The organism is Paraburkholderia sp. BCC1885, assembly GCF_900996235.1.
GTDB lineage: Bacteria > Pseudomonadota > Gammaproteobacteria > Burkholderiales > Burkholderiaceae > Paraburkholderia.
In genome coordinates, this window is sequence record NZ_CAAJGM010000213.1 from 1 (window position 1) to 52,338 (window position 52,338).

General features: G+C 62.7%; 47 protein-coding genes and 2 pseudogenes. 39 read left to right on the top strand and 10 right to left on the bottom strand.

All coding sequences use genetic code 11. The features are described 5' to 3' along the window. From FQ755_RS23355 to FQ755_RS23370, 4 genes and pseudogenes are all read left to right on the top strand, one after another. Positions 1-546, top strand: a pseudogene (locus tag FQ755_RS23355) (RHS repeat-associated core domain-containing protein); the annotation flags it as partial. 168 nt (positions 547-714) lie between these two features. Continuing rightward, positions 715-857 (top strand): annotated as a pseudogene (locus tag FQ755_RS38775) (HNH/endonuclease VII fold putative polymorphic toxin); the annotation flags it as partial. A 9-nt stretch (positions 858-866) separates the two neighbouring features. Continuing rightward, positions 867-1,253: an Imm50 family immunity protein gene (locus tag FQ755_RS38780; protein WP_169498190.1), complete on the top strand. Its 387-nt coding sequence runs from the start codon at positions 867-869 to the stop codon at positions 1,251-1,253. A 384-nt stretch (positions 1,254-1,637) separates the two neighbouring features. Beyond that, on the top strand, positions 1,638-1,919 hold the full coding sequence (locus tag FQ755_RS23370) for an immunity 53 family protein (RefSeq protein WP_144157392.1): 282 nt from the start codon (positions 1,638-1,640) through the stop codon (positions 1,917-1,919). A gap of 43 nt (positions 1,920-1,962) precedes the next feature. Here FQ755_RS23370 and FQ755_RS23375 read toward each other — a convergent pair whose 3' ends face one another. Beyond that, positions 1,963-2,271: a hypothetical protein gene (locus tag FQ755_RS23375; RefSeq protein WP_144157393.1), complete on the bottom strand. Its 309-nt coding sequence runs from the start codon at positions 2,269-2,271 to the stop codon at positions 1,963-1,965. A 5-nt stretch (positions 2,272-2,276) separates the two neighbouring features. On the opposite strand from FQ755_RS23375, the gene FQ755_RS23380 reads away from it, so the two are divergent. After that, the gene (locus FQ755_RS23380) at positions 2,277-2,741 is read left to right on the top strand and encodes an RHS repeat domain-containing protein (RefSeq protein ID WP_144157394.1); all 465 of its coding nucleotides are present in this window, start codon (positions 2,277-2,279) and stop codon (positions 2,739-2,741) included. Between the two features lie 990 nt (positions 2,742-3,731). Next, complete coding sequence (locus FQ755_RS23395) at positions 3,732-4,154, top strand: PRC-barrel domain-containing protein (protein WP_144157435.1); 423 nt, start codon at positions 3,732-3,734, stop codon at positions 4,152-4,154. 56 nt (positions 4,155-4,210) lie between these two features. Here the strand turns inward: FQ755_RS23395 and FQ755_RS23400 are convergent, their stop codons facing one another. Continuing rightward, on the bottom strand, positions 4,211-4,993 hold the full coding sequence (locus tag FQ755_RS23400; protein WP_144157397.1) for a flagellar brake protein: 783 nt from the start codon (positions 4,991-4,993) through the stop codon (positions 4,211-4,213). 502 nt (positions 4,994-5,495) lie between these two features. Here FQ755_RS23400 and FQ755_RS23405 point away from each other — a divergent pair. Both FQ755_RS23405 and FQ755_RS23410 read left to right on the top strand, forming a co-directional pair. Then, positions 5,496-5,705 carry a hypothetical protein gene (locus FQ755_RS23405; protein ID WP_144157398.1) on the top strand — a complete coding sequence of 70 codons (210 nt, stop codon included), beginning with the start codon at positions 5,496-5,498 and terminating at the stop codon, positions 5,703-5,705. Positions 5,706-5,969: 264 nt separating this feature from the next. Further along, positions 5,970-6,395 (top strand): organic hydroperoxide resistance protein, encoded by a 426-nt coding sequence (locus FQ755_RS23410; RefSeq protein WP_144157399.1) that lies wholly within the window; start codon positions 5,970-5,972, stop codon positions 6,393-6,395. Between the two features lie 64 nt (positions 6,396-6,459). Here the strand turns inward: FQ755_RS23410 and FQ755_RS23415 are convergent, their stop codons facing one another. Further along, positions 6,460-7,404, bottom strand: coding sequence for a LysR family transcriptional regulator (locus tag FQ755_RS23415; RefSeq protein ID WP_144157400.1), 945 nt, complete (start codon positions 7,402-7,404; stop codon positions 6,460-6,462). Between the two features lie 108 nt (positions 7,405-7,512). Between FQ755_RS23415 and FQ755_RS23420 the strand changes: the two genes are divergently transcribed. The 10 genes from FQ755_RS23420 (at position 7,513) to FQ755_RS23465 (ending at position 23,273) form a co-directional block, all read left to right on the top strand. Further along, positions 7,513-9,024: a CoA-acylating methylmalonate-semialdehyde dehydrogenase gene (locus tag FQ755_RS23420; RefSeq protein WP_144157401.1), complete on the top strand. Its 1,512-nt coding sequence runs from the start codon at positions 7,513-7,515 to the stop codon at positions 9,022-9,024. Positions 9,025-9,289: 265 nt separating this feature from the next. Beyond that, positions 9,290-11,011, top strand: coding sequence for a ubiquinone-dependent pyruvate dehydrogenase (gene poxB / locus FQ755_RS23425; RefSeq protein WP_144157402.1), 1,722 nt, complete (start codon positions 9,290-9,292; stop codon positions 11,009-11,011). 77 nt (positions 11,012-11,088) lie between these two features. After that, positions 11,089-11,385, top strand: coding sequence for a YtcA family lipoprotein (locus FQ755_RS23430; RefSeq protein ID WP_260858814.1), 297 nt, complete (start codon positions 11,089-11,091; stop codon positions 11,383-11,385). A gap of 14 nt (positions 11,386-11,399) precedes the next feature. Next, positions 11,400-12,506, top strand: coding sequence for a multidrug transporter subunit MdtN (mdtN, locus tag FQ755_RS23435; protein ID WP_144157403.1), 1,107 nt, complete (start codon positions 11,400-11,402; stop codon positions 12,504-12,506). After that, positions 12,503-14,722 carry an FUSC family protein gene (locus FQ755_RS23440; RefSeq protein ID WP_260858815.1) on the top strand — a complete coding sequence of 740 codons (2,220 nt, stop codon included), beginning with the start codon at positions 12,503-12,505 and terminating at the stop codon, positions 14,720-14,722. The genes mdtN and FQ755_RS23440 overlap by 4 nt, the downstream gene beginning before the upstream one ends. A 4-nt stretch (positions 14,723-14,726) precedes the next feature. Further along, on the top strand, positions 14,727-16,307 hold the full coding sequence (locus FQ755_RS23445; protein WP_313957470.1) for an MdtP family multidrug efflux transporter outer membrane subunit: 1,581 nt from the start codon (positions 14,727-14,729) through the stop codon (positions 16,305-16,307). A 330-nt stretch (positions 16,308-16,637) separates the two neighbouring features. Beyond that, positions 16,638-17,051: a MucR family transcriptional regulator gene (locus tag FQ755_RS23450; RefSeq protein ID WP_144157404.1), complete on the top strand. Its 414-nt coding sequence runs from the start codon at positions 16,638-16,640 to the stop codon at positions 17,049-17,051. A 187-nt stretch (positions 17,052-17,238) separates the two neighbouring features. Beyond that, on the top strand, positions 17,239-18,363 hold the full coding sequence (locus FQ755_RS23455; RefSeq protein ID WP_186308637.1) for a helix-turn-helix domain-containing protein: 1,125 nt from the start codon (positions 17,239-17,241) through the stop codon (positions 18,361-18,363). Positions 18,364-18,495: 132 nt separating this feature from the next. Beyond that, the gene (locus FQ755_RS23460; protein WP_144157406.1) at positions 18,496-20,166 is read left to right on the top strand and encodes a LuxR C-terminal-related transcriptional regulator; all 1,671 of its coding nucleotides are present in this window, start codon (positions 18,496-18,498) and stop codon (positions 20,164-20,166) included. After that, positions 20,163-23,273 carry an ATP-binding protein gene (locus FQ755_RS23465; RefSeq protein WP_186308638.1) on the top strand — a complete coding sequence of 1,037 codons (3,111 nt, stop codon included), beginning with the start codon at positions 20,163-20,165 and terminating at the stop codon, positions 23,271-23,273. The genes FQ755_RS23460 and FQ755_RS23465 overlap by 4 nt, the downstream gene beginning before the upstream one ends. Here the strand turns inward: FQ755_RS23465 and FQ755_RS23470 are convergent. Beyond that, the gene (locus FQ755_RS23470; RefSeq protein WP_144157408.1) at positions 23,270-26,320 is read right to left on the bottom strand and encodes an AAA family ATPase; all 3,051 of its coding nucleotides are present in this window, start codon (positions 26,318-26,320) and stop codon (positions 23,270-23,272) included. The two genes, FQ755_RS23465 and FQ755_RS23470, sit on opposite strands and share 4 nt — an antisense overlap. 214 nt (positions 26,321-26,534) lie before the next feature. Between FQ755_RS23470 and FQ755_RS23475 the strand changes: the two genes are divergently transcribed. After that, positions 26,535-26,831, top strand: a complete 297-nt coding sequence (locus FQ755_RS23475; RefSeq protein WP_144157409.1) for a hypothetical protein — start codon at positions 26,535-26,537, stop codon at positions 26,829-26,831. 245 nt (positions 26,832-27,076) lie between these two features. Here the strand turns inward: FQ755_RS23475 and FQ755_RS23485 are convergent, their stop codons facing one another. From FQ755_RS23485 to FQ755_RS23495, 3 genes are read right to left on the bottom strand one after another with little or no spacing between them, the layout of a single operon-like run. Then, positions 27,077-27,691: a hypothetical protein gene (locus tag FQ755_RS23485; protein ID WP_144157410.1), complete on the bottom strand. Its 615-nt coding sequence runs from the start codon at positions 27,689-27,691 to the stop codon at positions 27,077-27,079. A 53-nt stretch (positions 27,692-27,744) separates the two neighbouring features. Beyond that, entirely contained in the window at positions 27,745-28,536 is a 792-nt protein-coding gene (locus tag FQ755_RS23490; protein ID WP_144157411.1) for a molybdopterin-dependent oxidoreductase, read from the bottom strand. 2 nt (positions 28,537-28,538) lie between these two features. Next, positions 28,539-29,132: a cytochrome b/b6 domain-containing protein gene (locus FQ755_RS23495; RefSeq protein ID WP_144157412.1), complete on the bottom strand. Its 594-nt coding sequence runs from the start codon at positions 29,130-29,132 to the stop codon at positions 28,539-28,541. 302 nt (positions 29,133-29,434) lie between these two features. On the opposite strand from FQ755_RS23495, the gene FQ755_RS38560 reads away from it, so the two are divergent. After that, positions 29,435-29,668, top strand: a complete 234-nt coding sequence (locus FQ755_RS38560; RefSeq protein WP_144157413.1) for a hypothetical protein — start codon at positions 29,435-29,437, stop codon at positions 29,666-29,668. On the opposite strand, the gene FQ755_RS23505 is transcribed toward FQ755_RS38560, so the two are convergent. Continuing rightward, positions 29,657-30,067, bottom strand: coding sequence for a MarR family winged helix-turn-helix transcriptional regulator (locus FQ755_RS23505; protein ID WP_186308639.1), 411 nt, complete (start codon positions 30,065-30,067; stop codon positions 29,657-29,659). The genes FQ755_RS38560 and FQ755_RS23505 overlap by 12 nt on opposite strands. Before the next feature lie 97 nt (positions 30,068-30,164). Here FQ755_RS23505 and FQ755_RS23510 point away from each other — a divergent pair, with 97 nt between their 5' ends. The 7 genes from FQ755_RS23510 (at position 30,165) to FQ755_RS23540 (ending at position 38,885) form a co-directional block, all read left to right on the top strand. Then, positions 30,165-30,965 carry an SDR family oxidoreductase gene (locus FQ755_RS23510; protein WP_144157415.1) on the top strand — a complete coding sequence of 267 codons (801 nt, stop codon included), beginning with the start codon at positions 30,165-30,167 and terminating at the stop codon, positions 30,963-30,965. Positions 30,966-31,218: 253 nt separating this feature from the next. Further along, positions 31,219-31,476 carry a hypothetical protein gene (locus FQ755_RS23515; protein ID WP_144157416.1) on the top strand — a complete coding sequence of 86 codons (258 nt, stop codon included), beginning with the start codon at positions 31,219-31,221 and terminating at the stop codon, positions 31,474-31,476. 832 nt (positions 31,477-32,308) lie between these two features. After that, entirely contained in the window at positions 32,309-34,099 is a 1,791-nt protein-coding gene (locus FQ755_RS23520) for a PHA/PHB synthase family protein (RefSeq protein WP_144157417.1), read from the top strand. A 10-nt stretch (positions 34,100-34,109) separates the two neighbouring features. Continuing rightward, complete coding sequence (locus FQ755_RS23525) at positions 34,110-35,513, top strand: bifunctional enoyl-CoA hydratase/phosphate acetyltransferase (protein WP_144157418.1); 1,404 nt, start codon at positions 34,110-34,112, stop codon at positions 35,511-35,513. Further along, positions 35,510-36,703: an acetate/propionate family kinase gene (locus FQ755_RS23530; RefSeq protein ID WP_144157419.1), complete on the top strand. Its 1,194-nt coding sequence runs from the start codon at positions 35,510-35,512 to the stop codon at positions 36,701-36,703. Before FQ755_RS23525 ends, FQ755_RS23530 begins: the two co-directional genes overlap by 4 nt. 8 nt (positions 36,704-36,711) lie before the next feature. After that, complete coding sequence (fabI, locus tag FQ755_RS23535; RefSeq protein WP_222105777.1) at positions 36,712-37,473, top strand: enoyl-ACP reductase FabI; 762 nt, start codon at positions 36,712-36,714, stop codon at positions 37,471-37,473. Positions 37,474-37,577: 104 nt separating this feature from the next. Continuing rightward, positions 37,578-38,885 carry an NRAMP family divalent metal transporter gene (locus FQ755_RS23540; RefSeq protein ID WP_144157421.1) on the top strand — a complete coding sequence of 436 codons (1,308 nt, stop codon included), beginning with the start codon at positions 37,578-37,580 and terminating at the stop codon, positions 38,883-38,885. On the opposite strand, the gene FQ755_RS23545 is transcribed toward FQ755_RS23540, so the two are convergent. Together FQ755_RS23545 and FQ755_RS23550 are read right to left on the bottom strand one after the other, a co-directional pair. Continuing rightward, positions 38,882-39,160, bottom strand: a complete 279-nt coding sequence (locus FQ755_RS23545; protein ID WP_260858817.1) for a Crp/Fnr family transcriptional regulator — start codon at positions 39,158-39,160, stop codon at positions 38,882-38,884. The genes FQ755_RS23540 and FQ755_RS23545 overlap by 4 nt on opposite strands. Further along, on the bottom strand, positions 39,121-39,357 hold the full coding sequence (locus FQ755_RS23550) for a UDP-glucose 4-epimerase (protein ID WP_144157422.1): 237 nt from the start codon (positions 39,355-39,357) through the stop codon (positions 39,121-39,123). Before FQ755_RS23550 ends, FQ755_RS23545 begins: the two co-directional genes overlap by 40 nt. 321 nt (positions 39,358-39,678) lie before the next feature. Between FQ755_RS23550 and FQ755_RS23555 the strand changes: the two genes are divergently transcribed. The 12 genes from FQ755_RS23555 to FQ755_RS23610 all read left to right on the top strand — a co-directional run. Then, entirely contained in the window at positions 39,679-41,316 is a 1,638-nt protein-coding gene (locus FQ755_RS23555) for an oleate hydratase (RefSeq protein WP_144157423.1), read from the top strand. Between the two features lie 82 nt (positions 41,317-41,398). Next, positions 41,399-42,235, top strand: coding sequence for a universal stress protein (locus FQ755_RS23560; RefSeq protein WP_144157424.1), 837 nt, complete (start codon positions 41,399-41,401; stop codon positions 42,233-42,235). Positions 42,236-42,383: 148 nt separating this feature from the next. Further along, complete coding sequence (locus FQ755_RS23565) at positions 42,384-43,211, top strand: universal stress protein (RefSeq protein ID WP_144157425.1); 828 nt, start codon at positions 42,384-42,386, stop codon at positions 43,209-43,211. A 218-nt stretch (positions 43,212-43,429) separates the two neighbouring features. Continuing rightward, on the top strand, positions 43,430-44,803 hold the full coding sequence (locus FQ755_RS23570; RefSeq protein ID WP_144157426.1) for a PAS domain-containing sensor histidine kinase: 1,374 nt from the start codon (positions 43,430-43,432) through the stop codon (positions 44,801-44,803). Next, positions 44,800-45,447 carry a response regulator transcription factor gene (locus FQ755_RS23575; RefSeq protein ID WP_144157427.1) on the top strand — a complete coding sequence of 216 codons (648 nt, stop codon included), beginning with the start codon at positions 44,800-44,802 and terminating at the stop codon, positions 45,445-45,447. The genes FQ755_RS23570 and FQ755_RS23575 overlap by 4 nt, the downstream gene beginning before the upstream one ends. A 181-nt stretch (positions 45,448-45,628) precedes the next feature. After that, positions 45,629-46,060, top strand: a complete 432-nt coding sequence (locus FQ755_RS23580) for a response regulator transcription factor (protein ID WP_144157428.1) — start codon at positions 45,629-45,631, stop codon at positions 46,058-46,060. Continuing rightward, complete coding sequence (locus tag FQ755_RS23585; RefSeq protein ID WP_144157429.1) at positions 46,053-46,835, top strand: helix-turn-helix domain-containing protein; 783 nt, start codon at positions 46,053-46,055, stop codon at positions 46,833-46,835. Before FQ755_RS23580 ends, FQ755_RS23585 begins: the two co-directional genes overlap by 8 nt. Positions 46,836-47,065: 230 nt before the next feature. Next, complete coding sequence (locus FQ755_RS23590; RefSeq protein ID WP_144157430.1) at positions 47,066-47,440, top strand: DUF3564 domain-containing protein; 375 nt, start codon at positions 47,066-47,068, stop codon at positions 47,438-47,440. Between the two features lie 125 nt (positions 47,441-47,565). Beyond that, positions 47,566-48,255 (top strand): CBS domain-containing protein, encoded by a 690-nt coding sequence (locus FQ755_RS23595; protein WP_144157431.1) that lies wholly within the window; start codon positions 47,566-47,568, stop codon positions 48,253-48,255. Between the two features lie 370 nt (positions 48,256-48,625). Continuing rightward, positions 48,626-49,876: a formyl-CoA transferase gene (gene frc, locus FQ755_RS23600; protein WP_144157432.1), complete on the top strand. Its 1,251-nt coding sequence runs from the start codon at positions 48,626-48,628 to the stop codon at positions 49,874-49,876. 49 nt (positions 49,877-49,925) lie between these two features. Then, positions 49,926-51,665: an oxalyl-CoA decarboxylase gene (gene oxc, locus FQ755_RS23605; RefSeq protein ID WP_144157433.1), complete on the top strand. Its 1,740-nt coding sequence runs from the start codon at positions 49,926-49,928 to the stop codon at positions 51,663-51,665. A 7-nt stretch (positions 51,666-51,672) separates the two neighbouring features. Further along, positions 51,673-52,338, top strand: a 666-nt coding sequence (locus tag FQ755_RS23610; protein WP_186308641.1) for a CoA transferase, incomplete at its 3' end; no start/stop codon positions are given.

Genomic DNA, 52,338 nt, shown 5'->3' on the forward strand with positions numbered 1-52,338 from the left:
GTGGAGCGCAAACGTCTGAATAACGAGTTCGGCTATGGACTGACGCTGTACGGCTGGGACGGCGATACGCTGGCGTATGAAACGTCGTGGGAGAAGCGCACGACGACGCACTACGTGTACGAGCCTGGCAGCTTCACGCCGCTGATGCAGGCGACCGGGGCGGCGGTGCTTGATGACAGGACACCAGCGCCGCCAGCGTTCGGGGCGGTGGCGTATTATCATTGTGACCAGATCGGCACGCCGCAGGAACTGAGCGACGCGGACGGCGCGATTGCCTGGAGTGCGTATTACCGGGCGTGGGGTGAAGCGAAGGAAGTGATCGGCGACGCGGCGCGCAAGGCGGGAATCAGCAATCCGCTGCGCTTCGCGGGGCAGTACTTTGATCATGAGACCGGGCTGCACTATAACCGGCATCGGTATTATGATCCGCACAGTGGGCGCTTCATCTCGAAGGACCCCATCGGGCTTGCGGGCGGCATCAATGTGTACCAGTACGCTCCGAACCCGATTAGCTGGGTTGATCCCCTAGGGTTGATGGGGCGTAATGGCGCCTTCAGACAGGCCAAACGTGACGCAGGGATTCCGATGAGCCAACGTCCAGATTCCGTCACGAGGACGCCCATGACTTCACGAGGAGGATGCCCGGTCATTTGCAACGGTAAGCGCGTGGAAACACGCGAGTATCTCTTTACCCGAGAAGATGGAAGTCAGGTCGTTATTCAAGATCATGGTGCGGGACATCAATTCGGCGAAGGGGGCATGGCGATCAAGGGCCGCATTTCAACGTAAGGCCGGCTGGCGAAACCAGAAATGGTTCGGTGCTTGGGACGGCAGCGCATTATCCTTTCGATCAATGAGTGAGAAACGTGAATCCAATCCTTAACTATTTGGACAACGGAAAATTCCTGTCGTCTTTGTACGGAGACGCTCTTAGTTTCTGCGGCGTGGACCTACAGGAAATCAAGCTTGGATGGGATGGTCCAATCGCACGATTTGTTCTCTGTCTGAAGGACTTTCCTGCGTCCCCTCCTGAAAAGTGGAGGGGGCTAAACACGGTTCAGGTTGAGTTATCTCTGTTTCCCCTATATGAGGTAAATATGACGTCATTTGGTCGCGGCAATAGGTGCAACCTAGATATAGAGCGCACCGAAAATGGAGTTCTGACGGTAACGCTGTCTGGAGAGTCCACCGCGTTGTTTAAGACCATGTCAGTAAGCGTTGACAGGGTGTCAGCCCTTCTCCGAGACAGCTAATGTCTATCAGTACGCGCCCAATCCGATTAGCTGGGTCGATCCACTGGGGTTGACTCCTTGTAAGAGGTGCCTGCCAAAATGTACTGACAACTCAATTCAAGGCCCCAAAAACGAGACTCAAATGGCGCAGGAGTTGTCCAATCAAATTGGACAGAATTCGGTCTCATTCTCTATACCGACGACTCAGGGGCATATCGATTTGCAAGGCGCTTCGCATTTCGACAAAGCAACGGGAACTGATATTCCTACTCCGCACGTGCAGACTCGGGCAATCAACATTGGTCCAAATGGGCAGATAACGACGTCGAAGAAAACGGAAGTTACACAGCCGGCAACCAAACAGGATGTTCGAGTGGTTCGGGAGCTTGCAAGGCGAAAGGGGTTATGCCGATGAAGGATTTAATTGACGCGTTGCAAGATTGGTATGCGCTGCAATGTAACGGTGACTGGGAGCATTCTTTCGGTATTGAGATTGTCAATATCGACAATCCTGGGTGGAAGGTAAAGATAACCGGGGCAACTGGTAGACAACCAGTGAACAACAGTTCTGAGCGCAGCGAAGTTGATTGGATTGCGGTTAAAGCAACTGAGACAGAGTTCAATGGCTACGGCGGCTCCTGTAATTTGAAGGAACTGATAACTCTAGCCGTTGACTGGCTTCAATAGACCAGGGGCCGCTTGTGCGGCCCTTCGTTCTTCTACCCGGTGGTCATGCGCGGCCGCGCCTGGATGTTTGCACCTGAGCGAGCCATGCCTTGCGCAGTTCGTCATTCTCGGCCTTACGCTCGATGGCAAACGCCTCGCGCTCGCGCTTTCTGGCGGGATAGTCGTATTCAGGGGTGACGGTAAGGCTTTGCCGGATGTAGTCAACCGAGACATTGACGCGCTGTCCGGTACTGAAGAGATGGCCTTCGCCTAACCACCTGTCGATGTGTTCCCAGGGCAGGAAGGGTTGTTGTGGGCGTGGAGGTGTATCCAGTGAATAGCCATCGGGCGTATCGCGCAGCCTGACGGTCATGCTGGATGAACGTTTCGCTCTGGGTGGACGTGCTTTATGTGCAAGTCAGGGGGTACCCGGATGGCGGCGAAGAGCAGTTCAGGTGGGATGCACGCGGCAACCTGGCCACGCACACCGATGCGCTGAACCGGCAGACGCATTACCGTTACAGTGCTGCGGGGCTGCCTGCCGCGCGTACCAATGCGCAAGATGAAGAGCTCGCCTACAGCTGGAATCCGCAGGGGCAGATCGTGGGCCTGCGCAACGGGAACGGCAGCGAATACCGGTTTGAGTATGACGCGGGCGGGCGGCTCGTCACTGAAACGGGTTTCGACGGCAGGACCGTCCAGTATTTCCGGGCGGCGGGCAGCGGGGCGGTCACGAACCAGCTCGACGGCGATGTGATGCAGGCATTCGACTACGACGCGATGGGACGGCTCAAACGGCGTCGCGGCTGGAAGGCGCAGTTCACCGACCGGAGCCGGGTGTAAGTTGACACGCTCATATGACTCAACGGGGAAGGTGAAGGTTGTTTCGCCAGACGATGGCAATCGTCATTTCCCAACTACAGGTGAATAGCAATGCACGCCGGAAAAGAGAAAGATTACTTTGAATCAAGCGATGGAGCACTTCGGATATGGATCGAGCAAGAGTCATCCATTCACATCAAAGCAGTGACAAAAGAAGGCGATCCAGTCGAGTTGTCTGAGTCGGAGGCGCTGGAAATAGCAGACGTGTTGAAGAACTTCGCAAGTCGAATCTAGTTATAAACGGGGCCGCAAATGCGGCCCTTGATTCTTCTATCTGGAGCTTACGCCCGGGTGCGCCTGGTCGTCTGTACTTCAGCGAGCTATGCCTCGCGCAGGCCGTCATTGTCGGCCTTGCGCCCGATGGCAAACGTATCTCGCTCGCACGCTTTGGCGGCGTAATCGCGTTTTGGAGTAACGGCGAGGCATGGCCGGATGTAGTCAACCGAGACATGGACGCGCTGGCCGGTGCTAATCAGGGGGTACCCGAATGGCGGCGAAGAGCAGTTCACGTGGGATGCGCGCGGCAACCTGGCCGCGCATACGGCACGCAATGTCCGCACCGCATACTTCGGGCATGACCGGCACGACAACCTCACGTGCGTCCAGGCCCAGAGGGCAACCGCTGGGAGCGGTGCTACGACACCAAGGGGCGAGTCGTCGAAGCAGCCGATCCGACCTTCAGATTGGTCTTAGCCATGGTCAACTCCCCGATTGAGTTGGTGATGGTCAGCGGGCCGTATGGGTTGTCGCGCTGCATGATGTGGAGGATGGCCGATATTAGCCTGTTCGCGCCCCTGCGCCCAAGTCGAGGCCCGAGGTCGAGAAAACAATCGCGCCACGAATAAAGCAATCAGTTACAGACACACCGCCAGGTTTTGGGCATGGGACGTGCTACTGGGTGTCTACTGCACGATCGCAGGACGACATTCACCAACGGTAAGGATCACCATGATGAAAGCCAAGACACTCGTTTGCGCCGGCGCGCTCCTGTTCACCTGTGCTTTACCCGCTGCCCAGGCGCAGCTTGCCGGCATTCAGCCGCTCGGCGGCACGGTCGACGAAACCAATAGCCTTCTGCATGGCTGGAGCGTGCGCAAGGCACTCGTCGACGAACCGGTCTACAACGACAACAAGGACAAGATCGGCAGCATCTACGATCTGATCATCGCGCCGGACCGTAAGGCCACCTATGCGGTGCTGTCGGTAGGCGGCTTCCTCGGCATGGGCATTCACTACGTCGCCATTCCGATCGACCACTTCGAGATCCGCGACGGCAATCTGTTCCTCGCGGGCGCCACCAAGGACGCGCTCAAGCAGGTGCCGGAGTTCGAGTACAACAAGCTCGAAAAGGCGACCAAGCCGCGCAAGGGCTAAACGCGCAGCAGCGCAATGCGCGCGCCGTTGTGCCGACGTGCCGTTGTGCCGCGGAGTCAGTCGCGCGGCACCAGCGCCTGGCGCTTCGTCTCCAGTTGCGTGATCACGCGCTGGAGCATGCGCTCGGCGAGGCCGGGCAGTTCGACGAAGCGGCATCCCATCACGAAGCGCCGTTCGCCGCTCGCGCTCAGCGTATGGCGCGGCGCGACGATTTCGAGGTCGAGCGTCAGCGCGCCATAACTACCCAGCAACACGGTGACCCCGTGCAGCACACAACCCGCTTCCAGCAATCCGAAGCGGGTATTGGCGGTTCGCAACGCCACGCCGCCTAACGACAGGTCCTGCAGTTCGACCGTGAACGAATCGCCGTCTGCGTAACGGCCGCTGGCGGTGTATGGATCGAGCACCGGGGTCCGCACGCGGAAGTATTCGCGGCGCTGCACGCAATACAGCACCGCGGGAAACGGTGCTTCAAACGCCAGACGTCCTTCGAAGACGATCCGGGCGGCGCGTTCCGTGACGAATTCGGTGCGAATCCCGCCCGGCAGGCTGCGGAACACGAGTCGCCCGGCGTCGCTCAAGGCATGGTTGTCGGCGCAGACGCTGCCTGCATCGAAGATAAAACGCGCGTTGCGCGAATCGACTTCCAGCAGTTGCGTGACGATCTGCCGGCCGCCGAATTCCACCGTCACGAAGTCCTGACCGGACACCAGCTTGCGCAGACAGACCGCGATCTGCAGCGGATGCTGCTGCGCGAAGGCCGGCGAAATATCGGTGGCGGCATCGGCGCGGTTGGAATCGGGAACAGAAGCGAGTTCGGGTGAGAGGTCGACAATCATCGTAGGGTCCGCTGAGCGTGGTGGCCTAGGCCTGGCCGGTTAGTCCAGCGAGCGGCGGCGTGATGCATTGCCGGCGCCCGGATCATGCACGCTCTACTGCAGGGACCGTGCCAATTGCGAACGGGCGGTTGCGCTCAGCCCGGCGAAAGTCGTCGAGCCTGATGGGACGGGGCTTGGCGGCATGCGAGGCGAACCCGCGCCGCTGGCTTGATTGCCGGTCGCTACGTTACGCGGCCGTCGTGTTACGGACACGTCGCGCGCACGAACCGGTATCCAACTGAATACGTCACCTCATCCGATTGTGCTGAAAACGCGAACTATGAATTCGGCTCAGATGCGTTGATGTGCGGCGTGCAATCCATAGAATGACTTCCGTGGACTCACTCTTCACACGTCAGCGGCCGCATTGGGGCGTTTTTTAAAGCTCATGGCGGCGTCCCTGCGTGAAGAAGTGGCCGGGCAGGATTGACGCGCATTTGGCGCAAATCGAACAGGAAAGATCATGAAATACGACTCATCGAATGCAGCAAATGGCGGTTCCAACGGAAGCCGGCCGGATGTGCGCGCAGAGATCCAGCCTGCCGTGCAGAGCACGCCCGAAGTACGCAAGACGCCGGCGCCGGTGCGCAACTGGGCGTGGGCGCATAACACGGAATCGTATGACTGGATGGACTCGCACAGCCCGTCTTCCACACGCGACTCGTTTCATTGACCATTTACGTCCAACGTAGATACGCGCAATGTGGACGCACTGTCAGCCCGCGCCTCGGCTGACGGTGCAGCGCGAACCTGTATCAGTCTGCGCTAATCCCTCTGCCTCGAAGGGGTTTTAGCGCGCGTCGCAATTGTTTCCTGCTCCCTATGGTATTGAATAGCTAGAGCGGCAAAGGCCGCTCGGGCAGGCGAAGCGGTCCGTTTGCCTGCCTTTTTGCGTATGCCTGTCGCGATACCTCATCCACCATCAAAGGAGCAGGACATGTCACTCGAAAAGGTTCTCTACACCGCCCACGCAACCGCTACCGGAGGCCGCGACGGCCGCGCGGTGGTGCCGGACTCGGGACTGGATCTGAAACTGACCACTCCGAAGGAACTCGGCGGTGGCGGCGGGCAGGGCGCGAACCCGGAACAACTGTTCGCGGCCGGCTATAGTGCGTGCTTCATCGGCGCCATGAAATTCGTCGGCGCGCGTGACAAGATCGCCGTGCCGGCGGATGCGTCGGTGGCGGGCAGTGTCGGCATTGGCCAGATTCCCAACGGCTTCGGCATTCAGGTCGAACTCAAGATCACGCTTCCCGGCATGGCTCGCGAAGAAGCGCAGGCGCTGATCGAAAAGGCCCACGTAGTGTGCCCGTATTCGAACGCGACCCGAAACAACATTGATGTCACGCTGACGCTCGCCTGAGCGCGCGGCACGGCGGACGCGGCGCGGCTTCCATAAAAAGCCGTGCCGCATCCCGGTGCAACGCTCATTCCAGCGGGAACCCGTCCGCAAAGCGGTCCCGCAGATAATTGACGAACAGGCTCACGGCCCGCGGCACATGCGACGCATAAGGCCGCACCACATAGAGCTGCTCCGCAAACGCGCCCGTCACGCGCCAATCCGGCAACACCACCGCCAGTTTTCCCGCCTGCACGGCCGCCTGCGCCGTGAAATCCGGCAGGAGCGCGATACCCATGTCGTCCAGCGCCGCATCGCGCAGGGTTTCACTGTTATTGGCCGAGAATTGTCCGTTGACCGGCAGGATGACGGGCGTCGCCGCCGTCTTGCGCGCCGTTTTGCGCTCGAACGACCACATGCCGCCGCCGGTCGGGCGCGGATAGAACAGGCAGTCGTGCGCGGACAGATCCTCGGGCGTCGCGGGCGTGCCGCGTCTGCGCAGATAGGCGCGCGTCGCCACGATCACCGAATGCGTCGGGCAAAGTTTCCATGCGACGTGGGTGTCGGGCGCTTCCGCGCTGTGGCGAATCGCCAGATCGAAACCCTCGGTGGCGAGCGAGGCGATCCGGTCCGATACTTCAAGCTGCACCCTGACTTCGGGATTGGCCCGCATAAACGCGGGGAGTTGCGGCACCAGTTGCTGCCGCGCAAATGCCACTGGCGCGGTGACCCTGATCAGGCCGCGCGCGACGCCCGCCAGTTCGCGGACGCTGGAAAAACTGCTGGCGATCTGTGCGTAATGGCCGCGGGTGTCTTCCACCAGCCGCTGGCCCGCTTCGGTCAGGCGAACGCTGCGCGTGGTGCGCTGCACCAGCGAAATGCCCGCGGCGCGCTCCAGTTCGGAAATGCGCTGGCTCATGGCGGCCTTGCTGACGCCCAGCCGCGAGGCCGCCGCCGTATAGCTGCCTTGTTCGGCGAGCACGGTGAGCCAGTGCAGATGCGTCCACAGACCCTCAATTTTTTCGACATCCATACACTGATTGTTCGCTGTAGAAAACAGTAAGTTCAATGATAGCGTCTTTGCAGACGGGTCGGCGGCTCCTAGACTTCGTCTACCGCCCCTTAACGATCAGGAGACCCCATGCAAGCCTTCAACGATACCGCTGACGTCGTCCATTACATCAACGGCGAGCGCGTCGCCGGTAACGGCAGCCGCAGCCAGCCGGTCTTCAATCCGGCAACTGGCGCGCGGCCCCGCACCCTGCGGCTCGGCGAAGCGGCGGACGTGGATGCCGCCGTGGCCAGCGCCAAGGCGGCGTTTCCGAAGTGGAGCGACACGCCGCCGATTCGCCGTGCGCGCGTCATGCTGCGTTTCCTCGAATTGATGAACAAGCATCGCGACGAACTCGCGGCCATCATCACGGCCGAACACGGCAAGGTGTTCTCGGATGCGCAAGGCGAAGTGTCGCGCGGCATCGACGTAATCGAATTTGCCTGCGGCATCCCGCAACTGCTCAAGGGCGACTACACCGAGCAGGTTTCGACAGGCATCGACAACTGGACTACGCGCCAGGCGCTGGGCGTCGTCGCTGGCATCACGCCGTTCAATTTCCCGTGCATGGTGCCGTGCTGGATGTTCCCGGTGGCGATTGCCGCCGGCAACGCGTTCATCCTCAAGCCGAGCGAGCGCGATCCGTCTGCCTCGCTGTTCATGGCAGAGTTGCTGAAGCAGGCCGGCCTGCCCGACGGCGTTTTCAACGTGGTGCAGGGCGACAAGGTGGTGGTGGATGCCTTGCTGGCGCATCCGGATGTGAAGGCGGTGAGCTTCGTCGGTTCGACGCCGATTGCCAATTACATCTACGAAACCGGCGCGAAAAACGGCAAGCGCGTGCAGGCGCTGGGCGGCGCGAAAAATCACATGGTGGTGATGCCGGATGCCGACCTCGACCAGGCGATCGACGCTCTGGTCGGCGCGGGCTACGGCTCGGCCGGCGAGCGCTGCATGGCGATTTCGGTGGCGGTGCTGGTGGGCGACGTGGCCGACAAGATCATTCCCCGTCTGGCCGAGCGCGCCCGCAATCTGGTGGTGAAGAACGGCATGGAGGCCGACGCGGAAATGGGCCCCATCGTTACGCGCCAGGCACTGGAGCGTATCGAAGGCTACATTGCGCTGGGCGTCGAGGAAGGCGCCAAGCTGGTGGTCGACGGTCGCGGTCTGAAGGTGCCGGGTCACGAAGACGGCTTCTTCACCGGCGGCACGCTGTTCGACAACGTCACGCCGGACATGCGCATCTATAAGGAAGAGATTTTCGGTCCGGTGCTGGCCTGCGTGCGCGTCAAGGACTTCACGGAAGCGGTCGATCTGATCAACGCGCACGAATTCGGCAACGGCGTGGCGTGCTATACGCGTGACGGTCACGTGGCGCGCGAGTTCGGCCGCCGTATCGAAGTGGGCATGGTGGGTATCAACGTGCCGATTCCGGTGCCGATGGCGTGGCACGGCTTCGGCGGCTGGAAGCGCAGCCTGTTCGGCGACATGCATGCATACGGCGAAGAGGGCGTGCGCTTCTACACGAAGCAGAAGTCGATCATGCAGCGCTGGCCCGAAAGCACCGAGAAAGGCGCCGAGTTTGCCATGCCGACCGCAAAGTAAGCCGTCGCCCAAACTGCGGTAACACCACGACTGAGCCTCGTGCCTTGTATCAGGCACGAGGCTCAGCGCTTTTTTGGCGCGCGAAAACGGCACGTGCACGTGATCGCGCCGGTGGGCCCCACCGGCCACCGTGCGAATTCGCTAACGCGCCGTGCGAATTGAACAGCGCGGCCATGCACGGCGCGGCACTATCACCCCACGCACGCGGCGCGCCGGCTTCGACGCCGGCACGCCGCGCCATCGCATCATTTCGTGGAGGTGTGTCATGACAACCGCAGCCGACTACCTGGTCGCCACGCTCGAACACGCCGGCGTCAAGCGCATTTTTGGCGTCGTCGGCGATTCGCTGAACGGCGTCTCCGATTCGCTGCGCCGCTCCGGCAAGATCGACTGGATTCACGTTCGCCACGAGGAAGGCGCCGCGTTTGCGGCCGGTGCCGAAGCGCATCTGACGGGTGAGCTTGCGGTGTGCGCGGGCAGTTGCGGACCGGGCAATCTGCATCTGATCAACGGCTTGTTCGATTGCCAACGCAGCGGCGTGCCGGTGCTGGCGATCGCGGCACATATTCCCAGCAGCGAGATCGGCATCGACTATTTTCAGGCCACGCATCCGGAAAGCCTCTTCAAGGAATGCAGCCACTACGTCGAACTGGTGTCGAACGCCGCGCAATTGCCGCAAATCCTCACCCGGGCGATGCGTGTGGCGGTGGCGCGCCGCGGCGTGGCGGTGGTGGTGATTCCCGGCGACGTGGCCTTGTCGCCGTCGTTAGCCAAAGTGCCGGACTGGGTCGTGCCGAAGACCCCGCCGGTGCTGCGTCCGGGCGACAACGATCTCGCCTGCCTCGCGGGCCTGCTGCATTCGGCGTCGCGCGTCACGCTGATGTGCGGCGCGGGCTGTGCGGGCGCGCACGACGAGGTCGTCGAACTGGCTCGGTTGCTCAAGGCGCCCATCGTGCATTCGCTGCGCGGCAAGGAATATATCGAGCACGACAATCCCTACGACGTGGGCATGACCGGCATGGTCGGTTTTGCGTCGGGCTACGCCGCGATGAAAGCCTGCGACATGCTATTGCTGCTCGGCACGGATTTCCCCTACCGGCAGTTCTATCCGGACGAGGCGAAGATCGCGCAGATCGACGTGCGTCCCGAAGCACTCGGCAACCGTTGCCCGCTCGATCTCGGCCTGCTCGGCACCGTGAAGGACACGCTCGCCGCCTTGCTGCCGATGCTGAAAGAAAAGACCGATTCGACGCACCTCGACTGCGCCCTCGAACACTACGCCAGCGCACGCAAGGATCTCGATTCGCTCGCCGAAAGCAATCCTTCGAGCACGACGATTCATCCGCAGTATGTGACACGTCTGGTTAGCCAGCTCGCCGCGGACGACGCGATTTTCACCTGCGACGTCGGCACGCCGATCGCCTGGACCGCGCGTTATCTGAAGCTGAACGGCAAGCGCCGGCTGATCGGCTCGTTCAACCACGGCTCGATGGCCAACGCCATGCTGCATGCGATCGGCGCGCAGGCGGCGTGTCCGGGGCGCCAGGTGGTGTCGATGTCCGGCGACGGCGGCTTCGCCATGATGATGGGCGAATTCCTCACGCTGGTGCAGGCCGGCTTGCCGGTCAAGGTCGTGGTGCTGAACAACGGCACGCTCGGCTTCGTCGAAATCGAAATGCGCGCGTCGGGTTTCCTCGATACCGGTTGCGATCTGATCAACCCCAACTTCGCCCACATGGCGGAGGCGATAGGCGTGAAGGGCATTCGCGTCGAGAAGCCGCGGGATCTCGAAGGAGCACTGAGCGCAGCGTTTGCGCACGACGGTCCGGCGCTGGTCGACGTGGTCAGCGCGCGCCAGGAACTGATCATGCCGCCTAAAACTACGGTCGACGAAGCCTGGCATTTCGGCCTCTTCATGATGAAATCGGTGATGGACGGCCGTGGCCGCGAGTTGATCGATCTGGCGAAAGTGAATCTGACGCGCTGATGCGGGCTCGATCTTCGCCTTCGCGCATGCGTTCTATTATCAAGCCGAAAGCGCGCGGAACAGGATTTATCATTAGTATGACGAAATATTCAATCATGTGGACGGCGTTCCCGCGCCGCCGCGAAGCCGCCCTGAGCTTCGCCCCGTGCATGCTGTTGACGGCGTGCAGCGGCTCGCCGTCCGTCGGTGTGCTCGGCGCGTACTTTCCCGACTGGCTGTTTTGCGTTACCGGCGGCGCGGCATTGATGGCAGTCGTGCATGTGCTGTCGTACCGCCACGGCTACGGCGGCTGGCTCACGCCGCCGGCGCTCGTCTATCCCACCCTGACCGTGCTCTTTTCGATCGTGCTCTGGGCCGTCGGCTTTAATTGGTGACACACGGTGAGAACATGAGTACTCCTACGAGCGCGGCAAATTCCGGATCCGCGAAGCGCCCGCGAACCTGGCCGGCGTTGCTGCTGATCGTGCTGACCGTGATCGCGGCCATTGCGGTGATCTGGCGCGTCGACACGGCCCCGCGCACCGACGACGCCTATGCGTATGCGGACACTATCGGCGTGTCGCCGGAAGTGAGCGGCAAGATCGTCAAGCTGGCCGTGCGCGACAATCAGGCAGTGAAGCAGGGCGATCTGCTGTTCGAAATCGACCCGCGTCCCTATCAATACGCCTTGATGCGGGCCAAGGCCGCGCTTGTGCAACTCGACGCGCAGATTCCGCTCACCCAGCGCAGCGTCAATGCGCAGACCTTCGGGGCGACCGCGGCCCGGTCCGCCGTGACGCGTGCCCAGGCGGCGGCGAAGCAGGCCAGCGACACGCTCGCCAGAATGGAGCCGCTAATCGGCAAAGGCTACGTTTCGGCCGACGATCTGGACCGCGCGCGCACCGCGCAGCGCTCGGCACTGGCGGAACTGGCCGCCGCCGAAGCCCAGGCGCGCGAGGCGCAAGCGGCGGTCAGCGGCGTCGATGCCCTGGTGGCGCAGCGGACGGTGTTACAGGCCGAGATCGCCAGCGCGCAACTCAATCTGGAATACGCCACCGTGCGCGCGCCGTTCGACGGACGCGTGGTCGAACTGCGCACGTCGGTCGGCCAGTATGTGTCCGCGCAAAAGCCCGTCTTTACGCTGATCGATACGCGGCACTGGTATGTGATTGCCAATTTCCGCGAAAACGAACTCGGCAGAATCGGTCCCGGCACGCGTGCCACGGTGTATCTGATGAGCGACACGGGCATCCGCTTCAATGGCACGGTGGATTCGGTCGGCTATGGCGTCGATCCGCAAGACGGCGGCGCCACGGCGAACGGTTTGCCGAATATTCAGCGCAGCATCAACTGGGTGCACGTCGCGCAGCGATTCCCGGTGAAGATACGGGTCGATCATCCTGACGCACGGCTGTTTCGCATCGGCACCTCGGCGGTGGCGGTGCTGCGCCCGCTCGAGCAGGGGCAGCAGGAGCGGCAGCAAGATGCGGCGGCCGCGAGCGGAGCGCGATCATGAGCGCGGTCAGCGGCTTGCGGCGTGAGATCCGCTGGCCTATGCCGGTCGCGCGTCTCGTCGCATTTCTGCGGCGCGAACTGGCGGCATTTCCCGGCCGCGGCAATGTGACGATGCGTTGCGCGCTGGGCAGCGCCATCGTGATCGTTGCGTCGATGACCTTGCGCGTGCCGGAACTGGCTTTGTCGCTGATCGTCGTGTTTTACGTCACGCAATCGAACGTAGTGTTGACGCGCATGGTGGCGTTAAGCCTAGTCATTGGCTCGACCTGTGCGATTGCCGCTGCAATCGGGCTTTACGCATTGACCTTCGATTACCCGCTGCTGCGTATCGTGGTGGCGAGCGCGGTGTTTTTCTGCAGCGTCTACCTGATGCGCGCCGTGACGAAGTTTGGGCTGATGTTCTTCCTCATCGCAATCATCGTGATCTATGCGCAGAGCTTTGTCGATCTGACCGATAACGCCGAAGAACTCGTCCGTAGCTGCTTGTGGGTATGGTCGGCGGTAAATTATCCGGTGGTGGTGGCGCTGATCATCAACACCATCCTGTTACCCGCCGAACCGGAATTGCAGTTGCGCGCGGCGATGCATCGGCAACTGGCGGCGGTTCAGGCGCGCCTCGCAGTATTGATCGGGCCGGGCTCTGGCGGGACGGATGCCGCCGTTGCGTCCGTTGCGTCAATTGCGCTCGATGCAGGCGATCTGCAGCAGGGTGTCATGTCGTTGCAAAAACTGCTGCGCTTCTCCACCATGCGCAAGCGTTACAGCGAATCCGCTGCTGCCGCGGTGCTGGCATGTGTGACAGCCGTGTCGCGCCTGTACGAGGCCGCCGCGGAATTACCCGTTTCAGCGCAGAACTATGGCGCGGCTGGGCTGGCAGCGATCCGGCGCGTGCGCGGCGAGGTCGAAGCGCTGGATCGCACGATCGCGCAAGGTGGCTCTTTGGTGCGTCCGGCCGCATCCGCCGTCTCCACGCAGCAAGATGCCGCGACGATACCCATTCCCGCCGTTGCTGCAATGAGCCGTGCCATCGCGGCACTCGCGGACGCAACCCGCACCGAGGCGCCGCGCGAAGACACGGCGCACACCGCGCCCGCCACCCCAACAGCACCGCCCGCGCTGCTGCCGCCGGACGCCTGTTCCAACCCGCGCTACGCCCGCTTCGCCTTGCGCACGCTGCTGTCGGTCCTGATCTGCTATGTGTTCTACAACGCGGTGAAGTGGCCGGGCATCCATACGATCATGCTGACCTGTCTCATCGTTGCGCTGCCGAGTCTCGGCGCGTCGAGCCGTCATGGCCTGCTGCGCGTCATCGGCGCAACGCTCGGCAGCGCGCTCGCCCTGTTCATGGTCGCCTTCGTGATTCCGCACCTGGAAAGCGTGACGGGACTTTTGCTGATGAGTCTGCCCGTAATCGCGCTGGGCGCTTGGATTTCCGCCGGCTCCGAGCGAACCAGCTACGCCGGCTTGCAACTCATGTTTACGTTTTCGCTCGCGCTGCTGGAGCAATTTTCGCCACCGTCCGATCTCACCGAAATCCGCGACCGGCTGGTGGGAATTCTGCTGGGCGTGGCGGTGGCTACCTTTATTCAGCTCTCGGTATGGCCGGAAGGCGAGGCCGATGCGTTGCGCGCGCAATTGTCCAAAGTGCTGCGTGCGATTGCCGCAGTGGCACGCACCCATGCACAGGCGCTTGACGGTGCAGCTGCGGCTGCCGCGGGCGCGCGGTCTGCGCCGCAACCGTCGTTAGCAGCGTGGGCCATGCTGGCGGATTGCGAAGCGACGCTCGCCCGCGTCGCGCTTGAACCCGACTGGCGCGAAGGCGAGACGGCTCGCGTGACGCTACTGGCGCAGACCGTGCTCGCGCAAGGCCGCTCGATCATGCTGGCAAGCGACGCCTTCCACGACGAGGCGATGTTCCATGGCGCACGGACCGCGTCATCGCACACTGCCTTGATCAAGGCTTGCGCGGCGCTGCAGCAGAACCTGAGCGAGTCGCTGGAGCAATACGCGCAGCAATTGTCGGGCGAGCCGCCGGCTGCTACGACACCGATAGCGCTAGACATCAGGAAACTGGCCGCTGCGGGCGAGGCGGGCGCCGAAAATACCGCCGCGCTATTCGATGCGGCCGCCCGTCTTGACGCATCGCTGGCGGGGCTGCCGCTATGGTCGACCGTTGAGCGGAACGCGGCGCTGCCCGCGAACGCGGTTCGGGGATAGCGTGATGCGCGACAATTCAAACGCCTCGAAGCCAGGCAAATCCACGCACGGCAATCGCTGCCGTCGGTCGCCGCGTTTCGTCTTCAGCCAGCATTGGTTGAAGCTGAAGCTAAAACTGGCCATGCTGCCGCTTGGTTCATGCCTCGCCGCCTGCGCACTTATTCATCACGACAGCCCGCCCGCGGCGCTGATTGAACCGGAACAGATTCGCCTTGCCGACGACATCCACCTCGCCAGCGAAGGCTGGCCGTCCGCGCGCTGGTGGGAGCATTATCACGATCCGCAACTCGACACGCTGATCGGACGCGCGCTCAAGCAGGCGCCGACGCTCGCCATTGCGCGCGAGCACGTATCGCAGGCCCACGCCCAGGTCGAATTGATCCGCGCCGGTTCCGACCTGCAGATCTCTGCACGCGCCGACGCCGATCGTGAACGCGTGTCCGACCACGGTTTCCTGAGCGCCTATGCTTCGCACGATCCGGCTATCGGTGCGTATGGGCCCTGGTATTGGACCGGCCTGGTCGGCGTGGACGCGCACTACGATATCGATATCTGGGGCAAGCAACGCGACCTCGTGCGTGCGGCGCTCGGCGAGCAGAATGCGCGGCGCGCGGACGCCGCGCAAGCCGAGCTGGAAGTATCGACGGGCGTGGCGCAGCTTTACTACCAGATCCAGATCGTCGACGCGAGCCTCGCTCTGCTGCGGCAATTGCGCGGCGTCGCCGCAACCGGACTCGACACCCGCACCGCGCGCCATGAACGAGGGCTGGAAGCGCTGACCGCAGCGGCCGAGGCACGCTCGCAACTGCTCGCCATCGACCAGCAGATTGCCTCGGCGCAAGAACAGATCGTGCAGACCCGCGAGGCCTTGCGTGCGGTGCTGGGCGCCGGCCCGGACGATCTGCCGGAGATCAGGCCAGTTGCCTTGCCGGCACCGTCGGTCGGCCTGCCGTCCGCGCTGTCGTTCGAATTGCTTGGCCGCCGGCCCGATCTGCAGGCGATGCGCTGGCTCATCGAAGCGTCGTTCGACCGCATCGATTCCGCCAAGGCCGCGTTTTACCCGAGCTTCGACATTACCGCGTTCTTCGGCTTCAACGCGTTGCGCATGCGCGACCTGTTTACGCATTCGAGCCAGCAGATCAATCTGATTCCGGGGCTCTACCTGCCTATCTTCGACGGCGGCCGCCTGAATGCCGGTTTGCATGGCGCACGCACCGCGAGCAATACGCTGATCGAACAGTACAACCAGGCCGTGCTCGACGCCGTGCGCGACGTGGCGCAAACCGGCAGCGAAATCGACGACCTCGATCATCGCGCGCAATTGCAGCGCGAGCGGATCGACGCCATCCGTTTCGCCAGCGATAGCGCCGAGGCGCAGTATCAGCGGGGTCTCGCCGACCGCACCACGGCCATCCAGGCGAAGGCGCCGGTACTGCAGGGGCAGCTCGCGCTGCTGCAGCTAAACGGCGACGAACTGGAAGCGGAAATCGTCCTGACGCGGGCGCTGGGCGGCGGCTATCGCAGCGACGACCTGCCGGCGCCGCCGCCTCGTGCGGAGCGTCAATCAGGCGGCATGCCGAACTGACCCACGTCCCTCGTGTCCCGGCTCGCGGAGCGTGGGAACTGTGGACAGTGCCTTGCTGGAACCGGCCCAAGACATGGCCGCTAATCCGCACGTCCGCGCCGCCTGGCTCGCCCTTGGCGCGCGAACGCTGCATGGGTTGCATACGGGCTGCATTTCTAGCGGTCGCGCGGGTGCGCCCCCATTCGGGGGATTGACCCGCGCAACACGCACCACTAATTTGAGCGTCGTACCCGCCTGACAGGGAGGCAAGGCCATGATCGCGCGAATCCGCCCGCCATGTTGCGGCATGCTGTGCATTGAAGCAGGATCTGTGCGTCCGCGAGGCCGCTTGTGACGGAACGCCCTCATCTGATCGAATTGACCGCCGAGATCGTGGCGAGCTTCGTCTCGTGCAATCCGCTGCCGGCAGCCGATTTACCCGCCTTCATTTCGAGCACCCACGCTGCGCTGTCCGCACTATGCGACTCGAGTGAGGATGCGCATGCAACTGTCGAGGCGGCGGTCCCCATCGCCGAATCGATCCACGACGACTATCTGGTCTGTCTCGAAGACGGCCGCAAGCTGAAGTCGCTCAAACGTCATCTCCAGCACCGCTACGGCATGACGCCTGAACAATACCGGACCAAATGGGGCTTGCCCGCCGACTATCCGATGGTCGCGCCCGCTTACTCGGCGCTGCGTTCGGTCATTGCGAAGAATCATCCCGCCGGCGCGATCAAACCGCGTCGTCCTGACAAAGCGTAACGCAAGCCGGGCGCGTGTGAACGCCGCGATGTCACCCATCCGAGGGATACCGCAGGGGCGCCCCTGTCGCGCATGATGCTCAGCAACGAAAGCGGCCGCGAGCATGCTGCGCCGGACCGGTTGGCACCGCCACGAGCGTGCGGCTATCCGGCCCTGGCCGCGGGCTGCATTGACAGGGAGTGACGGTATGTCCAGTCCATCACAGGACGCAGCGAGGGTTCGCCGGGCGGTCCGTGCGGCTGCCGGCAGCGGCCTTGACGCGCGCTTGTGCGCGGGCGAGGGTGCCGTCGTGCGGGCCGAAGAACATTGGCGTTGCGCGCCGTTCGCCGCGGCGGATGCGGCCGCCGCGGAGCGCATTCTCGCGGGAAACTGGGGCGAGGGGATGGGCGCGCAGCACGAAGTCTCGAGCGCGGGCGATGCGCGCTTCTATACGGTCGGCATCAGCCTGACTGCGACGACGCTCAAATTCCAGCACGGCGGCGAGATCATCTGCGATGGACCGCTCATGCCCGGTTCGATCCAGGTCACCGCGCCGGGCCAAAGCGTCAAGGCGTTTTACGCTTCGCCGTGCCGTGTGATGCATCTTTTCATCACGCCGTCGCTGTTGGCGCGGCGCTATGCGGAAGCCGACGGGTCGCTCGCGCATGCCGAGCTGGCGGATCGCAGTCCGCGAATCTTTCGTGACGTGGCCATCGAACGGCTGGCGCTCGCGCTGCAGGACGCCAATTCGCTCGCCGATAGCTTCGGCCGGATGTATGCGGACAGCGTCTGCGATGCGATCGTCGCGCGCCTGCTGGCGCCCCGCGCGGACGACAGCGCCGCGCAGGTGCTCTCCAGACACACGGCGCTGCCGCGATGGCGTCTGCGGCGAGCAATCGATTTCATCGAGGCGAACCTCGCCAACCCGATCGGGCTCGCCGAAGTCGCAGCCAGCACCGGTCTCACGCGCATGCATTTCGCCGCGCAGTTTCGCTCGACGACCGGCTATTCGCCGCACGCTTACCTGCTGCGTCGCCGCCTCGAGCATGCGCAGATGCTGCTGCGCTCGTCGGAGTTCAGCGTGCTCAACGTAGCGCTCAGTTGCGGCTTCAGCTCGCACGCGCACTTCACTGCGGTCTTCAAGCGGATGATCGGCGAGCCGCCCAATGCGTGGCGCATGCGGATGCGCGGCAAGGTGCCAGGCGAGGACCTGGTCAGTCTTGCCGCGGAAGGAAGGCGGCTGTGTGACGGCGCGGTTTTAGCGGACGAATCGTCTGATCTAACGCCTCTCCCGCGGCGTGCTCCGTCGAAGTCCCGTATAGACCACGTATAGGCAGCACCAAGACCGGGCCATTACCGAAAAATAACCGAATCATCACGCTTCGCGGTGGCGCCAGGTTTAGTCTGGACGGCATATTCCCTCGTTGATGAGTTGCAACGATCCGGTGTCCCGACGGAGCCTGAAATGAACGATATCGTTGCATACGAAAGCCTTTCGAAATCTGGCGGAACATCTGAAGTCGGCGCGCGGCGCGCGCTGGCTCTCGCCCATGCTCCTGCGGCAGTCCCCGCGTCTGTGTTGCTGGGAAGCCGCGCGGCCGGGGACCTGCGGAACGCCCACGTCGGCGCCAGTTTTGCGAAGCTCAGGCTCGATCTCGAACGCGCATGGCGAAGCGTCATGCGCCTCGATTGCCGTGAAGCACTCGCGATTGCCGAACTGATCGAACAGCGCGCCCACACGTTGTCCGCCAACGTGGCGCAAGCATTGCGCTGCGAGATTGCGGCGCTGCGCGCAGTGGCGTGCGTGTTTCAGGACGACGAAGCGGCCGCCTTGCCGGCGGCATTGTCGGCCTGCGGGCCGGACGCAGGTTTGCCGACAGCGCACGTCGCCTTGACCGTCTGCCGCAGCGTGTACTGGCGGCTCGGCGACCTCAAGCGCTTTCATGCGGTGGAGCGCATCACACTCGACGATCACCCGCGCCGGATACGGGCGGCTTCCGTGCTGTTCGATCTGGCATTGGATGCGGCCGTCGCGCTCGATCAGATGCACTTCCGTGCGGCGCGCCTGCTGGCCGATCAGGCGCTCGAGAACGGCCGGCGCTTCGCCGGCAAGCATGCGCAGGCCGACGCGCTTCCTGCCTGCATCATGGCGCAGGCTCTCCATGAACAGGGCCAGGTGGACGAAGCAGAGGCGCTGCTGGTGGCCCGGATGGATAATATCCGCGAATGCTGTACGGTTGAAAGCGCGCTGCGGGCGCACGGGTTGCTCGCGCGTATCGCCGCCAGCCGGGGACAATTCGGCCGGGCGCGGGTGATCCTCAACGAAGCGGAGGCGCTCGGTGAACGGCGCGGCTGGCTGCGACTGCGGGCCGCGAGCCTCGCGCAGCAGGTGGAAATCGAAGCCGGCAGCGGACGCAACGAACAGGCCGGGAGTGGTCTGCGGCGCCTCGCCGAACTTGCGAATGACGCGCGGGCCACGAGCGCCAACGTGAGCTTCGAGATCGCGCGTTTTCATACGGTCGCGCGGGCGCGCGTCGCGCTGGCCTGCACGCCGTGTACGGTCGATATTGTTTCGTTGCAGCAGATCCACCGCGCCACCCTGCGGCGCGGCGGATTCTATGCAGCGGTGCCCATCGCGCTGTTGCTCGTGGAGGCGCTGCTCGTCACAGAGCAACGCGCGGCGGCGCTGGAGTTGCTGGTCGGTTTGCTGAGACTGGCGCCGGGCGTCGGACTCTATCAAACCTTCATGGATTGCAGTGCCCGCGTCGCGGATCTGATCGAAGAGATTGTCCAGCAACGGCTCGCGCCGCTCAGCGAGGTCCGCGAACTGCTGCCGTATGCGGGCATGCTGCTGATGCACCGGCGGCGCGGTACGCGCGATACGACCGGGTCCGCCGCGGCACGGCGTCAGCACGCAGGCGCGGGACTCAGCGAACGCGAACGCCTGATCGTCGCGATGATGGGACGTGGACTATCCAACAAGCAGATCGCCGCCGAGCTTCGCATCGCGCCCGAAACCGTGAAGTCGCATGCGAAGCATCTCTATACCAAGCTGTCGGTCAGAAACCGGACCGAGGCGGTCACGCTGGCAACCCGGCTCGGTTTGCTTCAGCCTCCAAGGAGTCTTGCAGTTTGAATCACGACTTTCGCGTCCATACGTCGTTGCAGTTTTCCGGCTTTCGGCTCGATCTGGCCAATCAATGCCTCTGGCGCGTGCATCCGGCGCACGCCGCAGTTCGCCTCGATCTGCCGCCGAAAGCCTTCGCCGTGCTGCGCCATCTGGTCGAACATCCGCAGCGGCTGGTGTCGTCCGACGCGCTACTCGAAGCGGTATGGCCGGATGTTCACGTGCAACCCGAAGTCCTCAAGGGCCACGTCGCGGCGATCCGCCGTGCTCTTGGCGACGACGCCGATCATCCGCGCTACATCGAGACGCATCGCGGACGTGGCTACCGGTTCATCGCGTCCGTCGATGCGTTTGCGGCGGGTGGTCAATCGGGTTTCTTCGCGCGCCGGGCGGATCATTTCGTGGGCCGCGGGCCGGAACTGGACACGTTGCAGGCCGCTCATCGGCGCTCGCTGGCTGGCATGCGGCAGATCGTGTTCATTGCGGGCGAAGCGGGGATCGGCAAGACCGCGCTGGTCGACGAATTCCTCGCCGAAACGCCGCACGGCGATGCGCGCGTATTGGGCGGCGGCTGCGTGGAAGGCTATGGCGGAATCGAGCCGTATTACCCGGTGCTCGAAGCCTTGGGCCGTTTATGCCGTGGTGCGGGCGGCAAACAGGTCACCCAGGCGCTCATTGCTATCGCGCCCACGTGGGCCGTCCTGATGCCGGCCCACGTGCCGGCGAGCGTGCGCGAATCGCTGCATGCGCAGACGGTCGGCGCCGGCCGCGAGCGCATGATGCGCGAAATCTGCGATCTGCTGCAAACGCTGGCGGAGGAACGTCCGCTGCTGATCGTGCTGGACGACCTGCACTGGGCAGACTTCTCGACCATCGACATGCTGGCCGTACTCGCGCAACGCGACGAGCCGCTGCGGCTGATGCTGGTCGCAATGTACCGCAACGACGACGCAGCCCGCACCCAGCATCCCGTATCGAAGCTCCGTCATACGCTGTTGCTGCGCGGCGGGTGCGAGGTGATCGAGCTTGCGCCGCTCAAGCCGGACGCAATCGGTGCGTGGTTGATGCACGGCGCAAGCCTGAACCCGCTCGACGAAGAATTGGCGGATCTGATAGCCGAGCGTTGCGGCGGCAATCCGCTTTTCATGCAGGCCATTCTTGAGCATTTGCACGAGCGCGGCCTCGTGGAGCAAACGCCCAATGGCTGGCAGCAGCGCGCGACGGCCGCGCAGTTGCGCGAAGCACTGCCGCGCACGATCGCTCAAGTGATCGAAATGCGTATCCAGCGGCTCGCGCCCAGCACGCAGCGTGCGCTCGAAGCGGCCAGTGTGGTCGGGCTGACGTTTTCCGCCCTCACCACGGCCGAAGCGGCTGCGATGTCCCTTGAGGCATTCGAAGAACTCTGTGAGGAATTGACTCGCCGCGGCCAGTTCATTCGTCGCGCCGGTGTCTGGAGTTTGCCCGACGGCACGAGCGCGCAGTCGTTCCAATTCACGCACACGCTGGTTCGCAGTGTTTTCTATGACCGCCAGGGTCTGACGCGGCGCTCGTCTTCGCATCGGCTGACCGGCGAGCGTCTTGAGAAGCTGTATCCGGCAGGGCAGCGCAGCGGCATCGCCACGGAGTTATGCCGGCATTTCGCGGATGCGCAACAATGGGACAAGGCGCTCGATTATGTGCGAATCGCCTTGCAAACGGCGAAGGTTCGTTATGCTTATCGTGAGGCGTTGGCGGCGCTCGATCAGGCCGATGTTCTGCTCGCGCATTTGCCGGCCGACCTGCGCTCGTTGCGCCGCATCGAGTTTGTCGAAGCCCGCGCGGTGTTGCTCGCGGCCGCTCACGATCTGCAGGCCGTGGGCGCATATCGGGCACTGCATGAACAGGCCTCCCAGACTGGCAAGATCGAAGTGCAACTGCGCGCGCTGCTCGGGCTTGCCTACGTCCTGAGCTGGAACGATCAGGATAGCTCAGTGGCATACCTCGACGATGCGCTCGCGTTGTGCGCGACGTATCCGGACCGGCGCATAAGCGCCGCCACGCAACTCGCGTGTCATGTGCGGCGCATCTGGACGCAAGGCTGGAACGCCGCCGATGCACGGCAAGCCATGGATGCGCTCGCGGTGCTGCGCGAGATCGCGGATCCGGTTTCCATGGCTCGCGCGCAACTGGAACATTGCATGCTCATGATGGTGTCGACGCAGTACCGCGCGGCGCTGCACACCTCGCAGGCAAGCTACGAGGTGCTATACGAGCACGCCGTGCACCACCCGGGCTTCGACATCGCGCGCGGCACGTGGATGAGGCATCTGGGCGTGGCGTGGGCGACCCTGTCGCTCGGCGAACTGGGGCGCTCGCTCGAAGAATTCGATCGCGGCATCAAGCTCTTTCACGAGAACGGCAATTACTTTGCGGCGCGCACGCTGCAGGTCTATCGCGGCTGGTTGCTGGTCCATACGATGGACTTCGAAACGGTGGTCGAACTCGACCGGCAGTTCAGCGAGGCGCTGGATCGTCCCGGCTCCGACGCCGAGGTTCGCGAGCGCGCCGCCCTTCTGCCGCCGCAGCAGCGCGTCTGGACCATTCTCGCCGGGCTGGCGCATGCCGGCCTTGGCGAACACATCGACGCCGCGACGCGTTTTGCCGAAGCCGAACAGCAAATGGATGAAGCGCCCATCATGTTCGACTGGTACTGGCGGCTGGCGCTCGAATGGGGTTGGGCCGGCCTGGCGATTGCCGCCGCCGATCGCGAAGCCACCCAGTTTCGCGCCCGCCGCTTCCTCGCCCGCGCGCTCGCGACCGAAGAGCGGACGTGGCAGGCGCTGGCGTGGGAGACGATGGCCAGAGCGGCGCTGGCCGAGGGCGATCTGCAGAATGCCGTGACGCATCTGGAAGCGGCGTTTTCGGTAACCGAAGGCTTCGAGACGCCGCTCGCGAACTGGCGCCTCCATCGCACCGCGGCGTCGATTCACGAGGCACGTGGTGACGTGGAACGCATGGTGGCGGCGCGCCAGCGTGGCGTCGAGTCACGCATCCGTCTGGCGGGGTCGATTCCACGGGACGCTGCTGGCAACGGCGTCGAGGTGGGCCGGCGTCTCGCGGACCTGGTCGAGGACTAGCAGCCCGCTTCCAGCGTGTCGCGCAGACGATGCCCGGCAGGCAGGCTCGCGGCAAGCGCGGCCTGCCTGGTGGCGGCCAGTTCGGCGTGATGCGTGGCCGCTTCCGCGTCGCCGGCCAGTTGATACACTTCGTTCGCAGTGCGATGGATACGCCAGTCCGCGAGCGGCGTTCGATGCGCCTGCGTGGCGGCGAACGCCTTATCGACGCAGGTTATGGCGTCCGCTACCGCGCCAAGCCGCAGCGCGACACGCGCCTGAACTTCCCACGCCAAGCCGTGCCAGGTACGTTCTTCCGTGCTGGTGGCGAGCTTGACGAGACGCGCGGCATGCGTCATCGCTTCATCGAGCGCGTCTTCGGCGAGCGCCAGATTCGCGAGTCCCCATTCGAGCGAAAGCCGCCAATACCAGTCGAAAATCACCGGTTCGTCGTTCATGCGCTGCAGCACGTCGAGCAAATGAATGCGTGCCGCGCGCGTATCGCCGCGGCCGAGATACGCCAGGCCTTTCAGCAGAAGGCCGAGCCGTTGCTCCGCGGGGAGGGTGGAGCGGCGCGCCGCCGTTTCGCCCGGCGTTTCGGCTAGAACCTGTGTGCAGGATTCGAGCATGGCGTCGAAGTCGAGTGCATGAAATTGCAGCCAGCAGCGGTATAGCGTCAGCGTATCCGCACCGTACTGATTGCCGTTGGTCGCAAACATCGCGATGGCGCGGTCGAACTCCTGCTGCGCGCGGCCGAACTCGCCCAGGTACAGCAACGTCCAGGGCAGGCCGAGATTGACCATCCACGTGGCGCGCGCCATGTTGAATTCGGGCCGGTTCTCGTCGTTGTCGACGAGGAAGCGGTAGCTCGCGAGAATGGTGTCCTGCGCCTGCTGATAGCGCGCGGATACCATCAGCACCATGCTGTATTCACATTGCGACCAGGCGGTGGTGAACGGATCGTCGCCGCGACGCAGGGCTTCGAGCGCGACCTCGCATTGGCGGATGTCGTCCGCATTCCAGCCGCGCACCCACATTCTCCAGACATAACAGCTAATGCGCGTGCGAGCCTGCTGCTGCGTTTGCGTCTGCCGTTCACTCAGCGCGAGCGCTTCGTCGATGATACGGCTGCTGCGCAACTGGTCGCGCCAGCTATAGGCGTAAGCGAGGCTCAGCAATGCGCGGCTCTGAATGTCGATCAGGCCGAGTTGCGCCGCGCGCACGGCCAGTTGCTCGCAGGTTTCGCGGGCGCGCCGGTCGTGTGCCGCGGTCAATACCGACGCGCGTCCTTCGAGAAATTCGGCTTCCGCGCTCGCGCGTGCGGCATCGGGCAGATTGGCGGCCAGCATCATGGCGCGATCGAGAATCGCGAGCGCGTCGTTGTACGCGAGGCGCCTTTTTGCGGTCTGAATGGCGATGCGCAGATAACCGAGCGCACGCGACCATTGCCGCGCCGCCACGAAATGCTGGGCCAGTTCCGCCGCAATGCTGCCGCGTGCTTCGGGCGCGCAGCGCGCTTCGAGCTCCTCGGCAATACGCAGATGGGAATGCGCGGTGCGTAATGCCCCCTGGCGCTCGTAGAACGTCTGACGATACATCGTGTGGCGGAACGCATAGGTGCGCGCCGCGATCACGTGATCGAGCGGCGCGGGAGTTTCGCGGCGGATGAAGCTCTCCTGCCGGCACAGCATCTCGCAGATATCTTCGACATCCTCCTGGCTTAGCTGTGCCACGGGAGCGAGAAGCGTGGCATCGAAGCCGAGCCCCGCGACGCTCGCGGCTTCAAGGACGCGCTGCTGTTCGCCCGTCAAACGCTGGATGCGATGCTCGATCACCTGGCTCAACGTCAGCGGCACTTCGAGCCGTACTTCCGAAGGCGACACGTGCAGCTTCCAGCCTTCGGGCGTGGACTGCGCAATGCCTTGCGCGACCAGATGATCGAGCGTGGCCACCATGAAAAGCGGATTGCCGCCGGAGCGTTCGCAAACAAGCTGCGCGAGGCCGTTGTCGCGGGGATGCTGCGCCTTGCCTTCAAGGTACTCGGCAATCGCTTTTTCGGTCAGCGGTTCGAGCAGGATGTCGTGACAGAGCTTCTGCAAGCCGAGATCGCGATTCAGGCGACAGACGGGATGGTGAGCAACTTCCGCATCTTCAGGGCGATACGTCACGACTACCATCAGGCGGGCGTGATTGCGATGACGGGCGAGGGCGGAGAGCATATCGACCGTCGAATAATCGGACCAATGCAGGTCTTCGAAAACAAGCACGAGCGGTTTTTGCACCGACAGTGCAGCAAAAAACTCGCAGATTTCGCGCAACATGCGACCGCTGACGGCGCCGATCAGTTGCCGCTGCAGTGCAGCGCGATGCCGCTCGGGCACCGACCCGGGAAGCTGCGCCGCCCAGGTGGGAGCGCTCGCAATCAGGCTGCGGGTCATGGCAGCGCCGGCGTCGCCGCGCACCAGCTGCGCGAGCGCCTCGAGCACCGGATAATACGGCTCGGTGCCGCCGTAGCTCTCCACGCAGCGCCCGAGCGACGTGAGGACGTCGTCACGGCCGTCGAACGATTCGAGGAACTGATTAACGAGCGTGGTCTTGCCGATTCCCGGCTCGCCGGCCACAAACACGATTCGCGACTCGCCCGCGCGGGCCTCGTCGAAAAGGGCCTTGAGCCTGTTCAACTGCGGCGTGCGCCCGACGAATGTGCCGTCAGTTGCGGCACCCGCCGCGTCGACGGCATGGACTGGACTGCGATTTCGCAGCGGTGCGATGAAGCGATAGCCCCGGCCGCGATGCGTTTCGATGAACCTGGGGTGGGCCGGATCGTCGCCGAGCGCGGTGCGTATCGACAGCATATGCCCCTTGAGCACTTCCGGCTGCACGAGCACTTTCTGCCAGAGCGCGTCGAGAAACTCGTCATGCGTGACGAGGCGGCCGGCATTGTCCACGAGGTATTGCAGCATGTCATAGGCGCGCGGCCTGAGATTGAGCCGGCGTTCGCCGCCATCCGGCGCGGACTGCCAGACGCACTGATTGGCCCGATCAAGTCGAAAAGGCGGGAAATCGCTCACGTTTGTCTCCGGCCGCGCGGCTCGTCCATTGCTGCAATCCTGTATAGCGTCGCTTTAAACATCCAGCCGATTCTATACCGGCAAAATGTCAGCGAAAACCTCGGCTGTACCGGCGCTCGACAGTCAGGCCATGGAGATCGGCAAGCTCAGGCCGGATGTGGCATAAAGGAGGGGCAGGGACCCTCGCGGCGGCCAGATACGGGACGGAAAATCGATGGACGTACAGATTTCGGCGGCAATCATTGCGGTGCTCGGCACGCTTGGCGGGTCCGTCGTTGGCTGGGTCTCGCAACGGGATGGCAAGAATGTCGCCCGTCTCGAACGAAAGGTCGCAAAGTACGCGGCGGAAATCCGAGCGCGGCAAGCCGAGGAAGACGTGGCGTGCGAGTGGCTCGTCGAACTGAATGCGGGCACGAGCGCGACCTCGATCAAACTGAAACTGCGCGACCGGACGGAGCACGAGCGGGGCCAGCGGCCTTCGTTGGCGCCCTCGGACGTGACGGATACATGAGGCGGGATTGATGCGACGCGGTTCGCGCGCGCCGCATGCATCGCGCGTGCCGATGGCCGCATCGCGGACGTGCCCGGCGCACCGGGCAGCGCGACCTTCCACGAAGCAATGGGACGCACCGGTCTACTCAAGCTGAGCCGGCAAGTCTTGAGGATGCACCACGCCCCTCCGGAAGGCTCGTCAACCGCTTTGATCCGTCCGGGGAAGGCGCTCTCCTTAGGCAGAGGCGGGTGCATCGTGCGGTTTTACATCGGCGGCGCCACGCCGTTCTTTTCCACCACGACCAGGTTGCCGTCGTATGTCCCGTTTTTTTCCGGGGTCGCCACGATGAACACCTTCTTGCCCGTCGTCAGGTCGTCGCGGGTGGACGGAATGAGCGTGACGACCGGGACGTTGGCAGGCACATTGACGGTGTTACTGCCGCCTTTGTACGACAGCTTCAGATCGCGTCCGCTGGTACCTTCCACAACGGTATCGACGTTCGCGTTGGTCATCGAGGTGTTCGCCCCCAAGTCCCACGCGTAGTGGCCTTCACCGGTGCCCCTTGCGGCTTCCGGGAACACCAGCACTTCCTTCGCGGTCAACTTGCCGTCCGGGCCCGGCGTGGCTGCCGCGCCGACATACGAGCCGGCCTTGATATCCGCCAGCTGGATGGCCTTCACGGCGTTCAGACCCGTCGAGTCCTTGAGTTCGATGGTGACTGAGTCGCCGCTGCGGCGGTGTACCTGAAGGGTATTACCCGAGAAAGACACGATCTCGCCGCGAATGCGCTCAGGTTTGGTCGCGGCCGATTGCGCGAACGCCGCGCCGGCGAACGTGAGTGCCAAAAAGGAAACTGACAGCTTCAGACGAATAGACATAAGTACTCCATAATATTTGTTGCGGTTGGTTAAAAGATGACTTGGCTAGCGGCTCAGGAACCACCGAACCAGTTGTATCCCTGGTTTTCCCAATAGCCGCCGGGAAACTCGTTGGTCACCGTGATGGCGACAATGTGCTTCGGATTTTTGTAACCCAGCTTGGTCGGCATGCGCAGCTTCATCGGGAAGCCGTATTTCGCGGGCAGCGTGTTGCCGTCGTAGGTCAACGTCAGCAGCGTCTGCGGATGAAGCGCCGTCGGCATATCGATGCTCGTCCAGTAGTTGTCCGCGCAGTGCAGAGCGACGTATTTCGCCGTCGTATCGGCGCCGGCGCGCTGCAGGAAGTCGGCGAAGCGCACGCCGCCCCATTTGCCGATGGCGCTCCATCCTTCAATGCAGATATGCCGGGTCACCTGGCTTTGCTGCGGCAACGCACGCAATTCGTCGAGCGTCCAGATGACTTTGCCCTTGACCCGTCCTTTCAGTTCCAGACGATAAGTCTGGGCGTCGACATCCGGCACCTCGTCGATGTCGTAAAAGGCGTTGAACGGGAACGGCCGGGTGATCATCGATTCCGGATAGGTGGGCGCCAGCTCGCGCGGGTCGAAGAGCAGCGCCTGGGCGTCGTCGTTGAAGGAAGAAATCCTGCGCAGCATCGTGTCGACCGACTTGTCGTTTGTCAGGTCGCAGCCCGACAGAAGCATCAAGCCGCCCAGCGAGAGAATCCGCTTGCCGAACAAACGGCGTGAGGACGAGGAGAGTCCCTTCTGTGCATCCTTGATGATGGATTCCGCATCAGGCCGGAATGCGGGAGCGAGCGCCGCGTTGCGTTTCGGAGAGTGCATGATTACCGGCCTCGAATCATGGTGAGCAAAGAACGCGGGACGAGCGCGACCATCACGACGTGCAGGGCAAAAAAGCCAACCAGCACGCTCATTGCAACAAAGTGAACGATGCGCGCGTTATCGAAACCGCCCATCAGCGTGCGCAGGAGCGGAAACTGAACCGGCTTCCAGATCGTCAATCCCGACAGCACCACCAGCGCGATATCCGCCATCACGACGAGATAGGCGATCTTCTGCACGGCGTTGTAATGACTGAGATCGCCGTGACTGAGCTTGCCGCGCAGGGCCGCGACGAGATCGGCGGCAACCGCGCGAGCGCTGACGGGAAACAGTTTCTTGCGCAGACGTCCGGTTACGACGCCCAGTCCCACGTAAGCGAGAAAGTTTGCGACCAGCAGCCACATGACCGCGAAGTGCCAAAGCAGGGCGCCGCCCAGCCAGCCGCCCAGCGTGATGGACGCCGGAAACCTGAATGCCGGGAAGATCGGCGACGCGTTGTACACCGCCCAACCGCTCAGGCACATGGCGATTACGGCGGCGGCGTTGATCCAGTGAAAAATGCGGACCCAGATGGGATGGATGGTGACGTGGCTCAAGGCGATCTCACTTGCGATGACACGGGGTGCCGGACGCGTATTGACTGATGGACAACCGGTTTTAGATTGGTGCTAAGGATCGCAGCGGAGCCGGTGCGGCGGTATCGGTCAAATGACCGACCTTGGAGGATGGTTGGCTTGTTGGGGTTTGAGGGTTGGGTTTTTAATTTGACATAAGATAAATTATCAACAAAAACGATGTAGCAGCAATATGAGAATGTCGTGTTTGAGCAAGATACAGATGTCGTGTTTTGCAGCTGGAGTCATGCTGGGCGCTTGCGGTCGGACTGCGGGAGCCCAGCATGCGTCAAGCCGAACTGGTGACACTGAACATGCGCGAACTCGACCGGTTGAAGATGGTCCAGGCGATCGTGGAGATGGGACTGAAGCCCGGTCGTGCGGCTGAACGACTGCAACCGTGTGAGCGTCAGGTCGGCCGGCTCGTCCGGAGCGGCGTGGCATGGGCAACCGCCAACGAATGCTCGAAGCACGCGCCGCAACTGGCGCCTAAAATGAAAAGCCGCCTATTCTTTTAACGCGGCCAACTTCTGCAATATCGCGCTGTACTGCTCTTTTTCCTTGAGGCTGAGTTTGTCGAGGCTGACGCCGAAGGCGTCGCTAAGCGTTTTCCGGCCACGCTCGCACACCTTGCGGCCCAGCGGGGTTAGGTTGATTTCAAACCGCCGCAAATCCGAAGCTACGGTTTTTCTTTCCACGTAGTTGGCTTGTTCAAATTTCTTGATCAAAAAAGTCACCGTGGGCTTCGGCAGGGTCAGTCGTTTGGCGAGCGCAGCCGGATGCTTCAGCTCATCAATTGAAGCCAGCAGAAAAACGCCCTTCACGTCCAGCTTGTCGGCGGCCAACGCACGTTCCGCGTTTTGCGTGATGCGTTCGTAAAACTGAAGGTTCAGTTGCAACAGGTCCCAATTCGTCATGCATCCTCTTGACTGTTTGGCCAAATGGTTTAATATTGAACTATTCAACTCGGAATAGTTGTAGTTCCAACGTAGCCTACCTGGAGAGACATTGCAAATGGCCAAAACAGTTTTGATCACCGGGGCCTCTACTGGCATCGGGCGGGCTACCGCGCTTTATTTTGCCGGGAAGGGCTGGAACGTCGCCGCGACCATGCGCGACCCGCTCAAGGCCGACCCCGCGCTGAAACATCCGCAAATCAGTGTGTTCGCGCTGGACGTGACGAATGAAGATTCTATCGCGCAAGCCCTAACCGACACATTGGAGCGTTATAAAAAGATCGACGTGTTGTTGAATAACGCGGGCTATGGCTTGTTTGGCCCGGTTGAAGCAATAAGTGGTCAGCAGATCCAGCAGCAATTTTCGACGAATCTCTTCGGCTTGATCGGTGTCACGCAGCAAATACTTCCAATTATGCGTGGCGCGGGCGAAGGCCTGATTATCAATATTTCTTCCATCGTTGGCCGCATGGCTCTCCCCTACGCCTCCTCATACATCGCCACAAAATTCGCAGTCGAAGGCTTGAGCGAATCCATGCGCTACGAGTTGGCACCGTTCAATATTCGCATCAAACTCGTCGAACCCGGAAGCATTCGCACCGAGTTTGGCAAGGGCAGCAGGCAAACGGCTGTGAGTGACCCTTATCGGGCGAGCTTTACCAAATTTTTGGCTGTATTTACCAAATCAAACTCTAGAGGTTCCACCCCGGAATCGGTCGCGCAGGTCATTTACCGAGCAGCAACTGATACGAGTAATCGGCTGCGTTATCTTGCCAAGGCCGGCCCGTTTTTTTGGATGAATCGCATTTTGCCTGATTCAATGTGGCGGCGGCTGTTGGTGAAAGCAATGGTGAAATAGTCGGCTCGCTTGCAACGAACAGGGATGGGCGATGGCGCTGGAGGCAGCGATGCAGGGACGATCACGCCCTATGAATTTGTCTGCGGGACCTTGATAACAGAGCCTCAAAGACTCATACTCGGCTCGCTCCATCAAATGCTGGGACTAAACACCTGGCCAGCACCAGCCCGATGACCAAGACTGTGAGGTCGCGTCGGAGTTTGACACAAAATTTCTTTATTTCACGTGTACCACCTAACTCGGGAGATTTGAGATGAGCATCGGTCCTATTCCTCTTGTGGCCATCGGAACCCTTTCCGGAAACCTGCCGACAGGCGCCGGTGCGAAGACGCTCGGTGCGCCGGCGCTGGCGCCGGGTAGTTCATTCAGCCCCGTTGGCCTCAGTGAGAGCAACGCGGTCAGTGGCGTAACGCTCAATCGTTATGCAACACCAATAGTCAGCGCAGATACACCGCCCTCAGCCTCGTTCGCGGAACAACTACTGCTGCTTCAACAGAAAAACCAGTCTTAATTTGCCTGAGATGCACATGAAAGGAACAGAGGCGCCGTCGGAACTTTTCCTTCGGCGTCGATGTTTTCATGTTGAGTAGCCTTTCGAGGGCGGGGTAAACCAGGTACCTCCTGGTTTACCGTTTCATCGTGCAACGGCACTGCATGGTGGTCGCGTTACGCGATCCGTAATTGGTCGCCGCCGTGCTCCTGGCGTCGGTCACTCTTCCGAACGTGTTTCGACCGCAACCCCCTTCTGTCGCACCAGCCAGGCATCTGCAATTTCCGCCGGGTCGTTGAGCCGGACGGCTGGCGCGGACCCGATATCCGCGCGCAGAACTCCCCCTCGAATCTCACCAATGGCCCTTTCTGGGAAGGGGCCGATTTTGATTCAAATGAATGTTGCTTCGAGGTGGAGCAATCGATAATTGCGCCGAGGGAACGGCCGTTTGAAGCGGTGCGTTCACCTTGCACGGTACTAAATCGTCCGAGTGCGGCAGCACACCGGGCGTTTTCATCCGCATCCATCCTGCTTCCGATTCCGCGAAGAAAATGAAGGCCGAGGTCATCACCGAGCGCAACCTATGAGGCCCTCGGCACACCCCCTCCCCACGGCGTTCAAAAAATCCACTCCCCGCGATTGACTCAGATCAACGGTAGGTGGCGATCTGACAGCTACAGTCGTCCCGTGCCATGTTTGCTGCCCCGCGCAACGGGGTCCGAAAACCGGCCCAGGCATTGTGATTTGCACAAGCGAACAGCTTCGGCCGGCAACACCGCCAGCCCGTTCACTGAGTCCCGCAAATAGCCAGGCCGCATCACGCGACGCGCCACTCCACGCCGAGGAAATCCAGATGAACACCCGCTTCAGCCCCGTTTCCGACGCCGTTCAAGCCGCTCCGAATGCGCCAGCCGTTCCCGTATCGACAGAACCGTTTCGCGCGCTGGACCACGCCAAAGAAGCCTTCATTGCCCGCTTGAGCGGAGGTCTGTCCCCAGCTGCGCTCGCGCTAGCCTGGTCCGACTGGCTCATCCATCTCGCAGCCGCGCCCGGCAAGCGGCTCGAACTTGCAGCGCTTGGCATTCAGGGAGCGAAACGTATCGCCGGCTATATGCTCGAGGCCGCCCGCGGCGACTACCGTCCACCGCTCGCCGAACCATCGCAGGCAGACGGGCGTTTCCGTGCCGAGGTCTGGCAAACCGAGCCTTACCGGTTCTGGCAACAGAGCTTCCTCTTGAGCGAGCAATGGTGGAACGCCGCGACACGCGGCGTGCCCGGCACCACACACCATCACGAGGATGTGGTGTCGTTCGGCGCTCGCCAGTGGCTCGACGTGATCGCGCCGACGAACTTTCCTCTTACCAATCCCGAGGTATCGCAGCGGGCAGCGGCCACGTTGGGCATGAGCATCGCCCAGGGCATGGGGAATGCGCTGGACGATATCCGGCGTCAGGCGAGCGGACAACCGCCGGCCGGGCTCGATCAGTTCAAGGTCGGCGGCAATCTGGCCGTTACACCAGGCAAGGTGGTGTTTCGCAATCACCTGATCGAACTGATTCAATACAGCCCGGCTACCGCTAAAGTGCTGGCCGAGCCGGTGCTGATCGTGCCGGCGTGGATCATGAAGTACTACATCCTCGATCTGTCGCCGCACAATTCGCTGATCCGCTATCTGGTCGAACAGGGCCACACGGTGTTCTGCATTTCATGGCGCAACGTCGATGCGAATGACCGCGATCTCGGCCTCGACGACTATCGGCAACTCGGCGTCATGGCAGCACTCGACACCATCTCCACGATCGTGCCCGATCAGCGGATTCACGCAACCGGTTACTGTCTGGGCGGCACGCTGTTGTCGATCGCCGCCGCCGCGATGGCGGGCGCCGGCGACGAGCGGCTTGCGTCGGTCTCGCTGTTCGCCGCGCAAACGGATTTCAGCGAACCGGGCGAGTTGCAGCTCTTCATTGACGACAGCGAAGTCTATTTCCTCGAAAGCATGATGTGGTCGCAGGGCTATCTCGCGGCCAACCAGATGGCCGGCGCATTCCAGCTGCTGCAGTCGAACGAGCTGATCTGGTCGCGCGTCGTGCACGACTACCTGCTCGGCGAGCGCGCGCCGATGATCGACCTGATGGCGTGGAATGCGGATGCCACGCGTATGCCGTACCGGATGCATTCGGAGTATCTGCGGCACCTGTTTCTCGACAACGATCTGGCATGCGGCCGGTATCAGGTCGACGGGCGGCCGGTGTCGATCCGCAATATTCGCGTGCCGATGTTCGTGGTCGGCACGGAACGGGACCACATCGCGCCGTGGCATTCGGTGTTCAAGATTCACAATCTGTCCGATACCGACATCACCTTCGTGCTGACGAGCGGCGGCCACAATGCCGGCATCGTCAGCGAACCTGGTCACCCGCACCACCACTTCAGCCTGAAACACACGGCGGCAGACGAACTGCGCGTCGGTCCCGATGCATGGGTGGCGACCGCGACACCGCAGGAGGGTTCGTGGTGGCCCGCGTGGACCGGCTGGCTCGCTGCCCATTCGAGTCCCAAACGCGTCGCACCGCCCGCCATGGCGGCAAGCAAAGGTGCCCAGGCGCTCGCGGATGCGCCCGGCACCTACGTCCTTCAGGCATAGGAGCCACGCCATGAACGAAACGCTGCTACACAACCGCACCTTCGACGAACTCGCGATCGGCGAATCGGCCTCGCTCGTCCGCATTGCCGGGCAGAACGACATCGATCTGTTCGCCGCGATGTCGGGCGACGTCAATCCGGCGCATATGGATGCGGCCTTCGCATCGACCGACCTGTTCGGTCATGTGGTGGTGCACGGCATGTGGACCGCCGCGCTCATCTCCGCGCTGCTCGGCACCCGGTTGCCCGGACCCGGCACCGTCTATCTCGACCAGACCTTGCAGTTCCGTCGTCCGGTTACGCCGGGCGACACCATCGTGGCCGCCGTGACCGTCAAGGAAAAGCGTGTCGAGAAGCGCATCGTGCTGCTCGACACAGTTTGCACCAACCAGAGAGGCGAGGTGGTTTTGCTGGGCGTCGCCACCGTGATCGCACCTGCGACGTCGATCGTCTTGCCGGCTATGCCACGCCCCGAAGCCGCCGTCCGCCGGCATGACCGCTTCGAAGCGTTTATCCGCGAGGCCCGCCAGCGGCCGGCACTGCGCACCGCGATCGTCCATCCCTGCTCGCCCGACGCCATCCGCGCGGCACTCACGGCGCGCGACGAGGGGTTGCTCGATCCGCTGCTGATCGGGCCGGAAGCCAAAATCCGCGCAGCCGCCGAGGCCGCCCAGCTCAGCCTCGAAGGCGTGGAGATCGAATCGGCTGAGCACAGCCACGCCGCCGCTGCGCGCGCGGTCGAACTGGGTGTGGCGGGCAAGGTTGCCGCGTTGATGAAGGGCAGCCTGCACACCGACGAGCTGCTTTCCGCCGTCGTCGCGACGGGGTCGGGGCTACGCACCGCGCGCAGGATCAGCCATGTCTATGCGATGGACGTGCCGGCCTATGCGAAGCCGCTGTTGGTCACCGACGCCGCCGTCAATATCGCACCGACGCTCGACCAGAAGCGCGATATCTGCCAGAACGCGATCGACCTGCTGCACCTGCTCGGCGTCGACGTGCCGCGGGTCGCCGTCCTCGCGGCAGAGGAAACCGTCAACCCCAGAATGCCGACCACGCTCGACGCCGCCGCGCTGACGGTCATGGCCGCACGCGGCCAGATCACGGGCGCGCTGGTGGACGGCCCGCTCGCTTTCGATAACGCGATCAGCATGGCGGCGGCGCAGACCAAGGGCATTACTTCGCAGGTCGCGGGGCAGGCCGACATCCTGCTGGTGCCGGATCTCGAAGCCGGCAACATGCTGGCCAAACAGCTAATCTACTTCGCCGGCGCCGATGCGGCGGGGATCGTACTTGGCGCGCGCTTGCCGATCATCCTGACGAGCCGCGCAGACAGCTTGCGCGTCGGTCTCGCTTCTGCCGCCCTCGCCAAACTCGTGGCCGAACGCGCCCACGGTGGGCCGATTCCATCATGAACGCCCCCCTTCTGCTGACCTTCAATGCCGGCTCGTCGACGGTCAAGATCGGCCTGTTCCGTGTCACGTCGGGCACCGCCGTGCGAATCGGCCAAGGGATGATCGACTTCCGGCAGCAGCCCTTGCGCCTGCACCTGGTCAGCGGCGGCGAGACCAAGGAGATTGCGCTGGTATCGGGCGTGACCGAAGATCTGCACGACGTGATCGACGAAACGCTCGGCTGGTTCGCCACGCACTTTCCGCTCGACGATCTCGTCACGGTGGGCCATCGAGTCGTGCATGGCGGCGACCGTTTCGCCGGACCGGTAGCCATCGAGGACGACACACTCGCCGCGATTGCCGCACTCGTGCCGCTCGCGCCGTTGCATCAGCCGCAAAGCCTGCGGCTGATCCGCGCGATCCGGCATCTGCGGCCTCACCTGATCCAGTCGGCCTCGTTCGATACGGCCTTTCACCGCACGCAGACCGATCTCGTGCGCCGTTTCGCGATTCCACGCCGACTGTTCGACGAGGGTATCAAGCGCTACGGTTTTCACGGCCTGTCCTATCAGTTCATCATCGGTCAGCTCAAGCAGCAGTTCCCGCGGCTTGCACGCGGCAAGGTAGTAGCGGCGCATCTGGGTAGCGGTGCGAGCCTGGCCGCTTTCGTTGACGGCAAGAGCTGCGATAGCAGCATGGGCTTCTCCACGCTCGACGGTATTCCGATGTCGACGCGTTGCGGTGCGCTCGACGCCGGTGTCGTGCTGCATCTGCTTGAACAGCAGCGCATGAGCACCGCCGCAATCGAGGACATGCTGTACACAAAGTCGGGCCTCCTCGGCGTGTCGGGCATCAGCGCGGACAGCCGCGACCTGCAGGCCAGCCACCGGCCGGAGGCCCGCGAGGCCCTGGAACTGTTCGCCTTTCGCATCGCGGGAGAAGCAGCACGGCTCGCGACCACCCTCGGCGGCCTTGATAGTCTCGTGTTCACCGCCGGCATTGGCGAACATCAGCCGGAGGTGCGCAGCGCGGTCTGCGAGCGGCTTGCGTGGCTCGGTGTCGAACTCGATCGCGAAGCGAACGCCGGCAACGCACGCGTGATCAGCAGCGCACGCAGCCAGGTGACGGTGCTCGTGCTGCCGACCGACGAAGAACAGATCATCGCCAACGAAGCCGTAGCCATCCATCACCGTGAGGAGTCCACATCGTGAATCCGATTATCGATCTGTCGGGCAAGCGGGGGCTCGTTGTCGGCATCGCCAACGAGCACAGCATCGCCACCGGCTGTGCCAGGCTGTTTCGCGCAGCCGGCGCCGAACTGGCCGTCACCTATCTGAACGACAAGGCCAAACCCTTTGTCACTCCGGTCGCAGAGGCACTTGAATCGCCCATTGTCCTGCCGTGCGACGTCACCGTTCCAGGCCAGCTCGAAGCCGTATTCGAGCAGCTCACGAAGGATTGGGGACGGCTCGACTTCGTGCTCCATTCAATCGCCTTTGCGCCCGCCGATGCGCTGCACGCGAAGCTGATCGACTGCCCGGCCGACGGCTTCGCGCTGGCCATGGCGGTGTCGTGCCATTCGTTCATTCGCATGGCGAAGCTCGCTTTGCCGCTGATGGCCGATGGAGGCAGCCTGATGACCGTGAGCTTTTATGGCGCCGAACGCGCCGTCGATCACTACAACGTGATGGGACCGGTGAAAGCGGCGCTCGAATCGAGCGTGCGCTATCTGGCCGCCGATCTGGCCGCACGCCGTGTCCACGTCCATGCCATTTCCGCCGGTGCGGTGAAAACACGCGCGGCGTCCGGCATCGACCATTTCGACGCCCTGCTCGACGACGTGCGCGCGCACACGCCGGCCCAGCATCTTGTCACCATCGAGGAAATCGGACGGATCGCGGCGGTGCTGGCAAGCGAGGCCGGCATGACGCTGACCGGTTCAACAATTTACGCCGACGCCGGTTTCCATATTACGGCATGATCATGGCGTGGGAGCGTCCAGCCGAAGTCCACCCTCCCACGCCGCGTTCGCCGAAACTGCGCTTCCACCACAACCCATCTGCATGTGCACCCGCCGGGGGCCAATTGGACAACCTGCCACAAGCGCCCGACCCCGCTGGAGCCGATCCCGTCGTCGGCCCGTCTAAACCGCGGCTGCTCGGCGTACTCGGCCCAGGGCTCATCACCGGCGCTTCGGACGACGATCCGAGCGGCATCGCCACCTATAGTCAGGTCGGCGCGGCATTCGGCTACAGCCTGTCGTGGACCCTGCTCTTCAGCTATCCGCTCATGGTCGCGATCCAGATGATCAGCGCCCGGATCGGGCGCACCACGGGCCATGGGATTGCCGGCGTGCTGCGGCTGCATTATCCGAACTGGCTGCTGCAATGGGTCGTTGTATTGCTGCTGATCGCAAACGTCATTAACCTGGGCGCGGACCTCGGCGCGATGGCCGATGCGATGGCGCTGTTGCTGCCCGGCCCGAAATGGCTTTACGTGCTGTTCTTTTCGGCGGTGTGCATCTGCATGCAGCTGCTGTTGCAGTACACGCGCTATGTCGCCGTGCTGAAGTGGTTCACGCTGTCGCTGTTCGCGTATTTCGCCGTGCTGGCCGTGGCGCACGTGAACTGGACCCAGCTCGCCAGTCACTTCCTGATTCCGCACATCAGTTGGACGTCGGATTATCTGACCGCCGTGGTCGCGGTGTTCGGCACCACAATCAGCCCTTATCTATTCTTCTGGCAGTCCGAAGAAGAGGTCGAGGACATGCGGGCGCATCCGCGCCGTCTGGATCTGATCAATGCGCCCGAACAGGGGGCCGCCGCTTTGCACCGCATCGAGATAGATACGGTGACCGGCATGGGACTGTCCAATCTCGTCGCCCTCGCCATTCTGGCGACGACCGCCGCCACCCTCAACGCACACGGCACGCTCGACATTCAAACCTCGTCGCAAGCCGCCCAGGCGTTGCGGCCGATCGCCGGCTCTTTCGCCGCGCTCTTCTTCACGACCGGGATTGTCGGCACCGGGCTGCTGTCCGTCCCCGTGCTCGCCGGCTCCGCCGCATACGCGATCGGTGAAGCGCGCGACTGGCCGGTCGGCTTCACCCGCAAGGTGCAGGAAGCCAAAGCCTTTTATGCAACGATCGCGATCGCCACGTTGATCGGCATGATCGTCAATTTCACCGCCATCAATCCGATCAAGGCACTCTACTGGAGCGCCGTGCTGAACGGCATCGTCGCCGTGCCAGTCATGTTCGTCATGATGCTGATCGTTTCCAGAACCGACATCATGGGGCGGTTCGTTGCCCGCGGATGGCTGCGCGCGCTGGGCTGGCTCGCGACGATCGTCATGCTGGTAATTGCGCTGGCCATGCTGGCCACGTCGTTCTAGGCGGATAACCCCCGCGCTTCGAGCTCTTGCAGCGCGCGGCTAACGGACTCGACCGGCAGCCCAATATAGTCGGCAATATCGTGCCGGGCCATCGGCAACGTCATTTCTCCCGCGATCCGGCCAGGTGGCGCGTAGGCATGATCGGTCCATAAGAGAAAGCTGGCGAGGCGCGCCGGCGCTTCGTTCTTGCTGACGGTGATTTGCTGACCGTGATTGCGTGATGTTGCGAGCGCCTTTACACCGATAACGTCTTCGACATCTTTAGCTGGACCCATACCATCCCTTCGAGCAGGCCGCCGAGCGCGGCCTCACGCTCGCTCGGGAAAATGCTGCTGTGACTGAACTCGTGGGTGAAGACGCCTTCCGGCGCGGCATAGCTCAGCTTGATCGCGCAGTCGAAGCCCCCCGCAATTTGATGAGTGTTCACCGATACTTCCCAGTTGCCGTCGCTAACTCTTCCGGAAATGGTCATGAGCCGCTCCTGATCTTTCGTTGGTTTCGCTGGAATAAACATCGACGCGCGCCACGTCATGAACCAGCGTATGAGCGAAGCCTCAGAAAGCCTTGATACAGATCACGGAGCGCCCCGATGTGCAGAACCCGCGGGCACGAGTGCGGCCTTGCATCAACCTGGTACCGATTACCCAAACGCAAAGCCACGTTGCCGCAGCGCCACTTGATCCAACTCAATCGGCAGCGCAAGGGCCTCGCATATGTTGGATCAACGTCCACCCGATGCATCAGGGCGGTCCGGCTGCAACTGGATTGTGGCGAATATGAAGAGGACAACAACATGCAAAATTCCCACCCGAACCGCGTCCAGGCACCGCATGCAGACGCCAGCCCCGGCGGCCGCGCTGCAGAGAACGGCAAGTGCTATCTCATCGGAGGCGGCATCGCCTCGCTGGCGGCGGCGGCCTTCCTGATCCGCGACGGCCGTATTCGCGGCTGCGACATCACCATTCTCGAAGCGCTGAACAAACCCGGCGGAAGTCTGGACGGCTCGGGCACGGCCGAAAGCGGCTATGTGTTGCGTGGTGGCCGCATGCTTGAAAGCAGGTATCTGTGCACCTACGACCTCTTTTCGTCGATTCCGACGCTCGACGACAGCAAAAGCGTGACCCAGGAGATCTTCGACTGGAACGAGACCGTCCGCCCCCCCTCGACGGCGCGGCTCGTGAGAAACGGCCGGCGCGAAACGGCACCCGCCGATGGACTCGCCGAAACGCATCTGCTGACGCTGGGCCGGCTTTCAATCGAACCGGAAGCAATGCTCGATGCCAGCCGGATCGTGGACCACTTCGAGGCCTCGTTCTTCAAGACTAATTTCTGGCTGACGTGGTGTGCGACATTCGCGTTCCAGCCGTGGCACAGCGCGGCCGAATTCCGCCGTTATCTGCTGCGCTTCGCGCATATGTCGGAGAGTTTCGACCAGTTGCACGGTAACATGCTCACGGTCTACAACCAGTACGACTCGATGATTCACCCGCTGCGCCGCTGGCTGGACAACCACGGCGTCGTGTTCGACGCAGACACACGCGTCACCGATCTGCTGTTCGACAAAACCGGCGCGCTCAACCGGGTGCGGGCCCTCGTGTGCGACACGGCCCAGCGGCGCTTCGATCTGCCGGTTGGTCCGTCCGACAAGGTAATCGTCACGCCAGGCTCGATAACGGCCGCTTCGAGCATGGGCGGCATGGACTATCCCGCGCCGCTGGACACGCTCGACAGTACGGGTGCCTGGAGCCTGTGGAAAAACATCGCCGCGGACCATCCCGAGTTTGGTCACCCTTCCGTGTTCGCCGATCATCGCGAGGCCTCCAGGTGGCTCTCGTTCACCGCGACGCTGCGCGACCCGACGTTGTTCCAGCTCATCCGCGACATGACCGGCAACATGCCCGGCGAAGGCGGTCTCATCACCTTTGCGGAATCGAACTGGCTGGCGTCGATCGTGTTGCCGCATCAGCCGCATTTCAGCGGTCAATCCGCGGATGTGCAGGTGTTATGGGGTTACGGCCTACGCGTCGACGAGCCGGGAAATTTCGTCGACAAGCCCATGCACGCATGCACAGGCCGCGAAATCCTCACGGAAATCCTTTTGCATCTGAACATCGAAGCAGACGCCGAGCAGATCATGGCGCAGACCAATTGCATCCCTTGCATGATGCCGTACATCACGAGCCAGTTCCTGCCGCGCCAACGCGGCGACCGGCCGGCGGTGGTGCCTGAAGGCTGGCGCGATCTCGCCTTCATCGGACCGTTCTGTGAATTGCCCGACGACGTCGTATTTACCGTCGAATATTCGGTGCGTTCTGCACAGAACGCGGTGTACAAGCTGCTCGGACTCGACCGTACACCGCCGGCGCTACACAAAGGGCGGCACGATCCACGCGTCTACAAGGCGTTCTCGACGTCCGCGGACCGCCGTTGATCTGAGTCAAGGTGATGGAGGCTTTCACACCTAGACTCAGATCACCGATTCACGTACCACTGACTTCCTCCGGAGAGCCGCCATGAGCTACAAGACCATCGTCGTTCACCTGGACACCAGCCGGCACGCCCACGCGCGGCTCGAAACGGCGCTGCACCTCGCAAAGCACTTCGGCGCGCGTCTGATTGGCGTATTTGCCGTGTTCAATCCCGACCCGCGCGCTTTCTATGTCATGGCCGGATCCGTCGACTATTTCGCGGCCCAGGACCAGTTGCGCCTTGAACGACGGGGCGCACTCGAACGGCTCTTTCATGCAGAGCTGGAGCGCGCGGAGGTGGCCGGCGAGTGGGTCGCCGTCGATCAGGCGGCCAATCTCACTGTGCCGCACCGTGGCCATTACGCCGATCTGATCATTGCCGGTCAGGAAGACCCGCACGACCCTGAATCGTACGTCGGCGACTATTTCTCCGAATCCCTGGTCATGTCCGCCGGTCGGCCGGTATTGCTGACGCCGTATGCGGCGAACGTCGCCTCTCCGGGCGGGCACGTGATGGTGTGCTGGGATGGCAGCCGCGAAGCCACCCGCGCGATCCACGATGCGTTGCCGTTCATGCGCACCGCCCGGCTCACCACGATCGTGTCGCTAGACGGCGAGCGCGACGAACCGCGTGCGCGCATTCCCGGCACCGATATCGCAACGGTGATCGCCCGGCACGGCATCCGTGTCGAGGTCAGGAACCTCGACTTACCAGACGGTACAGCGGTAGGCGACGCGCTGTTATCGGAAGCGGGCACGCTCGGCGCCGATCTGCTCGTCATGGGCGCCTACGGTCACGCGCGCTGGCATGAGCTGGTGATGGGCGGTGCGACCCGCACGATCCTGAAGTCAATGACACTGCCTGTGCTGATGTCGCATTGACTATCCCGGCGCTTTATCGCGCTGGCTATCGGGCAGCGTCTTTCTGGAGAGTGCGCCACGTATCGGCGGATTCTCGCGATCCCCGCGCAATGCGCCGACCCTGCGCAAGGAAATTCACGCCGCCGTCTGAAACCGTCAAGGAACCGTCATGACCTGCAAAACCCTGCTCGTGCATCTGGACGATAGTCCCCATAGCGCCGCGCGCACCGACTTCGCGCTCGACCTGGCCCGCCAGTACGGCGCCCACCTGATTGGCTTGTACGTGGTATGTCAGGAACTGACGCGACCGATCTTCCTGCATGCCGAGGGCACATGGGTTACCGCCTCCGAGAGGCGGCGCAATGCCAATCGCGAGGATGCACAGGCGCGGTTCCTCTCGGCGGGCGAGCGGGCTGGCCTTGGCGTGGAATGGCGTGCGCCGGTCGGGCCGACGGTCGAAACGGCGATCCTCCACGCCCGCCACGCAGACCTTCTGATTCTCGGCCAATACGATCCGAGGGAGTCTTCGTCCTACGTCAGCCTGCATTTTGTGGAGGACGTGGTGATGAGTTCGGGGCGCCCGGCTATCGTCCTGCCCTGCGCCGGAACGGTCCGTTCATTCGCGCAGCGCGTACTGATTGCGTGGGACGGCAGCCGCGAGTGCGCCCGCTCCGTAGCCGATGCCCTACCCGTCATCAAAGCCGCGAAATTCGTCACCGTAATGACGGTGCAGCGGCATCCTTCGGGCGGCGGATCCGCCAGCCACGAGCTCGTTGCGTGGCTCGGGCGGCACGGCATCGAGGCAAGCGTTGCGGACGCCGCCGCAATGGACGGTGTTTCGACGGGCGCCGTCGTGCTGAACATGGTCGCCGACCTTCATATCGATCTTCTCGTGATGGGCGCATACGGGCACCCGCGCATTCAGGAGAGGCTGCTTGGCGGCGTCACGCAAACGGTGCTCCAGTCGATGACGGTCCCGGCACTGATGTCACATTGAAGCCCCCGAGCTCCCCCCCGCCGCATACCTTGCGCGCGCCTCCACCGACCTTGCTGGCATGATCCCCGCGAATCGCGCAAAATGTAGGGTACACGCTGTGCGCCGGTCGTCTTGAAGACCGGACACAGCCGAGCCGAACCATATTGCGGGACTCGTGATCCATACCGTGCCTGGCATTCACCGGCACGGTGGATCATCGCTCATCCAGAGAGACGCACATGCCCCCTCGCGGTAAAACGCATTTCCGTGCCGACGCCTCAACGCGGGCACGAGTCGCCGCGTTGATGCAAAATCCCGTATTCGCCGGGGCGCTCGCCCTTGCCATCGCGCTGGTGCTGGCGCTTGAAGTATGGCGCTGGTCGGCGGACCTGTCGCTGGGCGAAGCCGCCATGCGGGAAAACAGCCTGCTGACGGCATGTATCGCCGCGGCCTGTCTGTTTGCCCTCGTAGCCTTCCTGATCGTGCGGACGCGCGGCGCCGCTACGGCCACAAACGAGGCGCGTAGCCTGTCGAGCGACAACGAGGCCCGCCTGATGGGGATCATCCGCTCGTCGATGGAAGCCATCATTACCGTCGACGAACGGCAAAACATCATCATCTTCAATCCAATGGCCGAACATATATTCGGCTGCAGCGCGGCGGAGGCGCTCGGCGCCTCGCTTTCGCGCTTCATTCCGGAACGTTTTCGTGCCACGCACGCGCGACATGTCGAACAGTTCGGCGTGACGGGTGTGTCCGAGCGCCAGATGGGCGGACAGCAGCGCGTGCTGTTCGGCTTGCGGAGCAACGGCGAAGAGTTTCCGATCGAGGCGTCGATTTCCCAGGTTCGCGAAGGCGACAGCAAGCTCTACACCGTCATGCTGCGCGACATCACCGAGCGGGTCAAAGCGGAGAATGTGCAGCGTAAGTCGCGCGAGGAGCTGCGCGAACTGTCGGCCAATCTGCAGAAGGTGCGCGAGGACGAAAAGACCCGCATCGCCCGCGAATTGCACGACGATCTCGGACAGCAGTTGACTGCGCTAAAAATGGACCTTTCCTCGGTCGAGCAGGCGCTGGAAGACACGGCCGAACCCGAGCTTCTGCGGCAACTGCAGGGCATGCGGCGGCTGATCGACGTGACCGTCGCGTCGGTACGCCGCATCGCCGCCGACCTGCGCCCGGTCATGCTCGACGATCTCGGACTGATTCCGGCGATAGAATGGCTGGCCAACGACTTCACGAACCGTTATGGCATCGACGTGGAGCGCGACATCGAAGTGGGTGACGCGCATTTTTCGCCAACCGGTGCGACTACGCTGTTCCGTATCGTTCAGGAGGCGCTGACCAACGTCGCCCGTCATGCAGAGGCAACGGTCGTCAACCTCACGGTCCGCGTGGAGGCCGCTGCCTGCGTCGTGCAGGTCGCGGACAACGGTCGTGGGGCCACCGCATCGGCGCCGTCCGCCGAAAAATCGTTTGGCCTGCTCGGCATCCGTGAACGCGCGTACATGCTGGGCGGCACGGTCGAAATTCACGCTTCCAGCGGCAAAGGCTTCGTTTTGACCGTCACTTTTCCGGCAGCAGCCGTGCAACAGCAGGAGACCCAGACATGATTCGAGTGCTGATTGCCGACGACCACGCGCTCGTGCGCGATGGTCTGCGACACATCCTGCAGAACGCAAACGGCTTTGAAGTGGTCGGCGAAGCCAGCGACGGCGTCAGCACAATTGCGTTGATTCGCTCGCGTCAGGCCGAGGTGCTCGTGCTCGACCTGTCGATGCCGGGGCGCAACGGCGTCGAACTGATCAAGCAGATCAAGGACGAGCTGCCGGCGCTGCGCATTCTTGTGCTCACCATGCATGCGGAGCAGCAGTACGCCGTGCGTGCCTTCAAGGCCGGTGCTTCGGGCTATCTCACCAAGGAAAGCGCCAGCGCGGAGCTGGTCTCGGCGGTCAGCAAGGTGGCCTCCGGCGGCGTCTACGTGAGCCTCGCCATGGCTGAACGCTTTGCGCAGAGTCTGAACGAGCCGACCGATACGCTGCCCCATCAGCGCCTGTCCGATCGCGAATTCGATGTGTTCCGCCGTATCGCCGCCGGACAAACGCTCACTGAGATTGCCACCGAACTGTGTGTCAGCAGCAAGACCGTGAGCACCTATAAAACCCGCATCCTCGAGAAAATGCAGATGCCGCACGAAGCCGCGCTGGTGCGCTACGCGATGCGTCACAAGCTGCTTGGGGAAGACGGCGAGATCTAGCGCGCTCGCGCTACGCCTGCCGCGGGGCTCGCTGCGCCGTTACGGCCAATCCTGCTCACACGCCCACGCCGCCTTCGAGCGGCACGTGTAGGAAATCCCCTACACGACGTTCACACTCCCCTACTCCAAGCTCGTTCGCCGCCGATTTTATTTTGAGATAGCGCGGCCGATACTTCGAGCCATGAACTCAAGCCCGCCACTGCCAGCCTTGCGTGTCTTCCTCGTCGAGGACACGATTTCGATCAGAACACGTATGGCGGCGCGCTTCGCTGCGATCGAAGGCGTCGAGATCGTAGGCGTCGCCGAGGAACCCGGCCCAGCGCTCGACGGCATCGGCGCGACCGTCGCCGATGTCGTGGTCATGGATCTGCACCTGACCGGCGGCACCGGCATGGAGCTGCTACGTGGTCTCGCGCAACGCAGGTTTCCGGTGATCGCGATCGTGCTGACCAATCATTCGGGCAATGGGTTCCGCGAGGCGTGCCTCGCCAACGGCGCGCACTATTTCTTCGACAAAACGAGCGAATTCGAGCTTGCCTGCCACACGATCAAGCGGATTGCCCACGCGCGCTGCGCACGTGGTCTCCACTCTCTGGGAGCACATCATGTCTGACGTTGTCGATTACTCCGAAGTCCTGACCGTCGCGCAATCCCCCTTGTCCTCGCCGGGAACCTCCTTCGCTGCGACGTCCGCATTGAAGCACACCGGCGCCAATTGCTCGAGTTGCGCGATGCATGCCTTCTGCCTGCCGGAAGGGCTGACGCCGGCCGAGACCGAGCGGATCGAGGCGCTGATCTGCCCTTCGCGCACGATAAAGAGCGGTGAATCGCTGTTCCGCGCGGGTGACTCTTTTCAGAGCATCTATGCCGTTCGCGCCGGTTCCTTCAAAACAATCGTGATGCACCGCGACGGCCGCGAACAGGTCACGGGTTTTCATCTGGCCGGCGATGTACTCGGACTCGACGGCATCTGTTCGGGGCGGCATAGCAGCGACGCGCTCGCCATCGAAGACAGCAAGGTCTGCATCATCCCGTTCCATCTTCTCGAGGCCATGTGCCGCGACGTCAAGGCGGTGCAGCAGCATGTGCACCGACTGCTGGGCAGCGAGATCGTGCGTGAGGCGACCCTCATGATGCTGCTCGGCACGATGTCGGCCGACCAGCGGGTCGCCACCTTCCTGCTGAACATGTCGGGCAAGCTCAAGTCGCGCGGCTACTCGCCGGCCGAGTTTTATCTGCGCATGACGCGCGAAGAGATCGGCAGCTACCTCGGCCTGAAACTCGAAACCGTCAGCCGCATGCTGTCGAAGCTCCAGAAAGAGGGGCTGGTCGATACCCATGGCAAGCAGATCCGAATTCTCGATATGGATGGCCTCGCCCGCGTGTAGTGCCGCGCCGCACTGAAAAAAACATCAGCTTGACGTGCGTCAATCGCAACGGCGTTCTTCGTCATAGACTGACCGTGGAGTCTCCAGTGGAGTGTGCGTCGCCAACGGCGCCTTCCCGCAAATTTTCCGCGAACCTGCCTGCGTTGCTGCCGACAGCAAATAGCACGGCGCTCGCCGGTGAGTCGGCTCCCCGCTCGCTGCAAATGCAAGCGGTACACAAGGAGAAACTCATGCGTCTCACCATCCACCTCGATACGTTCGACCGCCTCAATCCGATGGCATTCGTCATCCTGTGGCTGGACAAGGAAATGCGTCAGTGGTCGCGTGAAGGGCACCACGGGCTCGATCTGCCCAGATGGGGCGCGCTGCGCGTCGACTGCGGCAACACGCTCATGTGCGGCCCGCATGATTCGACACCCTTCTGCGTGCTCGAAGGACTCGATCTGAACGCGACCGGCGGTCCGTTCGAAGGAGAAACCGGCCGTGCGCAATGGTGCGCCAATGAAGGTCGAACGTTAATGAGCGGCCATTGGCATGTGCAATGTGTCGAAACCGGGTGCGTGACCCCGGAAAACGGCATCTTTGCGGGCGACGAGATGCGCTGACATTGACTTAAGGCGGCGAAACGCATGTTGTTGGGCCCACCCGTTGCGGGCCGTGCGTACGCGCCGACATTTATCCGATTCTTTGCCGGCACGGTGCTGGCGACAACAGGCTCAGGAGGCTGACCATGCTCGCTCTCGACGTGATGACTACCACGATCATTTCCGTGAAACCCGAAACGCCCATCCGCGATGCCGCGAAGGTGCTGGCGGACCACCGCATCAGCGGTGTTCCGGTGGTCGATGCCAAGGGCTCAATGGTTGGCGTAATCAGTGAAGGCGACCTGATTCGGCGGACGGAACTCGACACCGACGAGCGCCACCGTTCATGGTGGCTCGATCTGTTTTCGTCGGACCGCAAGGCTGAAGACTACATCAGGTCACACGCCCGCACGGTACAGGATGTCATGACCGTCGATGTCATTAGCGTCGACGACGAGACACCGCTGAGCGAAGTCGCCCACATCATGGAGGCGCACCGCATCAAGCGCGTGCCCGTAATGCGGGACGGCCGGCTCGTCGGCATTGTCAGTCGTGCCAATCTCGTGCAGGCATTGGCCAGCATCCCCGAGCAGCCCACGCCGGATGTTGCGTCCTCCGACCGGGAGATACGGGCGAGGCTCATGGGTGAAATCGCCGGTCAGCCGTGGGCTTTTGCCGGCCGCAATGTTGTGGTTAGCGATGGCGTCGTACACCTCTGGGGAATCTTTCGCTCGCTCGAGGCAGTCCGGGCGGTGCGCGTGGCCGCGGAAGCTATTCCCGGGGTAAAACGCGTTGAAGATCACACCGAGCCGTATCCGGCAATGCCAAGCATATAGATTAGCAGTTCGATTCAGTTTCTCGCTTTATGGCGATATTAATTTTAATCATGGATCTGCAATTATCTAAAGCCGCAAAAATCCAATAAGAATTAGCGGCCTTTTATTGCCGGTCATTTCAAATCCCAATACAAAAGACCGCGCTTCTTCATTCGTTGATCCAGATCATTCAGACAGGGTGTCGACGCGCTTAGAGTAGGTCCAGATTCACCGGCGCCAAGCTGAAAACGCGCCCGCCTGCCGGACAGGTCATCCAGACAGTGCGCAACTTCGCTGAAGCGGTCGTCCCGCTTTTGCGCCTGCGCACGTCTGGATCCCAATGCCGTTTGAAAATCAACCGTTTTATATCCGCGTATCTGGAGAGGCCATCATGAATTTACCGCTGAAGGGAATCAAGGTTATCGACTTTACCGGTGTGCAAGCCGGTCCCGCCTGCACCCAGTTATTGGCATGGTTTGGTGCCGAGGTTCTGAAGGTAGAGCGTCCCGGTGTGGGTGACGTCACACGCCGTCAACTACGGGACATCCCGGATCTCGATGCGCTCTACTTCACCATGCTCAACAGCAACAAGAAATCGCTGGAACTCAACACGAAAACAGCCGAAGGCAAGGCGATCATGGAGCAACTGATCCGCGAAGCCGACGTGCTGGTCGAGAATTTCGGACCGGGCGCGATGGACCGGATGGGGTTCACGTGGGAACACATCCAGGAACTCAACCCGCGCATCATCTTCGGGTCGGTGAAGGGCTTCAGCGAAAATTCGCCGTATTCCGACATCAAGGTCTACGAGAACGTCGCGCAATGCGCGGGCGGTTCCGCATCGACCACCGGTTTCTGGGACGGCCCGCCGACCATCAGCGCGGCCGCGCTCGGCGACAGCAACACCGGTATGCACCTCGCCATCGGCATCCTGACCGCGTTGATCGGACGCGAAAAAACCGGCAAGGGGCAGAAGGTATCCGTGTCGATGCAGGACGCGGTATTGAACCTGTGCCGCGTCAAACTGCGCGACCAGCAACGGCTCGAACGGGTCGGCTATCTGGAGGAATACCCGCAGTATCCGAACGGCACTTTCAGCGATGTCGTGCCGCGCGGCGGCAATGCGGGCGGCGGCGGACAACCGGGGTGGGTTCTCAAGTGCAAGGGCTGGGAGACCGATCCGAACGCATACATCTACTTCACGATCCAGGAACAGGACTGGGGGCCGACCTGCCAGGCGATCGGCAAGCCGGAGTGGAGCAACGATCCGGCCTACGCCACCGCACATGCGCGCCAGTCGCATATCTTCGAAATTTTCGCGGATATCGAGAAGTGGCTTGCCGACAAAACCAAGTTCGAGGCGGTCGACATTCTGCGCAAGTTCGGCGTGCCGTGCTCGCCGGTGCTGAACATGAAGGAAATTGCCAATGACGCGGCCTTGCGCGCAAGCGGCACCGTCGTTGAAGTTCAGCAAAAGAAGCGCGGCACCTATCTCACCATCGGCAGCCCCATCAAGTTCTCCGATTTCACGCCCGAGATCGTCGGCTCGCCGCTGCTCGGCGAGCACACCGACGAGGTACTCGCGGGCCTCGGCTATAGCCAGGCACAGATCGACAAGCTGCGTGAAGCGAAGGTCGTCTAGGCGTCCCTGCACTGCACACAACCAGGCAACCATCGCAAGGTATTCAAAGATGACTATCGAATCCGAACAGACCGTCCTGACCGACGGGTTTCATCTTGTCGTCGATGCGCTAAAGCTCAATGGCATCGACACGATCTACGGCGTAGTCGGCATTCCCATCACCGACCTCGCCCGCCTCGCGCAAGCCGAGGGCATGCGGTACATCGGGTTCCGGCACGAGCAGTCGGCCGGCAACGCCGCCGCGATTGCAGGCTATCTGACGCAAAAGCCGGGGGTTTGCCTCACCGTCTCCGCGCCGGGGTTCCTCAACGGCATGGTGGCGCTGGCTAACGCGACGACGAACTGCTTTCCGATGATCCTGATCAGCGGATCCAGCGACCGGGCCATCGTCGATCTGCAGCAAGGCGACTACGAGGAACTCGACCAGATGAATGCGGCGAAGCCTTACGCGAAGGCCGCGTTCCGCGTCAATCGGCCCGAGGACATCGGCATCGGCATCGCCCGCGCGATCCGTGCGGCGGTGTCGGGGCGGCCTGGCGGCGTTTATCTCGATCTGCCCGCCGAGGTACTGCGCGCGGCTCTCGATGAGCAAACGGCGGCGCGCTCGCTGGTACGGGTGGTCGACCCGGCCCCCAAACAAATCCCTTCACCCGAATCAGTGGACCGCGCAATCGAACTGCTGGCGCGCGCACAGCGTCCGCTGGTGATTCTCGGCAAGGGCGCTGCCTACGCGCAGGCCGACGACGCCATTCGCTCCTTCATCGAAACCACCGGCATACCGTTTTTGCCGATGTCGATGGCCAAGGGCCTGCTGCCCGACGATCACCCGCAATCGGCGGCTGCGGCGCGCTCGCTTGTGCTTGCCCAGGCGGACGTCGTGGTGCTGATCGGCGCACGGCTGAACTGGCTGCTGGGACACGGCAAGGCGCCGCAGTGGTCGGCCACGGCGCATTTCATACAGCTCGATATCAGTCCAACCGAAATCGACAGCAATCAGCCAATTGCTGCGCCCGTCGTCGGCGATATCGGTTCCTGCGTGACGGCGCTGCTGGCCGGTCTGACACTCGCTTGTCTGCAGCCGCCCGCTGCGTGGCTCGATGCGATCGCCACGAATAAACAGCACAACGCCGAGCGCATGGCCGCCCATCTCGCAGCAACCGCTAGTCCGATGGACTTCTACACCGCACTGCGCGCGATTCGTGACGTACTTGCCGACCGGCCGGATGTGTACGTCGTCAACGAAGGGGCCAACACGCTCGACTTCGGCCGCAACATCATCGATATGCGCCTGCCGCGCAAGCGGCTCGACGCCGGCACCTGGGGCGTGATGGGTATCGGCATGGGCTACGCGATCGGCGCGGCGACCGTCAGCGGCAAGCCTGTCGTGGCGATCGAAGGCGACAGCGCGTTCGGCTTCAGCGGCATGGAAATCGAGACGATCTGCCGCTACAAGCTGCCGGTCGTGATCGTCGTGTTCAACAACGGCGGCATCTACCGCGGTGACGACGTCAACCGCAGCGGCGGCGCCGACGTCGCGCCGACCGTGCTGATGAAGAGCGCGCGCTACGAGAAGCTGATCGAGGCATTCGGTGGCGCTGGCCATTACGTCAGCGATCCGCAGGGTCTCGCGAAAGCCCTCAGCGAATCGATCGCGTCGGGGCAACCGGCACTGATCAACTGCGTGATCGATCCGGCCACCGGCACCGAAAGCGGCCATCTGAAGAAGCTCAATCCGCAAAGTGCCGCGACCCATGCCGCCGAACCGCAACACAACGACATCAAGAGGTAGTCCGGCCATGTCATCCACGCATAACGAAAGAATTCGCGGACCCTTCTCCGGTCTGCTGGTTCTCGATCTGACCCATGTCCTCAACGGCCCGTTCGGCACGACCATCCTGACCGACCTCGGGGCGCGCGTGATCAAGATCGAGCCACCCGGTCACGGCGACGACACGCGCACCTACGGCCCGTTCGTCGGCGACCAGTCGCTCTACTTCAGCTTCGTGAATCGCGGCAAGGAGAGCGTCGTGCTGAATCTGAAAGACCCGGCCGACCGCCAGATTTTCCTGAACATGGTCCGCCACGCCGATGTGCTGGCCGAGAACTTCCGGCCCGGCACGATGAAACACCTCGGTTTCTCCTACGAGGAGCTCGCGGAGATCAACCCGCGTCTGATCTATGCGTCGTCGTCCGGCTTTGGCCAGACGGGCCCGCTCGCCACCTTCCCCGCCTATGACACGATCGTCCAGGCGATGAGCGGCATCATGGACGAGACCGGCTTTGCCGACGGACCGCCGACCCGGGTGGGCACATCGTTGTCGGATCTGTGCGGCGGCGTCTTCATGTTTTGCGGCATCGCAAGCGCGCTGTACGCACGCGAAAAGACCGGTAAAGGAGCACACGTCGACGTCGCGATGTTCGATGCGACGCTGGCGTTCCTCGAACACGGCTTCATGTCGTAT

Bases quoted from the DNA above. Each gene is read 5' to 3' on its own strand.
- FQ755_RS23455 (WP_186308637.1), top strand. From the start codon at position 17,239: ATGTCCAGTCCATCACAGGACGCAGCGAGGGTTCGCCGGGCGGTCCGT.
- FQ755_RS23410 (WP_144157399.1), top strand. From the start codon at position 5,970: ATGTCACTCGAAAAGGTTCTCTACACCGCCCACGCAACCGCTACCGGA.
- FQ755_RS23490 (WP_144157411.1), bottom strand. From the start codon at position 28,536: ATGCACTCTCCGAAACGCAACGCGGCGCTCGCTCCCGCATTCCGGCCT.
- FQ755_RS23595 (WP_144157431.1), top strand. From the start codon at position 47,566: ATGCTCGCTCTCGACGTGATGACTACCACGATCATTTCCGTGAAACCC.
- FQ755_RS23530 (WP_144157419.1), top strand. From the start codon at position 35,510: ATGAACGCCCCCCTTCTGCTGACCTTCAATGCCGGCTCGTCGACGGTC.
- FQ755_RS23585 (WP_144157429.1), top strand. From the start codon at position 46,053: ATGTCTGACGTTGTCGATTACTCCGAAGTCCTGACCGTCGCGCAATCC.
- oxc (WP_144157433.1), top strand. From the start codon at position 49,926: ATGACTATCGAATCCGAACAGACCGTCCTGACCGACGGGTTTCATCTT.
- FQ755_RS23400 (WP_144157397.1), bottom strand. From the start codon at position 4,993: ATGATTGTCGACCTCTCACCCGAACTCGCTTCTGTTCCCGATTCCAAC.
- mdtN (WP_144157403.1), top strand. From the start codon at position 11,400: ATGAGTACTCCTACGAGCGCGGCAAATTCCGGATCCGCGAAGCGCCCG.
- FQ755_RS23405 (WP_144157398.1), top strand. From the start codon at position 5,496: ATGAAATACGACTCATCGAATGCAGCAAATGGCGGTTCCAACGGAAGC.
- FQ755_RS23485 (WP_144157410.1), bottom strand. From the start codon at position 27,691: ATGTCTATTCGTCTGAAGCTGTCAGTTTCCTTTTTGGCACTCACGTTC.
- FQ755_RS23565 (WP_144157425.1), top strand. From the start codon at position 42,384: ATGACCTGCAAAACCCTGCTCGTGCATCTGGACGATAGTCCCCATAGC.
- FQ755_RS23375 (WP_144157393.1), bottom strand. From the start codon at position 2,271: ATGACCGTCAGGCTGCGCGATACGCCCGATGGCTATTCACTGGATACA.
- FQ755_RS23505 (WP_186308639.1), bottom strand. From the start codon at position 30,067: ATGACGAATTGGGACCTGTTGCAACTGAACCTTCAGTTTTACGAACGC.
- poxB (WP_144157402.1), top strand. From the start codon at position 9,290: ATGACAACCGCAGCCGACTACCTGGTCGCCACGCTCGAACACGCCGGC.
- FQ755_RS23590 (WP_144157430.1), top strand. From the start codon at position 47,066: ATGCGTCTCACCATCCACCTCGATACGTTCGACCGCCTCAATCCGATG.
- frc (WP_144157432.1), top strand. From the start codon at position 48,626: ATGAATTTACCGCTGAAGGGAATCAAGGTTATCGACTTTACCGGTGTG.
- FQ755_RS23460 (WP_144157406.1), top strand. From the start codon at position 18,496: ATGAACGATATCGTTGCATACGAAAGCCTTTCGAAATCTGGCGGAACA.
- FQ755_RS23415 (WP_144157400.1), bottom strand. From the start codon at position 7,404: ATGGATGTCGAAAAAATTGAGGGTCTGTGGACGCATCTGCACTGGCTC.
- FQ755_RS23430 (WP_260858814.1), top strand. From the start codon at position 11,089: ATGACGAAATATTCAATCATGTGGACGGCGTTCCCGCGCCGCCGCGAA.
- FQ755_RS23560 (WP_144157424.1), top strand. From the start codon at position 41,399: ATGAGCTACAAGACCATCGTCGTTCACCTGGACACCAGCCGGCACGCC.
- FQ755_RS23575 (WP_144157427.1), top strand. From the start codon at position 44,800: ATGATTCGAGTGCTGATTGCCGACGACCACGCGCTCGTGCGCGATGGT.
- FQ755_RS23570 (WP_144157426.1), top strand. From the start codon at position 43,430: ATGCCCCCTCGCGGTAAAACGCATTTCCGTGCCGACGCCTCAACGCGG.
- FQ755_RS23510 (WP_144157415.1), top strand. From the start codon at position 30,165: ATGGCCAAAACAGTTTTGATCACCGGGGCCTCTACTGGCATCGGGCGG.
- FQ755_RS23380 (WP_144157394.1), top strand. From the start codon at position 2,277: ATGAACGTTTCGCTCTGGGTGGACGTGCTTTATGTGCAAGTCAGGGGG.
- FQ755_RS23440 (WP_260858815.1), top strand. From the start codon at position 12,503: ATGAGCGCGGTCAGCGGCTTGCGGCGTGAGATCCGCTGGCCTATGCCG.
- FQ755_RS23555 (WP_144157423.1), top strand. From the start codon at position 39,679: ATGCAAAATTCCCACCCGAACCGCGTCCAGGCACCGCATGCAGACGCC.
- FQ755_RS23420 (WP_144157401.1), top strand. From the start codon at position 7,513: ATGCAAGCCTTCAACGATACCGCTGACGTCGTCCATTACATCAACGGC.
- FQ755_RS23395 (WP_144157435.1), top strand. From the start codon at position 3,732: ATGAAAGCCAAGACACTCGTTTGCGCCGGCGCGCTCCTGTTCACCTGT.
- FQ755_RS23550 (WP_144157422.1), bottom strand. From the start codon at position 39,357: ATGACCATTTCCGGAAGAGTTAGCGACGGCAACTGGGAAGTATCGGTG.
- FQ755_RS23525 (WP_144157418.1), top strand. From the start codon at position 34,110: ATGAACGAAACGCTGCTACACAACCGCACCTTCGACGAACTCGCGATC.
- FQ755_RS23545 (WP_260858817.1), bottom strand. From the start codon at position 39,160: ATGGGTCCAGCTAAAGATGTCGAAGACGTTATCGGTGTAAAGGCGCTC.
- FQ755_RS23370 (WP_144157392.1), top strand. From the start codon at position 1,638: ATGCCGATGAAGGATTTAATTGACGCGTTGCAAGATTGGTATGCGCTG.
- FQ755_RS23445 (WP_313957470.1), top strand. From the start codon at position 14,727: ATGCGCGACAATTCAAACGCCTCGAAGCCAGGCAAATCCACGCACGGC.
- FQ755_RS23580 (WP_144157428.1), top strand. From the start codon at position 45,629: ATGAACTCAAGCCCGCCACTGCCAGCCTTGCGTGTCTTCCTCGTCGAG.
- FQ755_RS38560 (WP_144157413.1), top strand. From the start codon at position 29,435: ATGCGTCAAGCCGAACTGGTGACACTGAACATGCGCGAACTCGACCGG.
- FQ755_RS23520 (WP_144157417.1), top strand. From the start codon at position 32,309: ATGAACACCCGCTTCAGCCCCGTTTCCGACGCCGTTCAAGCCGCTCCG.
- FQ755_RS23515 (WP_144157416.1), top strand. From the start codon at position 31,219: ATGAGCATCGGTCCTATTCCTCTTGTGGCCATCGGAACCCTTTCCGGA.
- FQ755_RS23475 (WP_144157409.1), top strand. From the start codon at position 26,535: ATGGACGTACAGATTTCGGCGGCAATCATTGCGGTGCTCGGCACGCTT.